This window comes from Pseudomonas sp. WPR_5_2, assembly GCF_003634475.1.
Lineage (GTDB): Bacteria > Pseudomonadota > Gammaproteobacteria > Pseudomonadales > Pseudomonadaceae > Aquipseudomonas > Aquipseudomonas izuensis.
Window position 1 is genome coordinate 1,204,126 of record NZ_RBLA01000001.1, and the last position, 57,671, is coordinate 1,261,796.

37 protein-coding genes (2 of these 37 only partly in view) are annotated in these 57,671 nt (G+C 62.5%); 22 read left to right on the top strand and 15 right to left on the bottom strand.

The window, feature by feature from the left end:
* The 4 genes from BJ917_RS05370 to BJ917_RS05385 all read right to left on the bottom strand — a co-directional run.
* On the bottom strand, nucleotides 1-1,438 hold the 5' portion of the coding sequence (locus BJ917_RS05370; protein WP_121102446.1) for an SDR family oxidoreductase. It extends 380 nt beyond the left edge of the window; the window shows 1,438 of its 1,818 coding nt (coding positions 1-1,438); its start codon is at nucleotides 1,436-1,438; the stop codon falls past the left edge of the window.
* Nucleotides 1,439-1,460: 22 nt separating this feature from the next.
* Nucleotides 1,461-2,603 (bottom strand): acyl-CoA dehydrogenase family protein, encoded by a 1,143-nt coding sequence (locus BJ917_RS05375; RefSeq protein ID WP_256658530.1) that lies wholly within the window; start codon nucleotides 2,601-2,603, stop codon nucleotides 1,461-1,463.
* Between the two features lie 44 nt (nucleotides 2,604-2,647).
* The gene (locus BJ917_RS05380) at nucleotides 2,648-3,793 is read right to left on the bottom strand and encodes an acyl-CoA dehydrogenase family protein (protein ID WP_121102450.1); all 1,146 of its coding nucleotides are present in this window, start codon (nucleotides 3,791-3,793) and stop codon (nucleotides 2,648-2,650) included.
* A gap of 276 nt (nucleotides 3,794-4,069) precedes the next feature.
* Nucleotides 4,070-5,026, bottom strand: a complete 957-nt coding sequence (locus tag BJ917_RS05385) for a GlxA family transcriptional regulator (protein ID WP_121102452.1) — start codon at nucleotides 5,024-5,026, stop codon at nucleotides 4,070-4,072.
* A gap of 116 nt (nucleotides 5,027-5,142) precedes the next feature.
* Here BJ917_RS05385 and BJ917_RS05390 point away from each other — a divergent pair, with 116 nt between their 5' ends.
* From BJ917_RS05390 to gfa, 3 genes are all read left to right on the top strand, one after another.
* The gene (locus BJ917_RS05390; RefSeq protein ID WP_096510482.1) at nucleotides 5,143-6,144 is read left to right on the top strand and encodes an SLAC1 anion channel family protein; all 1,002 of its coding nucleotides are present in this window, start codon (nucleotides 5,143-5,145) and stop codon (nucleotides 6,142-6,144) included.
* 66 nt (nucleotides 6,145-6,210) lie between these two features.
* A complete protein-coding gene (locus BJ917_RS05395; protein ID WP_121102454.1) occupies nucleotides 6,211-6,537 on the top strand; it encodes a multidrug efflux SMR transporter in 327 nt (108 codons plus the stop codon).
* A gap of 262 nt (nucleotides 6,538-6,799) precedes the next feature.
* Nucleotides 6,800-7,378, top strand: coding sequence for an S-(hydroxymethyl)glutathione synthase (gfa, locus tag BJ917_RS05400; RefSeq protein ID WP_096510480.1), 579 nt, complete (start codon nucleotides 6,800-6,802; stop codon nucleotides 7,376-7,378).
* A gap of 75 nt (nucleotides 7,379-7,453) precedes the next feature.
* On the opposite strand, the gene BJ917_RS05405 is transcribed toward gfa, so the two are convergent.
* Nucleotides 7,454-8,410, bottom strand: a complete 957-nt coding sequence (locus tag BJ917_RS05405; RefSeq protein WP_121102456.1) for an AraC family transcriptional regulator — start codon at nucleotides 8,408-8,410, stop codon at nucleotides 7,454-7,456.
* A gap of 200 nt (nucleotides 8,411-8,610) precedes the next feature.
* Between BJ917_RS05405 and BJ917_RS05410 the strand changes: the two genes are divergently transcribed.
* Entirely contained in the window at nucleotides 8,611-9,564 is a 954-nt protein-coding gene (locus tag BJ917_RS05410) for a diiron oxygenase (RefSeq protein WP_121102458.1), read from the top strand.
* Between the two features lie 70 nt (nucleotides 9,565-9,634).
* Nucleotides 9,635-10,057 carry an MAPEG family protein gene (locus BJ917_RS05415; RefSeq protein WP_121102460.1) on the top strand — a complete coding sequence of 141 codons (423 nt, stop codon included), beginning with the start codon at nucleotides 9,635-9,637 and terminating at the stop codon, nucleotides 10,055-10,057.
* Nucleotides 10,058-10,081: 24 nt separating this feature from the next.
* Here the strand turns inward: BJ917_RS05415 and BJ917_RS05420 are convergent, their stop codons facing one another.
* Nucleotides 10,082-10,978 carry a LysR family transcriptional regulator gene (locus BJ917_RS05420; RefSeq protein WP_177435560.1) on the bottom strand — a complete coding sequence of 299 codons (897 nt, stop codon included), beginning with the start codon at nucleotides 10,976-10,978 and terminating at the stop codon, nucleotides 10,082-10,084.
* 100 nt (nucleotides 10,979-11,078) lie between these two features.
* On the opposite strand from BJ917_RS05420, the gene BJ917_RS05425 reads away from it, so the two are divergent.
* From BJ917_RS05425 to BJ917_RS05435, 3 genes are all read left to right on the top strand, one after another.
* Entirely contained in the window at nucleotides 11,079-11,741 is a 663-nt protein-coding gene (locus tag BJ917_RS05425) for an NADPH-dependent F420 reductase (RefSeq protein ID WP_121102462.1), read from the top strand.
* Nucleotides 11,742-11,874: 133 nt separating this feature from the next.
* On the top strand, nucleotides 11,875-13,212 hold the full coding sequence (locus BJ917_RS05430) for an MFS transporter (RefSeq protein WP_121103098.1): 1,338 nt from the start codon (nucleotides 11,875-11,877) through the stop codon (nucleotides 13,210-13,212).
* Nucleotides 13,213-13,310: 98 nt separating this feature from the next.
* Nucleotides 13,311-14,660 carry a DUF1214 domain-containing protein gene (locus BJ917_RS05435; RefSeq protein WP_121102464.1) on the top strand — a complete coding sequence of 450 codons (1,350 nt, stop codon included), beginning with the start codon at nucleotides 13,311-13,313 and terminating at the stop codon, nucleotides 14,658-14,660.
* A gap of 825 nt (nucleotides 14,661-15,485) precedes the next feature.
* On the opposite strand, the gene BJ917_RS05445 is transcribed toward BJ917_RS05435, so the two are convergent.
* From BJ917_RS05445 to BJ917_RS05455, 3 genes are all read right to left on the bottom strand, one after another.
* Nucleotides 15,486-15,671, bottom strand: a complete 186-nt coding sequence (locus tag BJ917_RS05445) for a hypothetical protein (protein WP_096510473.1) — start codon at nucleotides 15,669-15,671, stop codon at nucleotides 15,486-15,488.
* Between the two features lie 239 nt (nucleotides 15,672-15,910).
* Complete coding sequence (locus BJ917_RS05450) at nucleotides 15,911-18,592, bottom strand: LuxR C-terminal-related transcriptional regulator (RefSeq protein WP_121102468.1); 2,682 nt, start codon at nucleotides 18,590-18,592, stop codon at nucleotides 15,911-15,913.
* Nucleotides 18,593-19,224: 632 nt separating this feature from the next.
* Nucleotides 19,225-20,367, bottom strand: a complete 1,143-nt coding sequence (locus tag BJ917_RS05455) for an acyl-CoA dehydrogenase family protein (RefSeq protein WP_121102470.1) — start codon at nucleotides 20,365-20,367, stop codon at nucleotides 19,225-19,227.
* Nucleotides 20,368-20,608: 241 nt separating this feature from the next.
* Here BJ917_RS05455 and BJ917_RS05460 point away from each other — a divergent pair, with 241 nt between their 5' ends.
* The 9 genes from BJ917_RS05460 to BJ917_RS05505 all read left to right on the top strand — a co-directional run bounded on the left by BJ917_RS05460 (nucleotide 20,609) and on the right by BJ917_RS05505 (nucleotide 32,375).
* On the top strand, nucleotides 20,609-21,655 hold the full coding sequence (locus tag BJ917_RS05460) for a LacI family DNA-binding transcriptional regulator (RefSeq protein WP_096510469.1): 1,047 nt from the start codon (nucleotides 20,609-20,611) through the stop codon (nucleotides 21,653-21,655).
* A 68-nt stretch (nucleotides 21,656-21,723) separates the two neighbouring features.
* Nucleotides 21,724-23,007: a histidinol dehydrogenase gene (gene hisD, locus BJ917_RS05465; protein WP_096510468.1), complete on the top strand. Its 1,284-nt coding sequence runs from the start codon at nucleotides 21,724-21,726 to the stop codon at nucleotides 23,005-23,007.
* Nucleotides 23,008-23,011: 4 nt separating this feature from the next.
* The gene (locus BJ917_RS05470) at nucleotides 23,012-23,452 is read left to right on the top strand and encodes a thioesterase family protein (RefSeq protein ID WP_121102472.1); all 441 of its coding nucleotides are present in this window, start codon (nucleotides 23,012-23,014) and stop codon (nucleotides 23,450-23,452) included.
* Nucleotides 23,449-25,032, top strand: coding sequence for an arylsulfatase (locus tag BJ917_RS05475; RefSeq protein WP_121102474.1), 1,584 nt, complete (start codon nucleotides 23,449-23,451; stop codon nucleotides 25,030-25,032). Before BJ917_RS05470 ends, BJ917_RS05475 begins: the two co-directional genes overlap by 4 nt.
* Nucleotides 25,033-25,409: 377 nt before the next feature.
* The gene (locus BJ917_RS05480) at nucleotides 25,410-27,212 is read left to right on the top strand and encodes an acyl-CoA dehydrogenase (protein ID WP_121102476.1); all 1,803 of its coding nucleotides are present in this window, start codon (nucleotides 25,410-25,412) and stop codon (nucleotides 27,210-27,212) included.
* Between the two features lie 150 nt (nucleotides 27,213-27,362).
* Complete coding sequence (locus BJ917_RS05485; RefSeq protein WP_121102478.1) at nucleotides 27,363-29,474, top strand: 3-hydroxyacyl-CoA dehydrogenase NAD-binding domain-containing protein; 2,112 nt, start codon at nucleotides 27,363-27,365, stop codon at nucleotides 29,472-29,474.
* 143 nt (nucleotides 29,475-29,617) lie between these two features.
* Nucleotides 29,618-30,802, top strand: a complete 1,185-nt coding sequence (locus BJ917_RS05490) for an acetyl-CoA C-acyltransferase (protein ID WP_121102480.1) — start codon at nucleotides 29,618-29,620, stop codon at nucleotides 30,800-30,802.
* Nucleotides 30,802-31,578: an SDR family NAD(P)-dependent oxidoreductase gene (locus BJ917_RS05495; protein WP_121102482.1), complete on the top strand. Its 777-nt coding sequence runs from the start codon at nucleotides 30,802-30,804 to the stop codon at nucleotides 31,576-31,578. The genes BJ917_RS05490 and BJ917_RS05495 overlap by 1 nt, the downstream gene beginning before the upstream one ends.
* A gap of 176 nt (nucleotides 31,579-31,754) precedes the next feature.
* A complete protein-coding gene (locus BJ917_RS05505) occupies nucleotides 31,755-32,375 on the top strand; it encodes a dihydrofolate reductase family protein (RefSeq protein ID WP_096510449.1) in 621 nt (206 codons plus the stop codon).
* 3 nt (nucleotides 32,376-32,378) lie between these two features.
* On the opposite strand, the gene BJ917_RS05510 is transcribed toward BJ917_RS05505, so the two are convergent.
* The 6 genes from BJ917_RS05510 to BJ917_RS05540 form a co-directional block, all read right to left on the bottom strand.
* The gene (locus BJ917_RS05510) at nucleotides 32,379-32,837 is read right to left on the bottom strand and encodes a metallophosphoesterase family protein (protein WP_096510448.1); all 459 of its coding nucleotides are present in this window, start codon (nucleotides 32,835-32,837) and stop codon (nucleotides 32,379-32,381) included.
* Between the two features lie 644 nt (nucleotides 32,838-33,481).
* Complete coding sequence (locus BJ917_RS05520; protein ID WP_372237676.1) at nucleotides 33,482-33,856, bottom strand: fe2+ zn2+ uptake regulation protein; 375 nt, start codon at nucleotides 33,854-33,856, stop codon at nucleotides 33,482-33,484.
* A gap of 136 nt (nucleotides 33,857-33,992) precedes the next feature.
* A complete protein-coding gene (locus BJ917_RS05525; RefSeq protein WP_121102486.1) occupies nucleotides 33,993-37,133 on the bottom strand; it encodes a multidrug efflux RND transporter permease subunit in 3,141 nt (1,046 codons plus the stop codon).
* A 15-nt stretch (nucleotides 37,134-37,148) separates the two neighbouring features.
* Nucleotides 37,149-38,303 (bottom strand): efflux RND transporter periplasmic adaptor subunit, encoded by a 1,155-nt coding sequence (locus BJ917_RS05530; RefSeq protein ID WP_121102488.1) that lies wholly within the window; start codon nucleotides 38,301-38,303, stop codon nucleotides 37,149-37,151.
* Nucleotides 38,304-38,369: 66 nt separating this feature from the next.
* Complete coding sequence (locus tag BJ917_RS05535) at nucleotides 38,370-39,791, bottom strand: diaminobutyrate--2-oxoglutarate transaminase (protein ID WP_121102489.1); 1,422 nt, start codon at nucleotides 39,789-39,791, stop codon at nucleotides 38,370-38,372.
* 116 nt (nucleotides 39,792-39,907) lie between these two features.
* Complete coding sequence (locus BJ917_RS05540; protein ID WP_121102492.1) at nucleotides 39,908-41,968, bottom strand: TonB-dependent receptor; 2,061 nt, start codon at nucleotides 41,966-41,968, stop codon at nucleotides 39,908-39,910.
* A gap of 259 nt (nucleotides 41,969-42,227) precedes the next feature.
* Here BJ917_RS05540 and BJ917_RS05545 point away from each other — a divergent pair, with 259 nt between their 5' ends.
* The 5 genes from BJ917_RS05545 to BJ917_RS05565 form a co-directional block, all read left to right on the top strand.
* Nucleotides 42,228-43,205 carry a TauD/TfdA family dioxygenase gene (locus BJ917_RS05545; RefSeq protein ID WP_121102494.1) on the top strand — a complete coding sequence of 326 codons (978 nt, stop codon included), beginning with the start codon at nucleotides 42,228-42,230 and terminating at the stop codon, nucleotides 43,203-43,205.
* A 7-nt stretch (nucleotides 43,206-43,212) separates the two neighbouring features.
* On the top strand, nucleotides 43,213-46,647 hold the full coding sequence (locus BJ917_RS05550; RefSeq protein ID WP_121102496.1) for a condensation domain-containing protein: 3,435 nt from the start codon (nucleotides 43,213-43,215) through the stop codon (nucleotides 46,645-46,647).
* Between the two features lie 17 nt (nucleotides 46,648-46,664).
* On the top strand, nucleotides 46,665-47,711 hold the full coding sequence (locus BJ917_RS05555; protein WP_121102498.1) for a TauD/TfdA family dioxygenase: 1,047 nt from the start codon (nucleotides 46,665-46,667) through the stop codon (nucleotides 47,709-47,711).
* Between the two features lie 110 nt (nucleotides 47,712-47,821).
* Nucleotides 47,822-50,899 carry an amino acid adenylation domain-containing protein gene (locus BJ917_RS05560; RefSeq protein WP_121102500.1) on the top strand — a complete coding sequence of 1,026 codons (3,078 nt, stop codon included), beginning with the start codon at nucleotides 47,822-47,824 and terminating at the stop codon, nucleotides 50,897-50,899.
* Between the two features lie 52 nt (nucleotides 50,900-50,951).
* A protein-coding gene (locus BJ917_RS05565) for a non-ribosomal peptide synthase/polyketide synthase (RefSeq protein ID WP_121102502.1) crosses the window boundary here: on the top strand, nucleotides 50,952-57,671 show its 5' end (the start). The gene runs 7,227 nt beyond the window's last position; only the first 6,720 of its 13,947 coding nucleotides appear in the window; its start codon is at nucleotides 50,952-50,954; the stop codon falls past the right edge of the window.

Sequence of the window (57,671 nt, forward strand, 5' to 3'; positions counted from 1 at the left end):
GATCCGGCGCCACGTTGATTTCTTCGCTGGCCACACGCTGCAAGCCTGCACCCGGTACGCCCGGGTAGAAGCCGGTGACTTCGTTGTAGAACAGCGGCGTGCCGTGTTCGTCGGTGGTCTCGATGGCCAGGATGGTGACGGTGCTCTTGCCTTTGTCGATGGCCGACTTCAAGCGCATGGTGTGCTTGAGCTTGGCCTTGGGCGGCAATGGGCGATACATCACGGTGTATTGCTCGCCGTGCAGGCCCTTGGCGAATGGCACGTTGAGGCCTTCGAGCTGTGGCTCGCCGGACTTGGCGGCACGCAGGAACACTTCGGTCGCCGGCAACACGGCCATGGTCGGCAGGACACGGAACTCGTCGCCGAGGAACTCGTTGACGTACTTCAACTCGTCGCGGTCCAGCGGGTCCTTGGCGGCGCCGACAGCCAATGCATAGAGCGCGGCATCGTTCTGGTCGTATTCGGTTTCCAGATGGGAGACGGCGTTGGCCGCCACTTCCATATCGATGAATGCATTCCCGCCCTTGGCCGGCGATTCCATGCGCGTGAACAGCTCCTTGAAGCTATCGCCGCCATCGGCGTGATAAACGCTGTGCTCGTCGAACCGGGTAATGCGTTCCCAGTTATCGCGAACCAGTTCCGGGCTCAAGGTATTGGTGTGCAGATGACGACCCTGGGAACGCTCCCAACGGTATTTGGCATGGAAACCGCCGCCCACTTCGAACAGGCTGCCGGTGTCCTGGCATTCCTCGCTGCACAGCCAACCCACCAGCGGCGCGCAGTCTTCCACTTTCAGCTTGTCGTGAAGCTCCTGGGGGAAAATGCCGCTGGCGATTACCATGCGCGAGGCGGCGATCGGGGCGATGGTGTTGACCCGGATGTTCTTGCTCGCGCCTTCGATGGCCAGCGAGTTGGCAAAGCCGATCAGGCCCGACTTGGCCGTGGAATAGTTGCACTGGCCGAAGTTGCCGAAGATACCGGCACCGGACGCGGTCATCACGATGCGGCCGTAGCCTTTGTCGCGCATGATCGGCCACACGGCGTGGGTCAGGCGGAAGGCGCCCTTGACGTGGACTTCCTGAATCAGGTCCCACTGCTCCTCAGTCATCTTGTGGAACGAACTGTCGCGCAAGACGCCGGCGTTGTTGATCAGAATGTCGACCGTGCCGAACACCTCGAGCGCGGTGGCGACGATTTTCTCGCCCTCGGTCACCGAGTTGTAGTCGGCGACAGCTTCGCCGCCCATGGCGCGGATTTCCGCCACCACGGCATCGGCGGCAGAACTCGAGCTGCCCAGGCCTTCGGTGCTGACACCCAGGTCATTGACCACGACCCTGGCGCCTCGGGAACCCAGCAGCAAGGCGTGGGCGCGTCCCAGGCCGTTGCCGGCGCCGGTAACGATGGCGACTTTGCCGTCAAAACGAATTTCTTGAGACACGTTTGCTCTCCTATGATCGCGCTCACAACGTGCGAGCGATGATTTCCTTCATGATTTCGTTGGTCCCGCCCCAGATCCGGTTGCCACGGGTGTCCAGGTACAGCTTGGCAATCGGGTATTCGGTCATGTAGCCGTTGCCGCCATGCAGTTGCAGGCAGGCATCGACCACCCGGCTGCTGAGTTCGGCGGTCCAGTACTTGGCCACCGCGGCCGCTTCGGCCGTCAGTTCACCGCGCAGCAACAAGGCCATGCAGCTGTCGACCCATGAGCGGCCGATCTGGATTTCGGTCTTGAGTTGCGCCAGGGTGAAACGCGAGTTCTGGAAGTCGAGCACCGGTTTGCCGAACACGATGCGCGTGCGGGTGTATTCGAGGGTGTGATCCAGCGCCGCCTCGGCCTGGGCCTGGAAACCGGCGGCACCGATGATGCGTTCCCACGCCAGGTCGTGCATGAGCTGATAGAAGCCCTGCCCTTGCACGCCACCGAGCACGTTCGCGGCCGGCACGCGGCAATCGTCGAAGAACAACATGCTGGTGTCCTGGGCATGCAGGCCGATCTTTTCCAGCGGCTGGGAACGACTGAACCCTTCGCGCTCTTTCTCGACAATAATCAGCGAGATGTCCTGGGCACCCTTGCCGCTGCTGCCGGTCTTGCAGACCACAACCGCGAGGTCGCAGGACGATCCGTTGGAGATGAACGTCTTCGAGCCGTTCAGCACGTACTCGTCGCCGTCGAGCGTCGCACGGGTGCGCACGGCTTGCAGGTCCGATCCGGTATTGGGCTCGGTCATGGCGATGGCGCCCACCGCCTCGCCGGCGATCATTCTCGGCAGCCAGGTCCGCTTCTGCGCCTCGGTGCCGTAATTGAGGATGTAGAACGCCACCAGGCCGTGCACGCCGAAGCCGATCAGGCCCGAGGCCCCGACCCGCATGAATTCTTCGGCGAACACCATGTCGAACAGGCGGTCGGCGCCGGGGCCGCCATACTCCTCCGGCATGGAGGGCAGTAACATGCCCAGCTCACCGGCCTTGCGCCACACTTCACGGGGCACGCACTTGTCCTTCTCCCACTGGGCGTGGAAGGGTGCGACTTCCTGTTCCATGAAGCGGCGGCAGGCGCGGCGAAACTCATCGTGCTCGGTACTGAACAAGGTACGGGGGATCAAATATTCCATGGGAATTTCTCTTTATCCTGAGTCTGCAACCGGGATCAGAGCGTGCGCCCGACCAGATCTTTCATGATGTCGTTGGCGCCGCCGGCGATGCGCAGGACGCGGTGATCGAGGTAGTGACGGGCCACCGGGTACTCGAGCATGTAGCCGTTGCCGCCGTGCAGCTGGACGCACTCGTCCACGACCTTGGTGTAGAGGTCCGAGCACCATAATTTGGCGGCGGCGGCCGCCTCGGGGCTGAGGGTCCCGGCCAGGCACTGCTCCATGCAGCGGTCGACGTAGTTCTGCGACACCGCCAATTGCATCTTCAGGTCGGCCAATTTGAAGCGGGTGTTCTGGAAGGCGAAGATCGGCTTGCCGAACACGGTGCGACCCTTGGTGTATTCAAGTGTGCTTTCAAGCACGGCCTCGGCACCGGCGACGCTGCTGATGGCGATCGACAACCGCTCCCAGGCCAATTCCTTCATCAGTTGGAAGAAGCCTTTCCCGGCCTCGCCGCCCAGCAGGTTTTCCTTCGGCACCCGGACGTTTTCGAAGAACAGCATGGTGGTGTCCTGGGCGTGCAAACCCACCTTGCGCAAGGGTTTGGACCGACTGAAACCGGCACGGTCGGCTTCGACCAGGATCAGCGAGATGTCCTGGGCGCCCTTGCCCGAGTTGCCGGTCTTGGCGACCACCACCACGACATCGCAATTGGTGCCGTTGGAGATGAAAGTCTTGGCGCCATTGATGACGTATTCATCACCGTCCAGCACGGCGCGGGTCTTGACCGCCTGCAGGTCGGAGCCGGTGTCGGGCTCGGTCATGGCCACTGCGCCAATGGCCTCGCCGGCTGCCATCTTCGGCAGCCACGCCTGCTTTTGCTGCTCACTGCCGAAATTCACCAGATAGCCGGCAACGATGTCATGCACCCCGAAACCGATCAGGCCGGAAGCCTGGCCCGCCCGGTAGATTTCCTCGGTCGCAATCATCGAAAAAAGGCGATCCAGCCCCAGCCCGCCATAGGCCTGCGGCGTGGTCGCATTGAGCATGCCCAGCGCGCCGGCCCGCTCCCAGATTGACCGGGGAACCCGATGGTCTGCTTCCCACTCTTCGAGGCAGGGAGCACATTCCTGAGCCAGGAAGCGCCGCACGCTGCGGCGAAACTCCTCGTGCTCTTGATCAAACAGGCTGCGCGCAATCATGGGGTGGTTCTCTCCTCAAATCATCGTTCTGCCACCTATCCAGGGGCTATGGATCGATCATAGGAGGAGGTATCGGCGATCCGCCCCCTCGGGGAGGGGGGGATTTGTGCATTCGAAAATCAAGGTTTGCTTCTAATGCGGGCCAGGCAAGCGCAACATTGAATGGCTTCCACACCACAAAGGCTACGGGCAGCGGCGACTACTCACGCCGATCAATCTGATCCAGCATCCAGACCGCGAGAATCGAGCAAGCAACTGTCGATTTTGTCTTCGACATCACAGGGTTGAAAACCGCTTGCGATAATCACTCGGACCGACCCCGAGACGCCGCACGAATGCCCTTCTGAAACCATCCGTATTGGCATAGCCGACGATATCGGCCAAGCGCTTGAGTGACACGTCCGAATCTTCGATCAGCCGCCTGGCGGCATCGATACGGGCAAGCTCGACAAACTCGGCCGGGGTCGAGCCGGCTTCCGCCTTGAAGGTGCGGGCAAAGTTCCGTTCGCTCATGCCTGCGCGAGCGGCCAGGGTGGGGACGCTCAGGTCGGACTTGAGGTGCTGCAAGACATAGTCCTGCACATCCCTGATCACACTGCGTTCGGCTGTCTGTGCGGCCAATTGCGCGCTGAACTGCGATTGCCCGCCAGGTCGCTTGAAGAACATCACCATTTCACGCGCGACACTGAGCGCCAGTTCCCTGCCGTGATCCTCTTCGACCAGCGCCAAAGCCAGGTCCATGCCTGCGGTGACTCCCGCCGAGGTGTAGATGTTGCCGTCCCTGATGAAGATGCTATCGGGTTCGACGCAGGTTTGCGGATGTTCCCTGGCGAGTTTCGCGCTGGAATTCCAGTGCGTTGTCACACGGCGCCCGTCGAGCAGGCCGGCGGCAGCCAGCAGGAATGCGCCGCTACACACCGAGCCGATGCGACGCACGGATTTGGCCTGCCGGCGCAACCACTCCTGTAGCGCAGGGTTCATGGCGATTTCGTCGATGTGCGGGCTGCCGGCCACGAGCAACGTATCAATCCGGCCTTTATAGGTCTCGAAGGTCTCATCCACGCCGAGTTTCAAACCACTTGAGCCTTTGATCATCCCCTTGTCGGTACCGATGACTTCGACCCGGTAGGCGCGTGGATTCCCCAGTTGCCTGGCTGCTTCGGCGAACACATCGGCGGGTCCGACAACGTCAAGCAGTTGCACGCGGGGGAATGCCAGGAGGGTTATGCGCATGATGTCTGTCCTCGTCGAATCATTGGCTGAATACGTCGCCATGTGACTATTTCAGCCAAACCCATTTTCGGCTGAAAATAGCTCCAACAGCAAATTCAGTCAAACGGGAGACTGCCATGAACAACGCATACACCCCCTCCGTCGCAGCGGCACAATCGGTACCCAACAGCACGACTTCAATCAAAAACCTGCCGATCAATCTGTTCGGTTCAGTCATGGGTCTGGCCGGTCTGGGACTGGCCTGGCGCCTGAGTGGTCAGTATTTCGGTGTAGGCGGCGCGTTGGGTGAGGCGATTGGCGCGCTGGCCGGCCTGATATTCGTATTGTTGACCCTCGGTTATCTGAGTAAATGGGTGAAACACCCTGCTGCGGTAAAAGCCGAGTTCAACCATCCGATCGCCAGCAACTTTTTTGGCACCGTCACCATCGCACTGTTGCTGCTGTCGGCCGTGGCGGCACCCCACAGCGAATGGCTCGGGCAGGCGCTCTGGATACTGGGCAGCGCACTGACGGTGTTGCTCGCAGGTCTTGTGGCTTCCCGCCTGTTGTCGGGCAATCAGGATTCATTGAATGCCGTACCTGCGTGGCTGATTCCAGGTGTTGCCACCCTCGATATCGCGGTAACCGGCGCGCACATGCCCATGCCATGGGCGGCGGAGTTCAACCTGTTTGCCCTCGCCGTGGGTGCGGTACTGGCGCTGGTTTTCTTCACCCGGATCTTTTCGCGGGTGGTGCATGAAGCCCCTCTGGCCAAAGGCATGGTGCCCTCGTTGATGGTCCTGATTGCACCGTTTGAAGTAGGTTTTCTGGCGTACACCAACGTGTTCGGCGAAATCGACCGATTTGCCAGTGTGTTGTTCTACTTCGGCCTGTTCCTGTTCGTGGTGTTGAGCTTCAAAGTGTTCCGTCGCGATGTGCCTTTTGCCCCTTCGTGGTGGGCAATCAGCTTCCCCATCGCAGCCCTGAGTAATGCGGCACTGAAATATGCACATGCCCAGGACAACACCTTGCTGATGGTTATCGCTGCGGTGATTTTGCTGTTCCTCACCGTGGCACTGACCGTGTTGCTGGTGAAAACCCTGATCAGCCTGTTCAGCGGAAAACTGTTGGCCAACTGACCGTTTACCTCCCTTTGGCGAGCCCTCACCGGCTCGCTTTTTTTTTGCCCATACAGGTTTCATCCAATGACTTACAACACATCGTGGTTACTGCTGATCGTTGCCGGCTTCCTGGAGATTTTCTTTGCGGTCGGGTTGAAATCTGCAAACGGCCTGGAACGGCCCTGGCTGCTGGTCGGCACGGTCTTCGTGTTGGCCGGCAGTTTGTGCTTGTTGACACTGGCGTTGCGGGTGCTGCCTGTAGGAACTGCCTATGCGGTCTGGACCGGAATCGGCGCCGCCGGCACAGCCATCGTCGGAATGTATTGGCTGGGCGACGCGGTATCGGTCTGGAAATTGTTCTGGATCGGTCTGATCCTGTTGAGTGTCGCCGGGCTGCGCTGGGTGGCCTGAACCGTGAGCCATTGAGGCGAAAGGTCAGGTGCAGCCTTGAGGTTCCGTGGATCCGGTTTCGAGTATTTGCGCGGTGATGCCATGCGTCGGGCGATACAGGTCGAACGGCGCGCTATTCTTGATCTGGGTAGCTGAACGCTCACACCGAAGGAGGTCATCCGTCTATGCACTGTGTCTTTTTCGAAATCCGCTGCGGTTTGACCTGATGCAAGAGGACAAGTCGATCCGCGCCGTCACGACACCCTGAAAAGGAGGCACCAGCATGAGCACCTTGAAGCTTCACCCTGCACTGGACAACGGTATCCAACCCGCCGCCGCGAATTTCACGGGTGGCACCCTGCAATGCCTGTGTGCGACTGACAAGGTCGAGGTCAGGATCGACGCACAAACCCTGCATAACCACGCATGCGGCTGCAGCAAATGCTGGAAACCGCAAAACGCGACATTCGCCGTCATCGCCGTGGTACCCCGGGATAAGGTCAGCGTCACGGCCCACGGCGAAAAACTGGCGATCGTCGACGAAACCGCCACCATCCAGCGCCACGCCTGCAAACAGTGCCACGCCCATCTCTTCGGGCGCATCGAGAACAAGGACCATGCGTTTTATGGCCTGGACTTCGTCCACACCGAGCTCTCCCCCCAGAAAGGATGGGCTGCGCCAGGCTTTGCGGCGTTCGTGTCCTCCATCATTGAAACCGGCACACCGCCCGCGCAAATGAAGGCGATCCGCGAGCGCCTGCGCTCGCTCGGCCTGGAACCCTATGACTGCCTGTCCCCGGACTTGATGGACGCAATGGCGACTCATGTCGCCAAACAGAAAGGCCTGCTCCCCGCCGCCTGATCGAACGGCCGCCGCGGTTGCTTCACTGGACCGCGGCCCCGGTTCACCTTCAACCTTGGACTCGCGCACTTCAACTCATGCCGATTGCCTGCGCCAGGTCCCGGGTGATGTGCCGAACTGGCGCTTGAAGGCGCGACTGAACGCGGCTTCGGATTCATAGCCCACGGCAAAGCCGATTTGCGCCACATTGCCGCGGCCTTCGCGCAGGTGTTGAGCCGCCACGTGCATACGCCAGAGCGTCAGGTATTGCATCGGGGGTTGTCCGACCAATGTCGTGAATCGCTCTGCGAAAACCGAGCGCGACATGCCTACCTCAAGTGCCAGGGCTTCGGCCGTCCAGCCCTCGGTTGGACGCGCATGGAGCAGCGCCAATGCGCGCCCGATATGTGGGTCCCGCAAACCCGCCAGCCACCCGCGCTGTTCGGCGGGAAGGTTCGCGACATACTGGCTGACGGCCTCGACAAACAGCAGTTCGGACAGTTTGGCGATGACCGTGGTCGAGCCAACCCGCCCCGCCGCGATCTCACTGACAGCGAAACGGAATGAGCTTTCGATCCAGGCGCCCGAAGCCGTCGCGCGTACATCCAGCTTCAATAAGGAGGGCAGCGACGACAGCAACGGACTGAAGGGTGTTTCAGAGCCGAGGAAACCACACAACAACTGCGTGGCCTCGCCGTCCCCGCCGTACTTGATGCGTGAAATGCCGCCGACTTCCGGCGGCTGGATAACGTCGCGCGCATGCATGGGTGCAACGCTCAGGTCACTGCCAAACGTATGAACATCGTTGCGGGGCAGCAGTATGAGTTCGCCTGCCCGCACGTCAACAGTCGCACCCTCGTCGATTCGCAATTGCATGTGCCCTGCGGCGACGAAATGCGAGGCAATGATATGTCGGGGTGTCGCCAGGAACGGTTTGCAATCGTCCGCAGAGAGCTTTCCGTTGATGCACCAGGGCGCAGTGAGCTCCGCCTCGAGAAAGACCCCTCCCGACAGCCGAATCACACGCAAGACATCAGACAGCGCATCCAGCAATTTGCCAGCCCTCCTTTCCGGAGTCCGGAGCATGTAATCAGGCGGCCCGGTCATTCGCTGCCTGAACCGCGAGGCCTAGATTAGCACCAACGTGGACTCAGTGATCGAGACGCTCCCCAGAGGCTTGCCCCAGGGTCATTGGTTCCGACGTCAGCCGTCATGGCCCCATTACAACGCGAACTGGGAAGCAGGAGATCGATATGAACACAGTCGCCAACATACCCGGCCCGGATTCGGGCAACGCCGCCCGCTATGCTCAAATGGTCAGATCATCGAAGAAAGCCGAATGGCAGATCGATCGCGATTTGCTGCAGGACAGGCACTTCGACTTCTCGCGCAAATTCTTGCCCGACGGACTGTCGCGGGTCGACCGCCTGACTTTTCTCGCCGCGGATGAGGCGCGCCTGCTCAGCCAGATCCAGGGCCGGACCTATGCGTACATCTTCGGTCTGGTCGAGCGCTTTATCAGTGCCAAAATGCTCGATCAGGGTCGGGCCCATGTGTTTGACGATCAGCTCGCACTCGAAGCGCTGGTGCGCTTTTCCAACGACGAAATCAAGCACCAGGAGCTGTTCCGGCGCATGGAGACGATGATGTCTGCGCAATTGCCAGCGGGTTATCGTCAGGTTGCCGATCCAAACGATGTAGCGCGTGCGGTACTGGCGGCCAGTTCCTGGTCGGTGCTGGCACTGACCTGCCATATCGAACTGTTTGTTCAGTCGCACTACACGCAAAGCATCGCCCCGCACGAGGAGTTGTGCCCACTGTTCAAGGACGTCTTCAAATTTCACTGGAAGGATGAAAGCCGGCACGTCGTACTCGATGAACTGGAGTGGAAGGCCGAGCACGCGAAACTTTCGCCGGCCGAGCATGACCAGGCGGTGGACGACCTGATTGCGCTGGTGGCAGCCGTCGACGCCATCCTGCAGGCACAATCGGCAGCCGACACCGACTACTTCATTCGAAACGTTTCACCATCGTTCGGTGTCGATGAGACCGCGCAAATCAAAGCCTGCGTGCTGGGCGCCTACCGCTGGCAATACATTATCTCGGGCGTGCAGCATCCCCACTTTGGCCGGCTGCTGACGCGCATGACTACGCCGGCACAGATGTCCAGGATTCAGACTGCGCTGGCACCGATCATGGGCCATTGATCGAGGGCCCGGCCGACTCGGGTCGGCCGGGCGGCTATGAGATGACGCACTGACGTAGAGGATGGCGGCCATGACGACACCGATGTGGATGTTGCTTGGATTTGCGACCTGGACCTTGCTGCTGTTGATGGCAACCGTCGGGGTCTATCGTTGGGGCAGAATCCTGTTCTCGAATGTGCCGATTGCCTCGTTCCGAAGCGATCAGCCCGAAGGCGAGGACTGGTATCGGCGCGGGACGCGAGCACACGCGAACTGTGTGGAAAACCTGCCGGTGTTTGCCGCCATCGTGTTGGTGATTTCGGTCCTTGGGATAGACGGCCCTGCAGTGAACGACTTGTCCATCGTCGTCCTGATCGCACGCGTGTGCCAGTCTCTGGTCCACGTGTCCCATGTGCAAACCGATGGGTTCGTGGCGGTTCGGTTCAGCTTCTTTTGCGTTCAGCTGGTCTGCTTTCTCGCGCTCATTGTTATAGCCGCCATTCATGGCGCATAAAAACTGGCCGCCTCAACAGCCTGCTCAAGGCGCACCAAAGCGGACCAGCGCAGCCTCGATAAATCGTCGCAACTTGGCCGTTCGCTGACGATTGGCGGTGTACAGCAAATGCATTGGCCGGCCAGGTGCCTGGTAATCAGCCAGCACGCGAACCAACTCGCCGCTGCGCAATGCCGGCTCCAGAAAGTCTTGCGGGCCGAGGACTATTCCGAATCCGTCCAGAGCTGCCGACAGCAGTGCCTTGCTTTCGTTGACCTGCAATCGACTGCCGACTTGTACCCGTTCGACCGCAGAGCCTTTGCAGAATACCCATTCACGGTCGGCCGGCCTGGACCAATAGGCATACCCCAGGCACTCATGGTGCTTCAGATCACCCGGTATTTGCGGCACTCCGCGTTCGGCCAGATAGCCCGGCGCCGCACAGGCCACCAATCGATAAGGCGCCAGGGGCCTGGCGGTCAAACTGGAAGTGGCCAAGGGGCCAATCCTGAACGTTACTTCGTAACCCTCTTCCACCAGATCGACGAAGCGATCGGTCAGATGCAGATCGATTTCGACCTCCGGGTGTTGGCGCAAAAACTCCGTGACAAAGGGCATTAGGCTATAGGAGCCGAAGGTGACGGGTGCGCTGATTTTCAGTTTCCCGCGCGGGGTGTCGCTCATGATCTGCGCAAGGGAGTCGGCCGCCTGAGCCTCGCTCAAAATGTGCTTGCAGCGTTCGTAGTAGGCACTGCCCAATTCAGTCAGGCTCTGGCGCCGGGTGGTGCGGTTCAAGAGGCGCGCGCCTAGCCGCTGTTCAAGCGCGGCGACATGCTTGGCCACCATCTGCGGCGACAGGCCCAATCGCTCGGCGGCGCTGGCATAGGAGCCGGACTCCGCCGCCATCACAAACGCGCCCATGCTCGTCAGTCGATCCATCATTCAACACTCCTGGTAACGAGACTAAGTAACGGATGATTATTTATCTCCCATTGGTTGGCAATCATCATGATTGCTACTGACCAACCAGCGGAGCAAGGACATGAGAATCGGCATTATCGGGGCAGGCTTCATTGCACGTGCAGTGGCGCAATTGGCCATCGCGGCGGGACACCAGGCGATGCTCAGCAATTCGCGTGGGCCACGGACCATGAGCAGTGTGCTCAGCGGCATTCCTGGCAGTCAGGTCGGCACTGTGGAGGACGCGGCACAATTTGGCGAAATGGTACTGGTGGCCATTCCGCTTGAGCATTACCGCAGCGTGCCGGCCCAGTGGCTGGAGGGCAAAACCGTGCTGGATGCCAACAACTACTACCCTGAACGCGACGGTCACATTGAGGCTCTCGACCGATTCGAAACCACCACCAGCCGCCTGCTCGCCGAGCACCTGCCCCACTCCAGCGTGGTCAAGGTGTTCAACGCAATCCTCGCCCAGGACCTGATACAGGACGCGCGCCCCAAAGCGGCGCCCGACCGACGCGCACTGCCCGTCGCTGCGGATGATCCGGTGGCGAAAGCGCGGGTCATCACCTTGCTGGACGAGATTGGATTCGACGGGGTCGATGGGGGCAACCTCGATGAAAGCTGGCGATTCGAACGCGCTAAACCCGCCTACTGCATACCACTGGATAAAGAGGGGCTGAAGGTTGCCCTGGCAGCGGCTCAACGGCAGGTCGAATTGCCCGAGGGATCGTGGCGCCGCTGAACACATCGAGCAATCACGTTTGATTCAAAGGCATGAAGTCGGTACTGACTATGCCGATGACACCTTTGAAGCGAACCGCCTGCGTGACTACGCCGATAATCGAAAGCTCATTGAAGAAATTTCGAGGTCACGCATGGCGAGCGCATCTACAGGGCAGGTCAGCCCGAAAACCCTGAGAAAGGTGATTGTGGCCGCTGGCATCGGCAATTTCGTCGAGTGGTTCGACTTCGCCGTCTACGGTTTTTTGGCCACGACCATCGCCCAGCAGTTTTTCCCCAGCGGCGATGCCAGTGCCGCGCTGCTCAAGACCTTTGCCGTATTCGCCGTGGCCTTTGCGTTCCGGCCCCTTGGCGGGATTTTCTTCGGCATGTTGGGCGACAGGATCGGCCGCAAGCGAACCCTGGCGATGACGATTCTGTTGATGGCCGGTGCAACGACCTTGATCGGCGTGCTGCCCACCTATGCCGCGATCGGGGTCATGGCCCCCATTCTTCTGTCCCTGATTCGTTGCGCCCAAGGCTTCTCCGCCGGGGGCGAATACGCCGGTGCCTGTGCCTACCTGATGGAGCATGCCCCGAGCGATAAACGCGCCTGGTATGGCAGCTTCATTCCGGTGTCGACCTTTTCCGCGTTCGCCGCCGCGGCGGTGGTGGCCTACTCACTCGAGGCGTCATTATCAGCCGAAGCAATGGGTAGCTGGGGCTGGCGCCTGCCGTTCCTGATTGCCGCCCCGCTGGGCCTGGTGGGTCTTTACCTGCGCTGGAAGCTGGATGAAACACCGGCGTTCCAGGCAGTGACCAAGGAACATGCCGTCGCACATTCGCCCCTCAAGGAAACCTTGCGCAACCATGGTGCGGCGATCTGCTGCCTGGGCGCCTTTGTGTCGTTGACGGCGCTTTCGTTCTACATGTTCACCACCTACTTCGCGACCTACCTGCAAGTCGCCGGTGGCCTGAGCCGCGCAACCGCGCTGCTGGTGTCACTGATTGCATTGATCTTCGCGGCGGCGATCTGCCCGCTGGCCGGGCTGTATTCAGACAAGGTCGGACGCCGCATGACCGTGATGACGGTTTGCGCGCTGTTGATTGTGGTGGTGTATCCATCGTTCCTGATGGCCAGTTCCGGCTCGTTCGCAGCGTCCATCGTCGGCGTGATGCTGCTGGCGGTTGGCGCGGTGCTGTGTGGCGTGGTGACGGCAGCCTTGCTCTCGGAAACGTTCCCGACCCGTACGCGATACACCGCATCGGCCATCACCTACAACATGGCGTACACCCTGTTCGGCGGCACCGCACCGCTGATGGCGACGTGGCTGATCAGCACCACCGGCAGCAACCTGTCGCCGGCGTTCTATCTGATCGCCGTGGCCGTGCTGGGGTTGGCGGGTGGTTTGGCCTTGCCTGAGACGTCCAGGATCTCCCTGCATGACGTGCAGGGGCAGGAAAAAAGCGCAAGCGTGAGCGCGGAGGCCTGAACAATACCCCTCCAAAGGAGGGGCGCGCGAAGGATCGGATGCAGGCTATACGGTGATGACCCAAGCGGTCATTTTCACTGCATCCGACGGAGATCTTCATGTCCTTGCGTTTACCTTTCACACTGGGCGCCAGCGCCCTGACCTGGCTGATGACAGCCTGCTTGCAGGCGCCGGTCGCGCTGGCGCAAACCGACTCTGCATCGCCAACGCCCGCCATCAGCGACCAGGATATCAGCGACGCCTACATCTACCTGTACAGCCGCCTGCTGGTGGCACGCCAGCAACAGCTGGACTTCAAGGCGGGCATGCAGTGGAACACCCTGACTCATCACAAGCCCGGCGCGGTGGATTGGCCCAATCCCAATCTGGACGTGGCGTACTCCGAAGCCTGGGTGGCGGTGGACAAGAACAGCTGCACGCTGGTTTCAGTACCGAAGATCAGTGGCCGCTACTACACCGTGCAGTTCCTCAACGGCTGGGGCGAGACCTTGGCCAACATCAATGAAAGGGAGTTCCCCAAGCATCCGAACGGCGAGTTCGCCGCCTGCTTGCAGGGCGCCAAGGTCAAGCTGCCGGCCAACACCCAGCGAGTCGATCTCCCTGCGCGTACAGCGCGGGTGTTGACACGTGTCGAGTTGGGCAGCGACTGGAGCGAAGCCGAGCGCTTGCAGCACCAATTCACAATGCGCCCGACCGGCTCGCCGCAATTGCCGCAGATCCCACAAACACTGATGTTCCAAGGGCAGCAACTGCCAGGCGTGGAAGCCTTCGACTCGGCGAACGTGGCGTTGCAGGAACCTGACCTGAACCCCGGCATGGAACCGTTGCAGGCCAAGGTCCACGCCATCGCCGCCGCCATCGCTAACCCGGAAGAGCGGGCGCGCATTGACAAGTCGATCCACACCCACACGTTCGCCGATCTCGCCAAGGCTTCGCCACTGATGGGCCACGGCACCGCCAGCAACGGCTGGGGCCGCCCCGCCACCTCCGGCACCTACGGCAGCGACTACCTGACCCGTACCCTGGTGAACTATGGCGGCATCTGGGCCAACACCCAGAAGGAAGTGGTCTACTACCGCGGCTGGCAGGACGAGAACGGCAAACCGCTGGACAGCGCGCAAAGCTATTCGGTGACCTTCCCCGCCGACCAACTGCCGGCGTCGATGGTGAACTACTACTGGTCGATCACCGCCACCGATTCCAAAAACTTCCGCGTGCTGCCCAATCCGCAGAACCGCTTTGCAATCAACAGCCATTCGCCGCTGATGTACAACAAGGACGGTTCACTGACCCTGCACTTCGCCCCCACCAAACCCCAGGACGTCGCCGATGGCAACTGGCTGCCCACCTCCGCGGGGCAGAACTATCGCCTGATCTTCCGTTTCTACGGGGCCAAGGGTGGAGCGACCACGGGTGAATACGTCCCGCCGGTGATCAAGCATTCGTGATCGCCCTTTGGGCAAGCCACTCTCGGATCTGGGGGTGGTTTGCTCTGAGTCATGCGCCGTTACCCCCCTCCAACCGGGTTGGCTGCCAAAATCGTTCCCGGGTATAGACTGCCCCCGCGAAACGCCAGCGAGCGAAGTGAATGGAGCGTCCACGCAATGCTCCCCTCCTTCGCTGCGCTGGTGTTTTGCGCTTACGATCCAACAACACCGAGCACCTTGTGGCGAGGGAGCTTGCTCCCGCTGGGTCGCGCAGCGGCCCCAAAAAAAAAGCCTGCTACGCAGTCCAGCGGGAGCAAGCTCCCTCGCCACAAAGTGCAGTGTCAGTTTTGGATTCCTGAATTGGGCTACCACCCATCCCTACTAAAGAAGGGGTGGCAGCTGTACGCAGGTTAGTAGACCGGGGAATCCAAGAAACCGGCGCGCCCAAGGGCGCCCTGCGTACAGCCACCATCAGAATGCAGGCGCAATGCCTGACTGATAGAAGCGTTGTACGTCTTGGATTGAACCACCGGGCTACTAATCCCGATCACTGATGGGCAGTGACGCGAATCAAGTTACCGAGCGGCCCCAAGGCGCACAAGGCGGCGGATTCTGGCGTACCCGTAGGCAACGGTGCAAGGTTTTGTAGCTTTCAGGAAGTAAGGTGTAGGGCGCTTAAACACGCGATCTCATCTTGTGTTGATGGGTCTGACACTTGGGTACTGTTGGAGATAAGACCATTGAGATTTCAGCCGTGCCAAGACGCTAGCCGAGCGCAGCACATAGCATTCGATTCAATTCAAGGATAGGGAAGATCCCCCACTCAAGTCAGTGGGGGGCAGAAATTCAGATCGATTTGGCAATCAAAGTGACGACGACAAAGGTCGCAAGAGCGAACGCAACACCGATGCAGAAAGGCAACAAAGAAGCGCGGGCTGCACTCGGGGCCGGCCTGCGCATTTCTTCGGCGAGCGAGGCTATATCACGACGCAACTGCTCAATGTTGTCCTGATTCGTGGGTTGTGTATGCATGCTGCATTTTCCTTTGCGAGTCACGGGTCATTCCTGTTGCGGGAACTATGTCCGGGTTGCCGATGAACTTCATTAGAACCCTCTCGCTCGCCGCCGGTGTCGCCTCCCTGTTGTGCCCCGTCACTATTTCCTTTCCATCAGTATCTGGATAGCAGGTGACTCCCATTGAAATGTAGGCAAAATCCGATAGCTGAGCACGAAGGTTCATCCGTATGTATCCCTGCATCCATACTTCGCACCTACTCAATCAACCCATTCTTACGCGCCCACGACACCGCATCATAGCGACTCGAAACCCCCAACTTGGCGTAGATGTTTTTCAAATTCCACTTCACCGTTTCCAGCGAAATGTTCAGCGTCAGGGCCACGCGTTTGTTGGCCATCGCCTGGCTGATCAACTCCAGGATGGCCAGTTCCCGTGGCGTGAGCGTCGAAGACACGCCATTGGCCGACGACTCGCTGGTGCGGCCGACGCTTCCCGGGCCAAAGCGCTCCAGCAATTTCCCCAGGTACGCCTTATCCTCACTGGCCAGCGGTTTGCTCGCCAGCGCGGTGAGCATCTTGCGCAGGACTTCGCCTTCGTCGAGGAAGGTGCGCACCAGTCCCAGCCGGCGGCCCTGGGACAAGGCTTCCAGCAAGTGCGCTTGCGCCTGTTCCGGTTGCAGCAGATCGGCATTGGCGCAGGCTTCGAGCAGTTGACCGGTGACCAGCAATTGTCCACGACTGAATTTCCTGGCGTAGGCGCTCAGGATCGCCAGGTTTTCCAGGGCTCTGCCCGGGTAATTGGTGGCCAGTAGCAGGCGCGCTTGCGCCAGTGCCGATATCGCCGGGATGTCTGCCTGGAAGCCCGGGGACTCGCGGTGTTTCTCCGCCAACGCTTGCAGTTTGGCGACCCTGTCGGCGGCGTAGGTTTTGTCATTCACCAGCAAGGCAATATGGGCCTGTTCGGCCAGGCAATGCGCCAGGGCACGATCCTGGTTGATGGTGCGAAAGTGTCGCTCCTGTCGATCCAGAAAGGCCATGGCCACTGCGGCGCTGTCCTGAAGCAGGTCCAGGCGCGCCCGGCAGATGGTGGCGCGCAGCATGGTGTCGGGCATGGCCCATTGCAGCAGCCCGTTGCGATTGGCGAGGATTTCCCGCGCTTCATCGGTACGGTCTACCTCGCGGTAGACCTCGGCCAGCGTGGCGGCCCCCAGATAAGCACTGGCGGCGCGGTGTCCATGCACCGCCACGGCGCAGGCCAATTGTGCCGTACCGATCCGCTCGGCCTCGCGCATCTGGCCGGCCTGCAGGTAACAAAGGGTCCGGGCCCCTTCGGCTACCAACGCCATCTCGCCATTGCGCTCGGCTTCGGGGATGGGGTTCTCGTCAAGACATTGCAGCGCTTCCTCGATCCTGCCGGCCGCCAGATAGGCGATGGTCAGCAGCGCCGGCGCGCCGAAACGCGTCACGGTGTAGTCATCCGGCAACGCCTGGAAGTTCTTGAGCAAGCCAATGATGGGCTCGGTGCGATCACGCTGCAGTTCAATGGCCGCCTGGACCAGCGGCAGTCGATAGGCGACGTCGGCGTGCTGAGCCGCCCCGCTGCGATGGAATTGCTCCAGCCAGACCTCGGCCTTGGCCGGACGGGCCGTGAGGGCGTACGCCAGGCAGCCGAGAAAGAACAAGCGCGGCCGGGAAAACAGGATTTGCTGCGGCAACCGGTCGAGCAGCCGTAGCAACGGGCTCAGTTGACTCAGGCTCCAGGTCGCCGGGGCTGCCCGCTCGATCAACTGTGCGGCGAAATCGAGGTCGCCCGCCAGGGTGGCATGTCGTACCGCCTCGGCCAACAGCTTGCGCTCGGCGAACCAGCGTGCGGCCCGGTTATGCAGTTCGGTTTGCGCGGCGCTGTCCCGGCGCGCGAGCCGTGTGGCCAGGAAATCGCCGAACAGTGCGTGGAAGCGATACCACGGCTGCCGGTCATCGGCTTCGACGCGAAAGATCAACAGGTTCTCTTCATCCAGCCGCTTGAGCATGGCCTGCGCCGAGCTGACGCCGGTGATCGCTTGCGCCAGGGAGGCATTGAAGCGACGGCAAATACTCACACTTTCCATGAACTGCGCCAACTCGGGCGGCAGATGGACCATCACGTCTTCGGCCAGGTAACTCTGCAGATCGTCGGAGCGCCAGCCCATTTCGCGTAGCGCGCCACGGGAGTCCGGATCGCTGCGCAGCAGGATGATCACCAGTTGCAAGGTGGCCGGCCAACCGCTGGTGAGTTCATGGATCTGATGCAGTTCTTCCGGGCTGAGCTTCAGTGCAGCCAGGCTCTGTTCAAGAAATGCGCGGGATTCCGCCAGATCGAATGGCAGTGTGGCGCAATCGAGTTCCAGCAATTGTCCGCTCAGGCGCAGGCGGCTGAAACTCAGCGGCGGGCCGACACGGGATGAGATGACGAAATGCAGGTTCTCGGGGCTGTGATCCAGAAGCTTCTGCATGAGCTGGTGGGAGCGCGGGTCGGTGACGTGCTGGTAGTCGTCGATGACCAGGAACAGCTCCTTGTTGATCGCGGCGGCACCTTCGACAATGGCCGCCACCACCTCGTCGATGAACTCCGGTTGCGCGCCTTCCAGTGGAACACCGCTGTCCAGGGCAATGCCAAGGCGCTGCAAGGCGCCGCGCAGATAGGCGAAGAAGATCGGGACATGCTTGTCATCGCCACTCAGCGACAGCCACGCCACGTCGGCTCCCGAGCGCATCATCACCTGGCGCCACTGGGCCAGCAGCGTGGTCTTGCCGAAACCGGGACTGCCGGTGACCAGGCCGACGCGGCATTGACTCATGCCGCGCAGATCCTCCAGCAGGCGTTCGCGCAGGATGGTCTGGGTGCCGATGCGCGGTGGCGCGAACTTCGTCGATACGAGTAGCTTGTCGGTATGCATGTCCTGACTGGTCTCCCATCCTGCCGTACCCAACGAAACAGCGAGTCGGGCGCTGCACGATCCGGATCGGTGAGGTGTGCCATGTTCTGGCGATTGTTGGATTTTTTACCCGCAGGTTTCTGACAACCCCGGGGTCCGCCTTGGCACAGATGGTGACGGGGAACAGCGATCCATTACCCCCCTACATTGGAGGGGGGTAACCAGAACACCGACCCGCCAGCGAGCAACTCATTCCTGTGGGAGCGAGCCTGCTCGCGATGGTCGTTAACGATAACGCGTGCTGTCTGAATGATCGTGTTGCCCGGACGTTTTTCGCGAGCAGGCTCGCTCCCACAGGTATGAGTTGGCTTTTGCTCTGGCTTTTGATCTTGATCTATCTGCCCCGTTTCCAGAGGCCGAACGCAGGCGTTGCGCAGTGGGCCGGAGCGAGGGGCCGAATGGTGGGGCAAAGCCTTTTGGTTCCTTTTTGGCGTTTGAAAAAGGGACTCGCCGTAAGGGCGAAACCACCAGTGGCCGTAACCGCAGGAATGGATATGTACACCATCAAAACCTATGTCGCCTGACACAAAGCTTTCGCGAGCAGGCTCGCTCCCACAGGTACTCGCTCCTGCAATTAATCCGGATATATCCAGTCAGAGTGTACGCGCCACCAACTCACGCATGATGTCGTTGGCGCCCCCATAGATACGGTTGACGCGGCTGTCCAGGTAATGACGGGCCACCGGATACTCCAACATATAACCGTTGCCGCCATGCAACTGCACGCACTGATCGACCACCTTCGAATACAGCTCGGTGCACCAGAGTTTGGCCGCCGCGGCCGCTTCCGGGCTCAGTTCGTGCTGCAGGATGAGTTCCATGCAGCGATCGGTGTAGGTCTGCCCCAGGACGATCTCGGTCTTGAGGTCGGCCAGCTTGAAGCGCGAATTCTGGAATTCGATGATCGGCGTGCCGAAGGCCTTGCGTTCGCGGGTGTAGGCAATGGTCTGTTCCAGCACCGCCTGGCTCGCCGCGATGGCGAGTATGCCGATGCTCAATCGCTCCCAGGCCAGTTCCTTCATCAATTGGTAGAAGCCCTGGCCAGGCTCGCCGCCCAGAATGTTGGCCTTCGGCACCCGTACGTCCTGGAAGAACAGCATGGTGGTGTCCTGGGCATGCAGGCCGACCTTGCGCAGCGGTTTGGACTTGGTGACCCCGGCGCGGTCAGCCTCCACCAGGATCAGCGAAATATCCCGGGAGCCTTTGCCGGTGCTGCCGGTCTTGGCGATCACCACAATGATGTCGCTGTTGGTGCCATTGGAAATGAAGGTCTTGGCACCATTGATCACATAGTCATCACCGTCGAGCACGGCACGGGTCTTGACCGCCTGCAAATCGGACCCGGTGTCCGGTTCGGTCATGGCCACGGCGGAGATGATGTCGCCGCTGGCCATTTTCGGCAGCCATTGTTGCTTCTGTTCTTCGGTACCGAAGTTGATCAGGTAGCCGGCACAGATGTCATGCACATTGAAGCCATTCAGGCCCGAGAGCCCCGCACGAGCCACCTCTTCGACGGCAATCATCGAAAAACGCCGGTCCAGGCCCAGGCCGCCATAGGCCTCCGGTGTCGTGGCGTTGAGCATGCCCAGTTCGCCGGCGCGCTTCCAGACCTGGCGGGGAACCAAGCGATCCTCCTCCCACTGTTCGTGAAAGGGCGTGCATTCCTCCGCAAGGAAACGCCTTACGGTATTGCGGAACGCTTCATGCTCATGATCAAAGAGTGTGCGCGGAATCATGGAGTGACCTCTGGATGCGATGGGTTCTGTCGGCGACTTTTTCAGCCGACGCCTTTGCGTCACCTTAGAGCGACCCGCGCTCGCCCTGCCCCCTCGAATCGAGTAAGGCAAATGGCTGCTCCTGGATAACGGGCAACCCCACTCCTTTCGAGGGGTGTTTACCCCCAGATAGCGTCGATAGCATTCGGTCAATGCGTGCACACGTGTGCACAACAAGTGAAAAGCGACCGGAACACACGACATGAAGCGCGACAGCACAGCCGGGGATGCATCCGCTCAGCGAAGCGCCACATCCGTCGAACGGATCACGGCCAGGGACCTCGCCCGACGCATGGGGGTGGCTACTTCCACCGTCACCCGCGCCTTCGATGCGCAGTCGCGCATCTCGGCCGAGCTACGCGAGCGCATCCTGGCCCTGGCCGATGAGCTGGGGTATCGCCCCAATGCCATTGCCCGTTCGCTGAACCAGCGCAGGACCGGCATCGTGGCGCTGGTGGTGGGTGACATGGCCAATCCCTTCTATCCCGCGCTCCTTGAAACGTTCTCCCTGAAACTGCGGCAAACCGGCCGGCAATTGCTGCTGTTCGTCGTGCCGCCCGGGGGCGATGCGGACGAGCTGATGCCGCAACTGTTGCAGTATCAAGTGGATGCCATTGTGGTCACCGCCGCGAAGCTGTCTTCACACATGGCGGATCTGTGCGCCCGTCAGGGCGTTGCGGTGGTGTTCATGAACCGCCGGGTCGCGGACCCGACCGTTTGGTCAGTGTGCTGCGACAACCAGCGCATGGCCGCTGAAGTGGCCGAGTACCTCGTGTCCCGGCAACGCCGGGCCTGCGCTTTCGTGTCCGGCGACACAAGCATTTCCACCACCACTGACCGCCTGCGCGGGTTCGAACAGGGCCTGGCCCTGCATGGCCAACACCTGGTGGCGTGCGTCGCGGGCGGGTACACCTACGAAGGCGGACGTGACGCGGCGGCCCGACTGTTCAGTGCCGGGCAACCCGCCATCGACGCCGTGTTCTGTGCCAACGACGTCATGGCCCTCGGTGTTCTGAGCCACCTGCGGATGAACACCTCTTTGCGCGTACCCGAGGATGTCGCCGTGGTCGGCTTCGACGACATCCGCGCCGCGGCCTGGCCGGAAAATCACCTGACCACCGTGCACCAGCCCGTCAGCCAGATGATCGATTGCGCCATCCGTTTGCTGGGCGAAGGTCGTCCGGACGCGAGCGTCATCCAGGCGCTGCACGAGGTGCCCGGCCGACTGGTGATTCGTTCCACCGCATAGCGCCCCACACCCACAAAAACAATCGTCCGCCCGAGGCGGCAAACCTTGATTTCCAAAGGAGAAATCCCGTGATCCAACACCTCAAGAAGGGCCAGTCGGCCCAAGCCAAGGCCAGTAATCAAGCCCAGGTGCGCGCTACCGTGGAAAGCATCATTGCCGACATCGAGCAGCGCGGTGATGCGGCGGTACGCGAGTACTCCGAGAAGTTCGACAAGTGGACTCCACCGAGCATGCGCCTGACCCCGGAGCAGATCGACGCCTGCATCGCCAGCCTGCCCCAACAGACCCTCGACGATATCAAGTTCGCCCAGACGCAGATCCGCCGGTTTGCCCAGATCCAGAAGGAGTCGATGCACGACGTCGAGGTCGAAACATTGCCTGGCGTCGTGCTCGGTCATCGCAACATTCCGGTCAACTCGGTGGGTTGCTACATCCCCGGCGGCAAATACCCGTTGATCGCCAGCGCCCACATGAGCGTACTCACGGCCAAGGTGGCCGGCGTCAAGCGCGTGATCGCCTGTGCACCGCCTTTCGAGGGCCAGCCTTGCCCCGAGATCGTGGCCGCCATGCACCTCGCGGGGGCCGATGAAATCTACTGCCTGGGTGGCGTGCAGGCCGTGGCCGCAATGGCGATCGGTACCGAGAGCATCGTCGGCGTGGACATGATTGTCGGTCCGGGTAACGCCTATGTGGCCGAGGCCAAGCGTCAGTTGTTCGGCCGCGTCGGCATCGACCTCTTCGCCGGCCCGACCGAAACCCTGGTGATCTGCGATGACACCGTGGATGCCGAACTGGTCGCCGTCGACTTGCTGGGCCAGGCCGAGCACGGCCCCACCTCCCCCGCGTACTGCGTGACCACCAGCAAAAAAATCGCAGAAGAACTGCCGGCCGCCATAGACCGGGTGCTTTCACGCCTGGACACCGCGCCGGTCGCAAGCGTGGCCTGGAACGACTTCGGTGAGATCTATCTGTGCGACACCGACGAGCAAGCCCTGGAAGTCGCCGAACGCCTGTGCTCCGAGCATGTGCAGGTAATGACCCGCGACCCGGCCTGGTACCACGATCGCATGACCCGCTACGGCGCCCTGTTCCTCGGGCACCGGACCAATGTCAGCTATGGCGACAAGGTCATCGGCACCAACCACACGCTGCCGACCATGGGCGCCGGGCGCTACACCGGGGGTTTGTGGGTGGGCAAGTTCATCAAGACCCACACCTACCAGCGCGTGCTGACCGACGAGGCCAGCGTGATGATTGGCGAGTACTGCTCCCGGCTGTGCGGATACGAGCATATGTCCGGCCACAAAGAGCAGGCGGACATCCGCGTGCGACGCATGAAGCAGGAGGCTTGAAGCCATGAGCAAGCCTGTACCGCACAACCGCAGTGACTATCGCTACCTGCGCGATATCACCACGCGCTGGATGGACAACGACGTCTACGGCCACGTCAACAACGTCATCTACTACAGCTGGTTCGACACCGTGGTCAACGGCTGGCTGCTGGAACAGAACCTGCTCGACTTCGAGCAGTGCCCGACGGTGGGCCTGGTGGTCGATACCCATTGCAGCTATTTCTCCTCCATCGCCTTCCCCGATCTGGTGCGCGCCGGCCTGCGCGTGGCCAGCCTGGGCACCTCAAGCGTGCGCTACGAAGTCGGCCTGTTTGCCAATGACAACACCGAGGCGTCGGCACAGGGCCATTTCGTTCACGTCTACGTCGACCGCGTGACGCGTCGGCCGGTGCCATTGCCGCAAGCATTGCGCCGCGCACTGGAGAGCATCGAGGTGGCGTCATGATCAACGTCAGGAAACTGGTCATGGCCTGCCTCGTACTCGCCGCTCCACTGGCGCAGGCGCAGACGTCCAAACCCAACATCCTGGTGATCTGGGGCGACGATATCGGCTGGCAGAACGTGAGTGCCTATGGCATGGGCACCATGGGCTACACCACGCCGAACATCGACCAGATCGGCATGGAGGGCATTCGCTTCACCGATCACTACGGGCAGCCATCGTGCACTGCCGGCCGGGCAGCGTTCATCACCGGCCAGTATCCGATTCGCTCCGGCATGACCACCGTGGGCCAACCGGGTGACAAGCTCGGCCTGCAAGCCGCCTCGCCGAGCCTGGCGGAGGTGCTGAAAGAGGCCGGCTACCGCACCGGCCAGTTCGGCAAGAACCACCTGGGTGACAACAACGCCAACTTGCCGACGGTGCATGGCTTCGACGAGTTCTACGGCAACCTGTATCACCTCAATACCGAGGAGCAAAGTGAGTACGCCGACTATCAGAATTTCGCCAAGTCATATCCCGGCGGACCGCAGGCGTACGCCAAAAAATTCGCCACCCGTGGCGTGCTGCACACCTTGGCCACCGACAAGGATGACCCGACGGTCGACCCACGCTTCGGCGTGGTCGGCAAGCAGAGCATCGAGGACACCGGCCCGTTGACGATGAAGCGCATGGAGGACTTCGACGGCGCCGAACTGATCCCCCGTGCAGAGGACTTCATGCGCAAGGCCAAGAGCGATGACAAGCCGTTTTTTGTCTGGCTCAACACCAGCCGCATGCACCTGTACACCCACCTCAACGCCAAGTGGAAACATGCCGCCGATCAGTACACACACGAAGGTGACAACCACGGCGGCGGCATGATGCAGCACGATCATGACATCGGCCAGGTGCTCAATTTCCTCAAGCAGAGCGGCCTCGATAAAAACACCATCGTCTGGTACTCCACCGATAACGGCCCGGAACACTCCTCCTGGCCGCATGGCGGGACAACACCCTTCCGTGGCGAGAAGATGACCACCTATGAGGGCGGCGTGCGGGTGCCGTCGATGCTGCGCTGGCCGGGTGTGATCCAGCCCGGGCAGATCAAGAACGGCATCCAGGCGCATCAGGACATGTTCACCACCCTGGCCGCAGCGGCCGGCGTAACGGATGTGGTCGAGCGCATGAAAGACCAGAAAAAGCAGTACATCGATGGCATCAACAACCTCGACTACTGGACCGGCAAGTCGCCGCAAAGCGCACGCACCAGCCTGTTCTACTACATCGAGAACAAACTGACCGCCGTGCGCATGGGGCCATGGAAGATGCACTTCTCGACCAAGGAAGACTATTACGCGCCGATAAAACCCTTGTTTGCACCATTGATGTTCAACCTGCGCAGCGATCCGTTCGAAAGCTACGACAGCAATGACTCCTACGGCCACATGATCCAGAAGTCGTCGTGGATCTCCGGCCCCATGGGCGAACTGATCGGCGCCCACCTCAAGACCCTGGCCGAATACCCACCGGTGCAGGCAGCCAAATCGTTCGACCGGTCGAACCTGGTGCAGGACTTCCTGAGAAACCAGCCGAAAGCACAATGATGCAATCGAAACCGGCGCAAATGGCGGTGTGTCTGACGCCATCTGTGCCGGCCTCTTCGCTGGCAAGCCAGCTCCTACACGAGGGCTTCGTCGAGCACCAAATCTGCGGCCACCCCCAATCAACTGTAGGAACTGGCTTGCCAGCGAAAGCGGTGTATCTGTTGGTACATGTATTGACTGACACACCGCTTTCGCGAGCAAGCTCGCTCCTACAAGGAAACGGGTCGTTTGCTGTTGCCCGACCCGTGAACTGACTACGTCCGGGCCTACCCCAAAGGAGGGGGATAAATACCCGGCACATCGCCTATTGTGGGCGCTTGTAATGGGCCATGAATCCTCCCATGCCCCCCACTCGACATTGTCTGACGAGAGAAGCCATGACTGACCTGCTGCTCAACGAACGCGAATTACGCTTTCAGCTTTACGAGCTGCTCGATACCGAGGCGTTGTTACAACGTCCGCGCTACGCGGACCACGACCGTGGCGTGTTCGACGCCTCTCTCACCACCGCCCGACAGATCGCCGGCGAGCTGTACGCCCCGCACAACCACAAGGGTGACGCCAACGAACCGACCTTCGATGGCGAGCGGATTCACATGATTCCCGAAACCAAAGTGGCCTGGGATGCCTTTGCCCAGGCCGGTTTCCTGGCTGCGCACCACGATTTCGCCGATGGGGGCCTGCAACTGCCGGAAGTAGTGTTGCGCGCCTGCATGGCCTATTTCAACGCAGCGAATATCTCCACGGTCGCCTATTCCTTCTTGAGCATCGGCGCGACCAATCTGGTGAAGGCCTTCGCGGGTCCGCAGCTTCGCGAACGTTTCCTGGCGCCCATGCTCGAAGGCCGGTTCAGCGGCACCATGGCCCTCACAGAGCCTGGCCAGGGCTCCGCGCTGGGCGACCTGCGCACCCTGGCACGGCCGGCGGGCGACGGGACCTACCGGGTCTTCGGCCAGAAAATGTTCATCTCCGGGGGCGACCACGAACTGACCGAAAATATCGTGCACCTGGTGTTGGCCCGTATCGAAGGTGCGCCGGCCGGCACCAAGGGCATCTCGCTGTTTCTGGTGCCCAAGTTCCTTGTGAATGCCGACGGCCGTGTCGGTGCGCGCAACGATGTGGCCCTCGCCGGCCTGCTGCACAAGATGGGCTATCGCAATACCACCTCCACCGTGCTTAGTTTCGGTGAGCACGACGGCGCCGTGGGTTATCTGGTCGGTGAGGCACATCAGGGACTGAGCTACATGTTCCAGATGATGAACGAAGCCCGCATCGGTGTCGGTCTCGGCGCCGCCAGCCTCGCCTATCAGAGCTACATCCACGCCCTGGACTATGCGCGTCAGCGCCCGCAAGGTCGCCTGCCCGGCAACAAGAACCCGGCAGCGCCTCAGGTGCGCATTGTCGAACACGCCGATGTTCGGCGAATGTTGCTGCAACAGAAGGTCTACGCCGAAGGCAGCCTGGCGCTGTGTCTCTATGCAAGCAGCCTCGTGGAAGATGCCCACACGGCCCCCACGGAGGCGCAGCGTAGCAATGCCGCCGAACTGCTCGACGTGCTCACGCCTGTGGTCAAGACCTACCCGTCGCGCTACGGCCTGCTCGCGTCCGAGATCGGCATTCAGATCCTGGGCGGTGCCGGTTATACCCGCGAATACCCGCTGGAGCAGTACTACCGCGACAATCGCCTGAACCCGATCCATGAAGGCACCGAAGGTATCCAGGCCATTGATCTGCTGGGTCGCAAGCTGGGGCCGCGCGGTGGCGACGGTTATCGGATTTTCATCAGCGAAGTGCTCGCCACCCTGCTGGTCGCCAACAAAGACGCGCATTGCGCCCCTGTTGCAGCGTTGCTGGCCGACGCCTTGAACATCCTTGAGCAGGTCACCGCCAGCCTGCAGGCGCAAGTGGCCGCCGATGCCAATCTCGGCATGGCCAATGCCACGCCTTATCTGGATCTGTTTGGCCGCGTGGTCGTCGGCTGGGTCTGGCTACGTCAGGCAATACTCGCCAGCCGTTCCCTGGCGGGTGGCGCGACCGGCAGCGATGCCGATTTCTATCAAGGCAAGTTGCAAGCGGCGCACTACTTCATGACCTGGGAACTGGCTTCGCTGGAGTCCCAGGCGCGCCTGCTGACAGACGCCAACCATGTCGCCTACTACATGCAGGACAGCTGGTTCTAGACAGATCCCGCTTGTGTGTATGTGGGAGCGAACCTGCTCACGAATGCAGAGTGTCAGACGAAATTTCAGCAACTGACACACCGCTTTCGCGAGCAGGCTCGCTCCCACAGGATCTGCGGCAATCTTTTCAACGAATTTCAGGAATGCATCATGAGCACTTTGGTCACTTACCTCGTCGAAGACAATCTCGCGCTGATCGGCCTGGCCTCGCCTCCGGTCAACGCACTCGGACAACCCCTGCGCGCGGCCATTCTTGAAGCCTGTGACCGCGCCGCCAGCGACCCGGCGGTGTCCGCGATCATTCTGCATGGCGAAGACGGATTGTTTTGCGCGGGCGCCGACATCAGCGAATTCGGTCTTGCCGCTTCCTTTGCCGAACCTTCCCTGCCCGACCTGCTGGTGCGCCTGACGCAAATCGACAAGCCGCTGATTGCCTGCATCGATCGCTTCGCCCTCGGTGGCGGGCTGGAACTGGCCCTGGCGTGCGGGTACCGCATCAGCGCTACCGGCAGCCGTCTTGGCCTGCCGGAAATCAACCTGGGGCTGTTGCCCGGCGCAGGCGGGACGCAGCGTTTGCCGCGATTGATCGGTGCCGAACCGGCACTCGAACTGATGATGTCCGGCCAGCCTGTCAGCGCCAGCCATGCCCTTGATCTCGGCTTGCTCGACCGCTTGATCGGGGAAGGCGATGGCTTGCTCGAGGGTGCACGTCGCTTCGCCCGGGAATTGATCCACGAGGGTGCGCCCGCGCGCCCCGCAGAGCGTCATTCCAACCCGGCCGCCGCCCTGCCCGAAGATTTTTTCACACGCTATCGCGCCACCCACGAACCGCGCTGGAAAAATCGCCTGGCGCCACGCCTGGTGTTGGCGGCTGTCGAGTCCGCCTGCGTGCTGCCGTTGAACGCCGGGCTGCAACGCGAAGTCGCCCTGTTCAAGGAAGCCGAAGCCTCCTCGCAATCCCAGGCCTTGCGCCACGTGTTTTTCGCCGAGCGCGAGGCCGGCAAGGTGGCCGGTGTCAGCGCCTCCACGGCCCTGCGTCCGGTGGCCAACGTCGCGGTGATCGGCGCGGGGACCATGGGCGGCGGCATCGCCATGAATTTCGCCAACGTGGGCATTCCCGTCACGCTGCTGGAACTCAAACCCGACGCCCTTGAGCGTGGGCTGGGGCAAATCCGCAACAGTTACGAGATCAGCCTGCAACGCGGCAAGCTGACTCAGGCCGAGCTGGATAAGCGCATGGCCTTGCTGACCGGCACCCTCGACTATGCCGACATCGCCGAGTGCGACCTGGTGATCGAGGCGGTGTTTGAAAGCCTGCCGATCAAGCAGCAGGTATTCCGCACCCTGGATGAGGTGTGCAAGCCCGGCGCCATTCTGGCCAGCAACACCTCCACCCTCGATGTCGATCAGATCGCCGCCGTCACGCGTCGGCCACACGATGTGATTGGCCTGCACTTTTTCAGTCCGGCCAACGTCATGCGCTTGTTGGAAGTGGTGCGCGGCAAACTCACCGCGCCTGAGGTGCTCGCGACCGTACTGAAACTGGGCAAGACCATTGGCAAGATTCCGGTGGTGTCGGGGGTGTGCTTCGGCTTCATCGGTAACCGCATGCTCGAACCCTACTCCCGCGAAGCCCATCGCCTGGTACTGGAAGGTGCCACACCGGCGCAGATCGACCAGGTGTTGACTGATCTGGGCCTGGCCATGGGCGTCATGGCGATGCACGACCTGGCCGGCATCGATGTCAGCTTCCTGGTGCGCGAATCCCGTCGTGAGGCGATCGCTCATGATCCGAGCTACTGCCGGATCGCCGACGAATTGAACGCCCTCGGTCGCTTCGGCCAGAAGACCAAACGTGGTGCGTACATTTATGAGGGGCGCGAACGCAAGGAGGACTTCGAAGTCATTGCACTGGCCGAACGCATCGCGGGGGAATTGCACATTCCGCGGCGGCCGATCACCACCCAGGAAATTCATGATCGCTGCCTGTTCATGCTGATTAACGAAGGCATCCAGTTGCTCGACGAAGGCATCGCCGAACGCAGTGGCGATATCGATCTGGTCTGGATCAACGGTTACGGCTTCCCGGCCTGGCTCGGTGGTCCACTGCACTATGCCGAGCAGATTGGCCTGGACGTCGTGCTGGATGGCATTCGGCATTACCGCAAGGCGCTCGGCGAGTACGGCGAGATGTGGTTCCACCCTGCCCCGTTGCTGGAACGCCTGGTCGCCGCCGGCAAGACCCGCATCGAACGCCTCTAAGCCTCCCCCTCCCCTGTAGGAGCTGGCTTGCCAGCGAAGGCGTCAGGTCAGTCAACGCATCAATCGCCTGAATTGACGCCTTCGCTGGCAAGCCAGCTCCTACAAGGGATCGCCACAAGCCTCCCTTGAGCAGGAACAACATCATGAAAGAAGCCGTCATCCTTTCCACCGCCCGTACGCCGATCGGCAAGGCGTTTCGCGGTGCGTTCAATGTCACCACCTCCCCGACCATGGCCAGTTTCGCGATTCGCGCCGCTGTCGAGCGTGCCGGTATCGAGGCCGGTGAAATCGAAGACCTGGTGATGGGCACCGGTATGCCCGCCGGCACTGCTGGCTGGAACCTGGGCCGCATGAGTGCGCTGGCAGCGGGCCTGCCGTTGACCGTCAGCGGTCAGACCCTGGATCGCCAGTGCGCGTCGGGCCTGATGGCCATCGCCACCGCCGCCAAGCAAATCATGGTCGATGGCATGCAGGTGACCGTTGGCGCCGGCCAGGAACACATCAGCCTGGTGCAAAACCGTCATATGGAATGGGTCGGGAGCCAGCACGACGAAAACGTCCTGCGCCACGTCCCCCTGGCCTACATGCCGATGCTGCAAACCGCCGAACTGGTGGCCAAGCGCTACGGTATCAGCCGTGAAGCGCAGGACCTCTACAGCCTGCAATCGCAGCAGCGCACCGCCGCGGCGCAACAGGCCGGCCTGTTCAGCCACGAAATCGTCCCGGTCAGGGTAACCAAACAGGTGGTAGACAAGGCCAGCGGTGCGGTCCGCCATGAACAGGTCAATTTGAGTCTTGATGAAGGCAACCGCCCGCAGACAATCCTCGAAGACCTGAGCAAACTCAAACCGGTGATCGAAGGCGGCTGCATCACCGCCGGCAACGCCAGCCAGTTGTCCGACGGCGCCAGTGCCTGCGTGCTGATGGACGCGCGACTGGCCGAACAGCGCAACCTGCAACCGCTGGGCCTGTATCGGGGGATCGCGGTGGCGGGTCTGGCACCGGAAGAAATGGGCATCGGTCCGGTGCTGGCCGTGCCAAAACTGTTGAAGCAGCATGGCCTGAAAGTCGATGACATCGGTCTCTGGGAACTCAACGAAGCCTTTGCCTGCCAGGTGCTCTACTGCCGCGACACACTGGGCATCGACAACGCCCGCCTTAACGTCAACGGCGGTGCGATTTCCATCGGCCACCCTTACGGCATGAGCGGTGCGCGCATGGTTGGTCATGCCTTGCTGGAGGGCAAACGCCGTGGCGTGAAGTACGTGGTGGTGACCATGTGCGTCGGTGGCGGCATGGGCGCGGCCGGCTTGTTCGAGGTATTGTGATGAATGTCTTTAACAGCTTTTCCCTGACGGGCAAGACGGTGTTGGTCACTGGCGCTTCCAGTGGCATTGGGGCACATCTGGCACGAGTGGCCAGTAATGCCGGCGCCCGTGTGGTGCTCGGCGCCCGTCGCGTCGAGCGTTTGCAACACCTGGCCGAAGACATCCGCCAGGCTGGCGGCGACGCGCTGGCTGTCGCGCTGGACGTCACCGACCGCCACAGTGTCGAAACCGCTTTCGATGCGGCCGAGGCGGCTTTCGGTGTGGTCGACGTGGTGCTCAACAATGCCGGTATCGGCAATGGCCAGCGCGTGCTGGAGGTGAGTGAGGACGATTGGCGCGCCATGCTGTCGACCAACCTCGATGGGGTCTGGCGCGTTGCCCAATGCGCGGCGCAACGGCTCGCCAAGGCGCAGCGCCCCGGCAGCATCGTCAACATCGCCTCAATGCTCGGTTTGCGTGTCGGCACCGGCTACAGCCACTACTGCGCAGCCAAGGCCGGCGTGGTGCAACTGAGCAAATCCCTGGCCCTGGAACTGGCGCGCTACCAGATCCGGGTCAATGCGATCGCGCCGGGCTACTTCAAGACCGAGATGAACGACGCCTATTTCGACAGCGACAAGGGCCAGGCGTACATCCGCGACGTCGTACCGATGCGTCGGCTGGGAAGCCTGCGGGAACTGGAGGGCCCCTTCCTGCTCCTGGCGAGCGAGGCCGGTGCCTTTATGACGGGTGCGGTGCTGGCGGTGGACGGCGGCCATCTGGTGGGCAGCCTGTAGGAGCGGGCTTGCTCGCGAAAAGCCTGTATGCGCCGAGGTCATCCAGACTTCCCGCGTCATCGTTGACCACCCTCGCGAGCAAGCTCGCTCTTGCAAGGGAGGTGCTATTGTCGATTTCACCGCGTCTCGTTCGACTATCCATCAGGATTCCCCGTCGGACGAACCAGGAGAAGACCATGCGCAAGCTCATCGTTGCCGCTTTCATCAGTCTGGATGGCGTCATGCAGGCACCCGGCGGACCTGAAGAGGACCGCAGCGGCGGCTTCCGCTTCGGGGGCTGGATCGTGCCCTATGCCGATAACGTCTCCGGCCAGGCCATACAGGACCTGTTCTCGCAGCCTTTCGAGTTGCTGCTGGGCCGTCGCACCTACGACATATTCGCGGCGTACTGGCCGCACATACACAACCACGTCATCGCTGACCTGTTCAACAGCGTGCCCAAGCATGTAGCCACGCATCGACCCGATACGCTCGATTGGCGCAACAGCCGTGGCTTGGAGGGCGAATTGGTCGATTCGATACGCACGCTCAAACTTCAGGACGGCCCCCACCTGTTGACCCAGGGCAGCGGCGACCTGGTGCGCCAACTGCTGGCGGCCGGGTTGGTGGACGAGCTTCGGCTGATGATCCATCCCGTCCTGCTTGGTCACGGCAAGCGCTTGTTCGGCGACGACGCACAGGCGTCGGCCTTCACGTTGGCGCACTCGACCACTACGCCCGGCGGTGTGCTGATCGCCCGTTATGTGCACAGCGGCGAGGTGCGCACGGGAACCTTTGCGGAAGACACGCGTAAATAGGGGTCACTCCAGCAGCGACACCAGACGCGGCTCAATCGAATGTGGCTGCACCTCGAGCAGCGCCAGGGTCACCGGCAGCTTGAAGCGCCGCGGCCCCGCGCTGCCGGGATTGAGGAATAGCCGGTCGCCGCGCCACTCCATGCATGGCTTGTGCGAATGGCCGGTGATCACCAACCGCGTGCCTGCATCAAGCACGGCAGGCACATCCGCCATGTCATGGACCAGCAGGGTTTGCCATCCGTCGAGGTCGAAACTCAGGCGGTCGGCGAGATGGGCTGCCCAAGGGGCATTCAGGTCATTGTTCCCGCGCACGACATGCAATGGAGCAATGGCGGCCAGTTGATCGAGGATGTCGGGCTTGCCGATGTCACCGGCGTGAATGATCCGTCCACAGCCCTGCAACGCGGCAAGGGCTTCAGGACGGAGCAAGCCATGGGTATCGGAGATCACACCTACTTTCATGCAAACCTCGAGATTCGGGAAGCTGCACCCAGAATACCCCGCCTCTCGAGGGCACGAGTACCCCTTGTAGGAGCTGGCTTGCCAGCGAAAAGCGGACCGTCAGTCGACGCCGATGCTGACCCTGCCACCGTCTTCGCTGCGATGCGGCGACCCGACAAGCCAGCTCCTACAGGGGATGGGGTCCCCCGGCAAAAGCCAGGTCGGCTATAAGGCCGCCTCGCTTTGGCCTTTCGCGGTGTTTGCCCCCTCGAGAGGCCGAGTGGAGGTTCTGCGCAGTGGGCAAACCGGCATGGATGCCGGTTTAGCCGCGCCCGGCCATGGATGGCCGATCGCGGCGGGCCCACGGAGCAGGACCGGAAGGAGGGCATGCCGAGCCATAGCGAGGCACCGAACGACAGGGGCAAGAGCCCTTGGTTACTTGGGGCTCTTCCAAGTGACCCGCTGTAAAAGCGGAACCATTGGTGGCCGTTACCGCAGGAATGGATATGTATGCGATCAACAAGCCGCCATCGCTGGCAAGCCAGCTCCCACAGGGGATTGGGTGCGTCCGCTAAAGTCAGGTCGGCTGTCAGGCCGCCTACGCTTCGGTGCGTAGATCCGACAAGCCAGCTCCTACAATAACCGGGGCTCACGAAGGCCCCTTCTCAGCCCGGGTTCTGCATCAGTATTTCGCAGGCCTCGGCGGTGAAGCTGTAGCTTCTGTCCGCCTGGTAGTGAATAACCCCCACGTCGCACAAGCGCTTGAGCACTTCACGCACGCTGATGAATGACCATTCGGCCGCCGATGATTCCAGATAGGCGAGCACGCCATGCACACCGATGGCGCGCCCATCCCAAGCGGCGACCAGCAAGGCATCGATGACTTTGAGGCGGATCAGGCTGGTGCGCAGTCCGTAGAAGCGCAGCAACTCGCGGATGGGCTTGTTGGTTTTGCGGTTCAGGGCGATAGCGTCTTGAGCCATCCGGGCCGGGGGTTGCAAAGGCGTTACAGCGTTTGTCGATGCTGAGGCGTTGTGCATGCGAATGGTCCCTTTCAGTAGCGTTTCGGCATTAACATTGGTGGTGTTGTTTTTGACATTTTTTACCAATCTCACCGTCGGAGTGGCTTCTCCGGCCACACCGGTAGCGGTGGCTTACCCAGGCGATCGATCCATTTCACTGCGCTCCATCGTCTGCCATTGAAGTCGTGGGGACGGCCCGGCGATTACGCCACCGCTGCGCCACGGACAGTACCGAGACAAAAAATACCGGCACGAATAAAACCCCCAGTACCGTCGCCGCCAGCATCCCGCCGATCACCCCGGTGCCGATCGCACGCTGGCTGGCCGCACCCGCCCCCGTGGCGAAGGCCAAGGGCACTACGCCGAGAATGAAGGCCATGGATGTCATGACAATCGGGCGAAAGCGCAGGCGCGCTGCCTGGGCAGCCGCCTGGGTCAGACTGGCGCCTTGAGCGTGAAGCGCCCTGGCAAACTCGACGATGAGGATCGCGTTCTTCGCCGCCAGGCCGATGATCGTGATCAGCCCGACCTTGAAATAGACGTCATTGGGCATGCCCATCACGGTCACCGCCACCACCGAGCCGAGCATGCCGATGGGCACGATCAGCAGCACGGCAAAAGGAACCGCCCAGCTTTCATACAGCGCGACCAGTACCAGCAACACCATGGTCAATGACAACCCGACCAGCAAAGGCACCTGGTCGCTGGCCTGTTGTTCCTGCAACGACAATCCCGCCCATTCGAGGCTGAAACCGGCCGGCAATTGACGGGCGATTCTCTGCAGGGCTTCCATGGCCTGCCCGGTGCTGTAACCCGGGGCGGCATCGCCGGAAAAACGCAGCGACGCCGAGCCGTTGTAGCGCGCGATCTGCAGCGGCCCGACCTGCCACTCGAAACGACTGAACGCTTCCAGTGGCACCAGGCGGTTCTGCCGGTTGGGCACTTGCAGGCGAAACAGCGCTTCGGGCGTCTGCCGGCTGATACCGTCCGCCTGAATGATGACCCGCTGCATCCGCCCCTGATTGGCGAACTCGTTGATCTGCTCCGACCCCAGGGCCGACGACAGCGCCGAACTGATCACATCGAAACTCACGCCCAGGGCCTCGGCTTTTTCGCGGTCGATGCTGACATTGATCTGCGGGGCATCGGCCAGGCCATCCTCCATCAGATAGTCGATGACCGGCGATGCCTTGGCGGCCTCCAGCAATTGGGTCCGAGCCTTCAACAGCGCTTCATGCCCCTGCCCCGCCAGATCCTGCAAGCGCAATTCGAAACCGTTGGACGTACCGAGGCCGTCCACTGGCGGCGGCACCACGCTGAACAGCGCGCCATCGGCAGCGTTTTCAAAGGCCTCATTCGCACGCCTGGCCACTTCATCACTGGCCTGTCCGCGATCGCGGACCGACCAGTCCTTGAGACTGACAAAGGACAACGCCGCATTGGCCCCGACCCCGGAAAAACTGAAGCCCATGATCGCCAGCACCTGATCCGTCGCCGGTTGCGCCAGGGCGTAGCGTTCCCAGGCCTGAACCGTCGCCTCCGTGCGCGAGGCCGATGCAGCGGGCGGCAGCTGGATATCGGTGATGATGTAACCCTGGTCCTCGGCCGGCATGAATGAGGACGGCAGACGCAGATAGGTGAAGGCGAGTACCAGCAACAGCATCAGGTACAGGCACAGGCTGCGGGTGCTGCGTCGAACCCAGCTCGCACCGAGCCGTTCGTAGCGTTGGACCAGGGCATCGAAGCGTCGATTGAAACCGCTTGCCCAACGGTTCGGTCGGGGCTGATGCGTCCGGTCGAAGGGTTTTAGCAAGGTGGCGCACAGGGCCGGCGTCAGGGTCAACGCGAGGAACCCGGAGAACAGGATCGACACCGACAGTGCCATGGAGAACTGCTGGTAGATCACGCCGACCGAACCGCCCATGAAAGCCAGGGGCAGGAACACCGCCGCCAGCACCAGGGTAATGCCGATGATGGCCCCGCTGATCTGCTGCATGGCCTTGCGGGTCGCCTCCTTGGGCGACAGCCGCTCCTGAGTGATCAGTCGCTCGACGTTTTCTACGACGACTATGGCGTCGTCCACCAGAATGCCGATGGCCAGCACCATGCCGAACAGAGTCATCATGTTGATCGAGAACCCCAGCGGCGCCATCACCGCGATCGTCCCCAGTAGGCAGACCGGCACCACCACCGCCGGGATCAGCGTGTAACGCAGGTTTTGCAAGAACAGCAGCATCACCAGGAACACCAGAACCATGGCTTCGATCAGGGTGTAGATGACCTGCTTGATCGCCACGTCGACGAAATACGAGGTGTCATAGGGCACATTCAGGGTCATGTTCGCCGGCAGCGTGCCCGACAGCTGATCGAGCCGCGCCTTGATCGCCGCCGCGGTTTGCAGCGCATTGGCGCCCGGCGCCAATTGCACCGACATGGCCGCTGTCGGCTTGCCGTTGAGGCGTGCGTCGAAGCGGTAGTCCTGGCGACCCAGTTCCACCCGTGCCACATCGTGGATTCTGACGCTGGAACCATCATCGTTGGCCCGCAGCACAATGTTGCCGAACGCCTGCACCGACTCGAGCTGCCCCTGCACCATCACGGTGGCGGTAATGTGCTGGTCGGCCGGTCCCGGACGCTCGCCCATGCTGCCGGCGGGCACTTGCACGTTCTGTGCGGCGATGGCCTTGCCGACATCGGCCATCGACAGGTTGTAGCCCACCAACCGGGTCGGATCGACCCAGATGCGCATCGCCCGTTCGGCGGTGTACATCTGCACCCGCCCGACCCCTGCCACCCGGCGAATCTCATTATTGATGGCCCGGGCGGCATAGTCCGCCAGCCCCACCGATTCCTGCTGGTCGTCGGTGTAGGACAAGGTATAGATCATCAGGAAGTTGGCGCGCACCTGCTCCACTTTCAGACCTTGCTCGATCACGGCCCGGGGCAGACGCCCGATCACCCGTTGCAAGCGGTTCTGCACATCGACCTGTGCCATGTCGGGATCGGTGCCCGGTTTGAACGTGATGGTGGTTTCGGCGCTGCCGTTGGCACTGTTGGACTCGTAGTAAATCAAGCCTTTGAGGCCATTGAGCTCTTCTTCGACCAGGCTGGTGACGTTCTGGCTGACAATCTGCGCCGAGGCGCCGGGGTAGCTGGCGCTGACACTGATTTGCGGTGGTGCCACGTCCGGGTACTGGCTGACCGGCAAGGTGCCGAGCGTCAGCACCCCCGCCAGCGCGATGAACAACGCGATGACCCAGGCGAAATTCGGACGGTTGATGAAAAATTCGGGCATCGGAACCTCAGGCTGTCAATTGCGGGCCTGCTGCCCGGCCAACGTGATGACGTTGACCTGAGTGCCGGCACTGAGTTTGTCCGCTCGCTCGACCACCACTTGCTCGCCGGCCGCCAGCCCCTGGGTGATCTGCCAGTCGGCGCCGAGCATCGCGCCGGTGCTGACCACCCGCTCACGCACGACACCTGTGGCGTCCACCAGCATCAACCGGGCCTGGCCGTCGGCCCCGCGCTGCACCGCTTGCTGCGGTACGAACAACGCTTGCGGATCGACCCCGGCCGGCGCCACCACGCGCACGTACATGCCCGGCAACAGCACGTTGTCCGGGTTGGGGAACTCACCGCGCAAGGTCACCTGCCCGGTGCTTCGGTCCACGGAAATATCGGAAAACATCAACTTGCCCCGGCGGGCCTGGGGCGGATTGCCCACCTGCACCGTTACCTCCGGGGTGCCGTTGCCGTTCAGGGTCAGGCGACCATTGGCCAGGGCTTGCTGCAAGGCCACGACCTGTTCGGCGGACTGGGTGAAGTCGGCGTAAATCGGGTCCAGTTGCTGGATCCGCGCCATCTGCGTGGCTTCGTCCTGACCCACCAGCGCACCTTCGCTGACCAGGGCCCGACCGATGCGGCCGCTGATCGGCGCCCGCACCTGGCAGTAACCGAGGTTGAGCTGCGCCGTGGTGAGGTCGGCCTGGGCGGCCAGGCGATTGGCCTGGGCACTCTTGAGGTCGGACACCGCGTCATCGAACGCTTGCGGGCTGACAGCGTTGATCTCCACCAGTTGCTTGAAACGCTGCACCTGGGTGTTGGCGCGATAGACATCGGCCTCGACCTTGGCCAACGCGCCCTCGGCACGCATCAAGGCCGCCTTGAGCGGCGCCGGGTCGATGCTGAACAGCAATTGGCCAGCCTTGACGTCGCTGCCCTCCTGAAAATGCCGGGTCAGCACCACGCCGGCCACCCTTGCGCGGACCTCGGCGATGCGCACCGGTTCGACCCGGCCCGGCAAATCCGTGGTCATGGCAAACGCCCGCGGTTGCACGGTCAGCGTCTTCACCTGGGGCACTGCTGCGCTGTGCTCCGGCGGCTGATCCTGACCACCACAAGCACTTAACCCAAATACCGCCAGCAACAACCACGCGGGTTTCATCGATGCGAAAGCCTTCTGCATTGTCGTTCCCTGTTCAATGAAAAAAGGCCTGCCGGTTTCGGTCGGCAGGCCCTGTGCATCGTCACTTCAACCGCCACGGCACTCGTTGATCGCGCTGGCCGCGCGGAACAGAATCTGCGTGACGAAATCGATCTCCTGTTCGGTGATGATCAACGGCGGCAGGAAGCGCACGGTGGCGCCGTGACGGCCGCCCAGCTCGACGATCAGCCCGTGTTGCAGGCAGGCCTGCTGGAAGGCCTTGGCCCGGGCAGTGTCCACCGGCGGATGGCCCTGGACATCGAGGGCACCCTGGGGGTCGACGATTTCCATGCCGAGCATCAGGCCTCGGCCACGCACATCGCCGATCCACTTGAATTCGCTTTGCAGGCCCAGCAGCTGCTTGCGCAGGTGCGCACCCACGGTTTCGGCGTGGGCCACCAGGCCTTCATCGCGGATGAAGCGCAAGGTCGCAGTGCCGGCAGCCATTGCCAATTGATTGCCACGGAACGTGCCGGCATGGGCGCCCGGTTGCCAGACGTCCAGGGAATCGTTGTAGACCATCACCGACAACGGCAAGCCGCCGCCAATGGCTTTGGACAAGGTGATGACGTCCGGGGTGATGCCTGAGTGCTCGAAGCCGAACATCCGGCCGCTGCGGGCAATGCCGCACTGAATCTCGTCGACGATCAGCGGAATGCCATGGGCCTGGGTCAACCGACGCAGCTCCTGCATCCAGCGATCCGGTGCGGTAATCACCCCGCCTTCGCCCTGGATCGGTTCGAGAATCATCGCCGCCGGTGCGGTGACGCCGCTTTCCGGGTCGTTGAGCAAATGCTCGAGGTAGCGCACGTTCAAGGTCACGCCCTGCTCGCCGGCCACCCCGAACGGGCAACGGTAATCGTGGGGGAACGGCAAACGTTGTACGCCCGCCATCAAGCCGCCCAGGGCATTCTTCGGCGACAGGTTGCCGCTGATCGACAGCGTGCCCAGGGTCATGCCGTGGTAGGCGCCTTCAAAGGCCAGCACGGAATGTCGACCGGTGGCGGTACGGGTCAGTTTCAGTGCAGCTTCGACTGCATCGGCACCGCTGGGACCGCAAAACTGGATACGCGCGTTTCGCGCGAAATCGGCGGGCAGGCAGCCAAAGATTTCCTGAACGAATGCATCCTTCACCGGTGTCATGAGGTCCAGGGTATGCATCGGCACGCCCGCGGCCATGACCTGGGTGATGGCCTGGACAATCACCGGGTGGTTGTGGCCCAGCGCCAGGGTGCCGGCACCGGCCAGGCAATCGACGAAGACCTGGCCGCGACTGTCCTGCACATAGATGCCATGAGCCCGTTCCAGCACAAGCGGAATGCGCCGAGGGTAACTGCGGGCGTTGGATTCCTGCTGTTGCTGGCGTTCCAGCAGCGGCGTCGGATCAAGGCAGTAAGGGCTCGACAGCCCGGTGTGCGCCAGACGTAGCTGTGGCGCGCCACCGGATGTGGCATTCGAGAAAGCACTCATGATTTCCTCCTTGGAGGCTGGGTTTGGAAAGTAACAGGGCTGCCTGAATTCGAATGCTTCAGGCAACGAAAGCCGTGAAACCGGACGCGGGGATTCCTTCCCCCGCTTCCATCGGTTTACATGTCGTAGCGCAGAACCAGACCCACGGTGCGCGGAGCGCCGACATCGACGATATCGCCGCTGCGGTTGTTGGTGACGTATTCCTTGTCGAAGGCGTTTTTCACAAAGCCCGATACGGCGACGTTCTTGGTGAGCTTGTATTCAGAGTTGAAGTTGACCAGCCAATAGTTGTCGCTCTTGCGCTCGCCGATGACCTGGCCAGCGTCGTCGAATTCGAACTCAGACGGCGCAGTGCTTTGCCAGATGACGTCGGTGTTGAGGGTCAGGCGGTCATTCCAGCGATAGGTACCGCCCAGCGACATCTTGTATTTGGGCGAAAAGAGGAAGTCCTGGCCGCTCATGTCCCGGCCATCGCCCGTGACGAAGTCCTTGTACTTGCCATCGGTGACAGCGGCACCGAGGTTCAGCGTCAACTGCTCGGTAAAGTCTTTTTCCACGAAGACTTCCAGGCCCTTGATGTCGCTGCGACCGGCGTTGAAGATGTGCGCGAACTGGGTGTCCGGGTCGAGCACGCTGACCTGCTGGTCTTTCCAGTCGGTGTAGTACAGGTTGGCGCGGGTGCGCAGGGTCTGGTCGAAGAACGAACCCCGGTAGGACAACTCGTAGTTGGTGGTGTACTCCGGGTCGTAGGGCTCGTGGCCGCCACCGGCCCGCACGTTGACGCCACCGCCGCGATAGCCTTTCTGCACCATGAAGCCCAGGTACTGGTTCGCGGCCAGTTCATAGTTGATGCCCAGTTTTGGCAACACGGCATCGAACGACTTGCTGACATTGCCCGGGCTGGAGAAGTCATCCTGGTCGATGTCGGTATCGTTCGTCTCGTGGTCGTAGCGCAGGCCGGTGATCAATGTCCAGCGCGGGACAAAGGTCCAGTTGATTTCACCGAACACCGCCTTGTTTTCGATGGTGGTGTCGCCCTTGGTGGTCCCGGCCAGTTCGTCATCGAACAACAACTTGTCGTGGAAGTTGTTGGTGTTGTGGCCGTAGTAGGCACCGACGAAGCTCTTCACCGTGTCCGAGTTGTAGTTCAGGCGCAGCTCCTGGCTGAACAGGTCGCCATCCTGCTTGCGCAGGATCACCTCGTTGTCTATCGCCTCCTGGTCGAAATCCAGGCGGGCACTGTAGTCGGAGCTGGTATTGGCCGTGAGGCTGGTCAGGCTCCAGTCATCGTTCAGGCGATAGTCGATCTTGGCGCTGACGGTGTCCTGCTTGAGGTTGTCAAAGGCCTTGGTGTTGGACGACACGTCGTAGTAACGCACCTTGCCGTTTTCGCGCATGACCGAGTTGTCGCCCTGACGGTGTTCGTCGTGGGCGTAGGTCAGCAACACGTCGAGATCGTCGTTGGGCAGGACCAGCAGCTTGCCGCGCACGTTGCTGGTGCGGGTCGGGTTGGCGTCGTCATTGAGGAAGACGTTGTCGATGTAGCCGTCACCTTCCTGGTAATCCACGGCGATACGCCCGGCGATCTTGTCGTCGACGATCGAGCCGCCACCGGCGACCGCTGCGCCGCGCTCACCGTAGTTCCCCACGTTGGTCTGCGCCGAAAAGCTCGGGACGAAGGTTGGATTCTTGGTCTGGATGACCACGGCACCGGCGAGGGAGTTACGGCCCTGCGTAGTGGACTGCGGGCCCAGGAAGACTTCGACCTGCTCCACGTCCCACAGCGGGATCGGGCTGAGGGTCAGTGCGCGGTTCGGTTGTACGGCGCCATCGACGAATACCGAGACCGCGCCATTGAGCGTGGCCGGGCCCTGGTCATCGAAACCGGACACCGGCACACCGCGGATGCCCCAGTTTTCGTTACCGGCCTGGTTGTACACACCCGGCGTACGGGCGAACACGTCGACCAGGTCATGGTCCGCCTTCTCGCGCAGTTGCTGCTCGGTTACCACAACCACGCTCGACTGGGTTTTCTCCAGGCTACGGTTGATTTTCTCACCCGTCACCGTCACAGGAGCAAGCTCCATCGTGCCCGACTCTCCGGCCGCCCATGCGCCGGTGGACAGGCACACTGCCGACCCCACAGCCAACGCAATTGTAGTCTTTTTGAAATTCACGCCCCGCTCCCCTGCGACAGATATTGGTGTTGTTTCTTTTGTTCAGAACGCTGCTTTCCCCACAGCGGGCGGCAGTCTAAATCAAAAAAAATCTTAAAGGAATAGTATTGATAATCTATCTCATTTGTATTTAAGATGCCGCCGTGTATCAGAGCGAATACATCTCAGTCGGACGCTACCCTGGTGACCTTTGCCTTGTTTTTTCAGGTCCGCCAACGTCAATCCGACTGACCGAGAAAGAAAAAAAGGATGTGCAAGGATGACTTCAATCGAACACCTGAGCGGGCGTTGCGCCCCGTTGTCCGATGCCCCAACGATCGACCGCGAGTCGACGTTACCCGTGCTGGTACAGGCGAAACCGGGACAGTCGATCCATGATATGGACGCGTCGATCCGCCACTCGCTGGACCAGGCACTGACCACCGTTGGCGGCGTGCTGTTTCGCGGTTTCATCGTTCCCACGCCCATCGACTTCAAGCGCTTCGCCGCCAGCTTCGGCGCGCCGCTGGCCAGCTACGAATTCGGCTCCACGCCGCGCAGCAAAGTCTTCGCCGGGGTGTACAGCTCCACCGAATACCCGGCCCATCAATTCATTCCGTTGCACAACGAGCAGGCCTACACCCGGCCCTGGCCTTCGCGCATCTGGTTCCACTGCATCAAGGCCAGTGAAACCGGTGGCGAAACGCCGATTGCCGACAGCCGCCTGATCTATCAGCGCATGCCCGCCGAGATCCGCGAGTTGTTCGCCAGCCGCGAGCTGCTCTACGTACGCAACTACAGCGGCGCGCTGGACCTGCCCTGGCAGAAGGTGTTCAACACCGAGGATCGCGCCCAGGTGGAACGCTACTGCCAGGACAACGACATCGAGTGGGAATGGAAAGCCGATGGCGAGCTGCGCACCCGCCAGCGTTGCGCCGCCGTGTTGCAACATCCCGTGACCGGTGAGTGGGTCTGGTTCAACCAGGCACACCTGTTCCACGTATCGGCCATCGAGCCGGGTGTGCGTGCCAGCCTGCTGGCCGCCGTGGGAGAAGAAAACCTGCCGCGCCACGTGTACTTCGGTGACGGCTCGGCCATTGCCGATGAGGTGCTCGACACCGTGCGCGAGGTCTATCGCCAGACCGCCATCAGCTTCCCCTGGCAGCCCGGCGACATCCTGATGCTCGACAATCGACTGGTCGCACACGGCCGCAACCCTTACACCGGTGACCGCAAAGTCATCGTTGCCATGGCGTGAATTGCACATGTTCAATTTCAATCACTGGATCGAAGTGCTGGAAACCCATGCCCGGCATTTTCCGCAGCGCGCGGCCCTGCATTTTTTGCCGGACGGCGTCGAGATCGGCGAAACCCTGACCTTTGCCCAACTGCACGAACAGAGCCAATCCCTGGCAGCGGCCCTGCAAGCGCGCTATGCGCCGGGTGATCGCGTGCTGTTGATGTTGCCCAGCAGCCTCGACTACGCCCGGGCGTTTTGCGCCTGTCTCTACGCCGGGCTGATCGCCGTGCCGCTGTTCCCGCCGCCGTCGCGCAAGCCTCGACATCTGGATCGCGTGCGCAATGTGGTGGTGGATGCCGAGCCGGCCCTGATCCTCGCCCCGGCCGATCATTGTGAAAACCTGCGCGAGCTGGTCGAAGGCCGGGTCGATGTAGCGACAGTCGAAGACCTCGGCGCCCCGCCCGCCAGTCAATGGACGCGCCCGGATGTCGATGGCGCGACCGTGGCCTTCCTGCAATACACCTCCGGTTCCACCGGCACGCCAAAAGGTGTGGAAGTGCGCCAGCGCAACCTGATCGCCAACGTCGAGCTGATGCGCCAGGCCTACGGTTTCGACGAGCACGGCGGCATGGTCAACTGGCTGCCGCTGTACCACGACATGGGCCTGATCGGTGGCCTGCTGGCACCGCTCTACAGCGGCATGCCCTGCTATCTGTTGGCCTCGCAGACGTTCGTCAACGCGCCGTCTACCTGGCTCCAGGCGTTGAGTCGTTACCGCGCCACCGCCAGTTTCGCCCCCAATTTCGCCTATGCGCTGTGCAACCGCGTGGTCAGCGACAACCTGATCGCGCAACTCGACCTGAGTGCCTGGCAACACGCGATCAATGGTGCCGAGCCGATTCATCCCGGCACCCTTGAAACCTTCGCCCAGCGCTTTGCCGTCTGCGGCCTGAACCCGCTGGCGATCAGCCCCGGCTACGGCCAGGCCGAAGCCACCTTGTGCGTCAGTGCCACACCGGCCAATGCCCTGCCCGTGGTATTGCGCCTGGACAAGGCCGTGCTGGAAACCGGTCGCGCAGCCATCGCGGCCACCGATGCCGCCGCCGTGGAATTCGTCGCCTGTGGTTATCCGCAGGCCTTGCACGGCATCGCCATCGTTAACCCGCACACCCATGAACGTTGCGCCGCCGACCAGATCGGTGAAGTCTGGCTGACCGGCCCGAGCAACGCCGAAGCCTACTGGAAGAACCCCGAAGCCACCCGCGAAGCGTTCCAGGCGTGCATCGTCGGCGAACCCGGGCATTACCTTCGCTCCGGCGACCTGGGTTTCATGCACCAGGGCCAGGTGGTGATTTGCGGCCGGGTCAAGGACCTGCTGATCCTCAACGGCCGCAACCTCTACCCTCACGATATCGAATTCGCCATCACCGATGCAGAGCCGGGCATCCGCACCGGACGCATCGCCGCGTTTTCGGAAATGGACCCGCTGCTGGGTCGCGAGAAGCTGGTGATCGTCGCCGAGCCCCATCGCAAATATGTCTACCCGGCCCATCACCCGGCACTGTTCGCCTCGATGCAGAACGCCGTGCGCGAAGTCGCCGACTGCGGCATCGACCAGATCGTACTGGTGGAAGCCGGCACCATTCCCATGACCACCAGCGGCAAGATCGCCCGTCAGGGGTCGCGCAAGCAACTGGCCGCGGGCACCTTGAACATCATTGCCCAATACGGTGGGCAGACCAGCGCCGATGAGGAACGCATCGAGCGTGCACAACTGCTGGAACGGGTTGCCCTGGCCGACGAAAGCGCCCTGCCCGCCTGCCGCCAATGGCTCAAGCAAACTCTGCGCGAGGTCAATCCGTATCTCATGGTGGACTTCGACCAGAGCCTGATCAGCCTCGGCCTGGACTCCATCAGCGTTGCCGACTTCGCGGCCCGCCTGCATCAGGACCTGGGCTTGAATCTCGACACGCAACGCCTGTTCGGCGAGCAGACGCTGGACGAATGGGCCCAGGCACTGCTGGATTTCCTCGGTGAAGCGTTGCCTGATTCCACCGCTTCGATCGAAGGCTCCAGCGTCGATCAGGATCACGGCCGGCAATCCTTCGCCCAGAGCCGACTGTGGTTCCTGCGTCAACTCGATCCGACCGACACCCGCCACAACCTGGTGCTGCATCTGCGCCTGCTCGGCGCGCTGGACACCGAAACGCTGGCGCTGCGACTCAATACTCTGGTCGACCGCCACAGCGTCCTGCGCACCGTCTACCACGACGGCGTCGACGGCCCGCAACAACGGATCCTGCCGACTGCGGACGTGCCGTTGACCTGGCATGACCTGCGTCATCACCCCATCGCCGTGCAACAACAAGCGCTGGCTGATCGGCTGGAGCGGGAACACGCGACACCGGTCGACCTGCAAAACGGCCCGCTGCTGCGCGCGCAATTGCTCAGCCGCGACGACCAGCAACACGACCTGCTGCTGACCCTGCACCACATCGCCTTTGACGGACGTTCGACGCAATTGTTGCTGGCAGAGCTGGCCCTTGGAGGCGTCAGCGAACGTCCGCTGCAGTACCTGGATTTCGCCCGCTGGGAAGCCGCGCACTGGAGCGCCGAACGCATCGCCGCCGAACAACAGTTCTGGCGCGAGCATCTGGCAAACGTGCCGCAAACCCTCGCCCTGGGTGGCAACGGCCAGATCGCCGGCGAGCACAGCCTCAACTTCACCCTGCCCCAGGCCAACTGCGAAGCGCTGACGGCACTGGCCCGCGAACACGGCATGACCCTGTTCATGCTGTTGCTGGCCAGCTATCAACTGGTGATCAAGCAACTGGGCGGCCAGCAGCAATTCCTGCTGGGCACCGACGTCAGCGGCCGGCCATTGGCCGCGCACAACGACGTGATCGGTTTCTTCGTCAACCAGTTGACCCTGCGCTGCGACCTGCGTGGCGAACCGACCCTGGCCGCTTTCCTTGGCCAGGTGCGCGATGAGGCACGGCTGGCCTACGCCCATCAGGGCCTGCCTTTCGATCTGGTGGTGTCGGCGCTGGCGCCGCAGCGCCGTCCCGGTCACTCGCCGCTGTTCCAGGTCAAGCTCAACTACCAGCCGTCACGGGTGAACCCGACCGATATCGCCGGTGCCCGCATGACCTCGCTGGACGTGGCGCAAGCCCCGGGCGATTTCCACCTGGTACTCGACCTGATGCACGGTGCCGAAGGGATCGACGCGACCCTCAAGTTCCGCGGCGAATTCTTCGACCGGGACCGTGCCCTGCGCCTGCAACACCTGTGGACCCGCCTGCTGGGCGAGACCCGCGATCTGCTCGACCTGTCGCTGCCGGCACTGGCCGAACGCCTCGACACCTGGGACCAGGCGTTCCAGCGCGAACGCCAGCAGTCCCAAGCCCTGGCCGGTCGCGGCCAGATGCTGCAAACCAAACGTCGCTCATTGACCCTTTAACCGAGTTGGATGCCTTTATGTCTATCGTGCCCCCACCGTCCCGCGCCCTTGGCGGCGTGCGTCGCAAAGCCATGAACGTCTCGGAACAACAGCTGGTCAGCGAGCGCCTGCTCAGCCCGGACCACGCCCTGCCGCTGGTGATCGAGCCGGCGGTCAGCGGTGTGGACCTGGTCGCCTGGGCGGCCAAGGAACGTGAGAACCTCGAGCAAAAACTGCTGCAATACGGCGCGATCCTGTTTCGCGGGTTCTCCGTACTGTCGGTGGAGCAGTTCGACCAGGTGATCGCCGCCCTGTCCCCCGGCGCGCTGGAGTACATGTTCCGCGCCTCACCGCGCACCCGCGTCGGCGGCAACATCTACACCTCGACCGATTACCCGGCCGACCAGATGATCTTCCCGCACAACGAACACTCCTACTCGCCGCGCTTCCCGCTGCGCCTGTTCTTCTACTGCCACATCCCGTCCGAGACCGGCGGCGAAACCCCGATTGGCGCGACCCGCGCAGTAAAGGCAAAAATCAGCCCGCAGATCGAAGCGCGTTTCCGCGAAAAAGGCGTGCTGTACGTGCGTAACTACGGTGACGGTTTCGGCCTGCCGTGGCAGACCGTGTTCCAGTCCGAAGACCGTGGCGAGGTGGAAGCCTACTGCGCCAGTGTCGGCATCGAAGTGGAGTGGAAGGAAAACAATCGCCTGCGCACCCGCCAGCGCGGGCCCGCCGTGGTCCGTCACCCGGGCACCGGCGAAGAGGTGTGGTTCAACCACGCCACCTTCTTCCACATCAGCACCCTGCCCCCGGCGATCCGCGACTCGTTGCAAGGCAATTTCACCGATCTCGACCTGCCGACCAACACCTTCTATGGCGACGGCACACCCATCGAAGCCGATGTACTGGAGTCATTGCGAGCGGCCTACCTCGACTCGCTGGTGCGCTTCAGCTGGCAGCAGGGCGACGTGTTGTTCATCGACAACATGCTCGCGGTGCACGGTCGCGAACCCTTCACCGGCAATCGCGCAATCATGACCGGCATGGCGCAAGCCCTGCTGCAGAGTGACGTCGCCGTCTGATTTTTTCCACGGGCGAACAAGCTGATTTGCACAGGCTCAGCTGATTTCGATCAGTGAGCCTGCGTGCCTCTGTTGCCCCGGTTTACCCCCAATTCCCAGTCGAGTTGAACATGAGCGGACTCCAAGGTTTTCGTATTTCGCCACAGCAGGCGTCGGTCTATCAGCATACCCACGGCGTCGCCGAGCACCCGCTCAGCTGCCGTTTGCAGTGGTCGGTTGCCTCCCCCGTGACCGCCGAGCTCCTGAGCCAGCGCTTGAACGCCCTGATCGCCGACAGTGAAATCCTGCGCACCCGGTTGGCGCCCGTGCCGGGCCTGCGCTTTCCGGTGCAGGTGATTCACGACAGCATCGAACTACCGGTCGTGGTGCAAGACTTACGCGCACTCGATCCAGGCCAGCAGGACGCTGCCCTGAGCCAACTGGCCACGCAACCTCGCGACTGGACGCTGCCGCTGGCCGTGACGCTGGTGCAACTGTCGGACGGGCAATCGGTGCTCGACCTGGCCGGGGCCAGCAGCCACTTTGACCTGGGCAGCCTGAAACTGCTGGCGGCCGCTTTGCTGCAGGACGCCAACCCCGCGCTGAACGACGCCTTGCAAAACGAGGCCCTGCAATACGCCGACTACGCCGAATGGCGCTGGAGCCTCACGGAAGACGAACCCGACCATCCGGGGGTGAATTTCTGGAAAGCCCTGGCACAGAGCGAACAACCGCCCCTGCAGCTGTCGCTGGAGTCGGCGTCGGGCAAAGGTTTTGCCCCGGCACGCGTGGACCTTGCCCTGCCGCCAAGCCTCGCCGCTCATCCGGCCCTGACTTCGAACCTGATGCTGACCGCCTGGGCCGTCCTGCTCGGCCGCCTCGTCGGTCAACAACAGGTGGCACTGACGGTCATCCACGAAAGCCGTGGCCCGGAACTGGAAAACGCCTTGGGCCTGTTCGAACAATGCCTGCCGGTGCGCTTTGACCTGGACCCGCAAACCACCCTGCTGGAACAATGCAAAAACATCGCCGCCACCGTCGAACTCAGCGCCGGCTGGCAGGACTACTACACCCACAACCTCAATGGCGGCTATGGCTTCGCCTGGCGTCAGGCCGATGCCAGGGAACGCCATGCCAACGCGGTGTTGAACCCGCTAAAAGCCTGCCTCAACGTGAACCAGACCACGGATGCTGTTCAGGCCCACGTGATTTACGACCGTCACTTGCTGAGCGCCAATGCCGCCGCTTGCCTGGGCGAACAATGGCTGCAACTGCTGCAAGGCGCGCTGGCCGAGCCACAACACCGCTGGGCGCAACTGCCGCTGACCGGCCCGCTGCAAGTGCAGACCCTCGACAACACCCCGACCGCACCTGCGATTGAACCGGTGACGCTGGTCGAGCTGATTGCCCGTCAGGTGCTGCAACAGCCGAACGCCATTGCCCTGAGTGACAAGGATGGCGACCTCAGCTACGCCGCGCTCGATGCCTGCGCCACCCGGTTGGCCCATCAACTGCGGGCCGCCGGCATCGGTGCCGGCGTACCGGTGGGCATCCTGTTCGGCCGTGGCAATGCGGCCATCGTCGCCATGCTGGCGGTGTTGAAGGCCGGGGGTGCCTATGTGCCGGTCGATCCGACCTACCCGGTGGAACGCCGTGCCTATATGCTCGCCGACAGCGCCATCGCCCATATCGTGGTCAGCGCCGAACTGGCCGACAGCGTGCCCGCGAGCCTGCAACGCTTCGCTCTCGACGACCTGACGCCTTCCGATATCAGCCATTTACCGCCACTGCCAGCGCCTCAGGCGGACGATCTGGCCTACCTGATCTACACCTCCGGATCCACCGGCGCCCCGAAAGCCGTGGAAATCAGCCACGGCGCCCTGAGCCTCTCGACCCAGGTGCGCATGACTTCCTACGGGAAACCGGTGCGTGCCTACCTGCTGCTGTCGTCGTTCGCCTTCGACAGCTCGGTGGCGGGGATTTTCTGGACCCTGGCCCAGGGCGGGCGCCTGGTCTTGCCGGCCACCGGCGAAGAACTGGAGATGCCGCGTCTGGCGCAGTTGATTGCCCAACACCGGGTCAGCCACGGCCTGTCGCTGCCATCGCTGTATCAGGCATTGCTCGATCAGTTGCAGCGCACCACCGGCACCGACAGCCTCGAATGCTGGATCGTCGCCGGTGAAGCCTGCCCGCCTTCGTTGATCACCCAGCACAGCCAAGCCTTGCCCAACGCGCAACTGGTGAACGAATACGGTCCCACCGAAGCCACGGTCTGGGCTACCTATGAAGTCCTGGACCCGGACCGGGAACTGAGCATCGGTCGACCGATTGCCGGCATGGACCTGCGCGTGCTCAATGAACAGGGCATCGCCAGCGGCATCGGTGAGCCGGGGGAAATCGTCCTCGCCGGCCCGACCCTGGCCCGGGGTTACCGCAACAAACCCGAAGAAACCGCCAAGGCCTTCGTCACCCTGGCCGACGGCACCCGTGCCTACCGCACCGGCGACCTGGCTTGCTGGCTGGCGGACGGGCGCCTGGCATTTCTCGGTCGCAAGGATCATCAGGTCAAGCTGCGCGGCTACCGCATCGAACTGGGCGAAATCGAACGTCAACTGTGCAGCCACAGCGATGTGCGCGAAGCCGCGGTGATCGTCCAGGAACACGCCGCCGGCAAGCGCCTGCTGGCCTACATTCTGGCAGCCCACGGTTATGCGCCGGATTCGGAAGCGATCAAGCGTTTCCTCGGTGAACGCCTGCCTTCTTACATGGTGCCGGCGCGGGTGTTGACCCTGCCGACCTTCCCGCGCACGCCCAACGGCAAGCTCGACCTGCGCCAGTTGCCCGACCCGGACCAGTTCGACGAAAGCGCCTTCGTCGCACCGCGCAACGCCATGGAAACCGCCCTGCAAGCCATCGTCGCCAAGGTCCTGAAGCTGGAGACCGTGAGCGTCACCGAGAACTTCTTCGCCATTGGCGGCGACTCGATTCTCAGCCTGCAAGTCGTGGCCCAGGCCTTTGAGCAAGGCATTGCCCTGTCCGCCAAGCACGTGTTCGAAGGCCAGACCATCGCCGCCATGGCCGAGGTCGCGCAACCGGTGACGGCGCAAAACACGCAACCGCAGCCCGAGAGCACCGAGTTCAGCGCCTCGGGCCTGTCCGATGACGAAATGCAGGCGCTGATGGCCGAACTCGACGAAAACGAATTTTGACTGGCTGCCCGACTCTCCGCGCCGTCGCCCCTTTTTCTGCAGGACGTTTGCAATGACCACCGAAAAAACCAGCAGCAATCCGATCGAAGACATCTACCCGCTGTCGCCGCTGCAGCAAGGGATGCTGTTCCACTCCCTGCTGCACGAAGACTCCGGCGTCTACCTGATGCAGGATCGCTACCGCATCGGCGGCGCCATCGATGAAGTCGCCTTCCTCGAATCCTGGCGTCAAGTCGTTGCGCTGCACCCTTCCCTGCGCGCCAGTTTCCAGTGGAAGACCCAGAAGCAACCGGTGCAGGTGATCCACCGCGAGGTCAAGGTACCGCTGGACACGATCGACCTGCGCGGGCTCGCCCCGCACGAACAGGAAGCGCGAATCCGCACCTTGCTGGCGGACGAACAGAAAACCGGTTTCAACCTGTCGAAGCCGCCGCTGATCCGCTTCCGCCTGGTGCGGTTGGGCGATGAGTCCTACGAGTTCATTCGCAGCTTTCACCACATCCTGATGGACGCCTGGTGCATCTCGCTGGTGACCGTGGACTTCCTCAAGGTCTACGAAGCGCTGTGCAACGACCGCACGCCGCAGCTCAAGGCGCCGCGTCCGTTCCGTGACTACATCCAGTGGCTGCAACGCCAGGACGCGACCAAGGCCGAGCAGTTCTGGCGCGGCCGGTTGCAGGGGCTCAATGCGCCGACGCCATTGACCGTGGACAACGGCGTGACCCGCGACCGCTACACCGACGCGGTGCTGGTGGACGATCGACTGATTCACCTGACCGAGCAGGAAACCCAGGCCCTGGCGGCGTTCTGCCGCAACCGTCGGATCACTCAGAACACCTTCTTCCAGGGCGTGTGGTCGCTGCTGCTGTCCCGTTACAGCGGGCAGCGGGACGTCATGTTCGGCGTCACCGTGGCCGGCCGCCCGGCGGAACTGACCGGTGTCGCAGAGATGATCGGCCTGTTCATCAACACCCTGCCCTTGCGCGTTTCGGTGGACCCCGAGGCATCGCTTGGCCAGTGGCTGAGCGCGCTGCAAGGGCTGAACGTCGACATGCGCGACTATGAGCACACACCGCTGACCGACATTCAGGGCTGGAGCGATTTCCCCCGGGGCGAAACCCTGTTCGACAGCATCCTGGTGTTCGAAAACGCACCGATCGACGAGCAGATTCTGGAAGGCGGATTCCAGTTCAGTCTCGATGGCATGGACCACAGCGTCCACACCCACTACGGCCTGACCGTGGTGATCCTGCCTGAAGAACGACTGGGCATTCGCGTGTCCTACGACCGCGAACGCTTCGAAGCGGCGACTATCGAGCGCCTGCTCGGCCACCTGGCCACGCTGGTGTGCGGCATGCTCGCCGCGCCGGACGCCACGCTGGGCAGCTTCGAGCTGCTGGCCGGCGACGAGCGCCAGCAACTGCTGGGCGAATGGGCGGTCAACCCGCACGAGTTTCCACTGGAGCAAAGCTACGCGCAGCTGTTCGCTGCACAGGTCGCCCAGCGTGGCGATCAGGTGGCCGCGATCTGCGACGGTGAATCCCTGACCTACACCGAGCTGGATAAGCGCGCCACGCGCCTGGCCCACGCGCTGCGGGAAGCGGGTGCCGGCGAGGACCGGTTGGTTGCATTGGTCGCCCCTCGCGGCCTGCCTTTGCTGACCATGATGATCGCAGTGTTCAAGGCCGGCGCGGCGATGCTGCCGCTGGAAGTCAATCACCCGCCGGAGCGCCTGCGGGAAATCCTCACCCTGTCCCGTGCACCGTTGCTGGTGGGCAGTGATGCGTGCAGCGGCCTGCTCGATCAGCTGCTGAGCGGCCTCGATCAAGCGCCCACCGCGCTGTTGGCCGAAGCCTGCTGGAACGCTGGCAAGGATGCGCCACTGCCGTTGCTCGGCCGCCCGGACAGCTTGGCCTACGTGCTGTTTACCTCGGGTTCGACCGGCACGCCCAAGGGCGTGATGATCGAACAACGGGGCATGCTCAATAACATCTTCGGCAAGGTGCCGGCCCTGGGGTTGAACGCCAACGACCGGATTCCGCAAACCGCATCCGTGGCCTTCGACATTTCCGTGTGGCAGTTCCTCGCCGCACCGGTGCTGGGTGCCACCGTGCAGATCCTGCCGGACGAGGTGGCCCATGACCCGCAGCGCCTGTTGCAGGTACTCGCCGGCGAGCGCCTTAGCGTGCTGGAAATCGTTCCGAGCCTGATGCGCACCTTGCTCGCGCTGTGCCCGTGCGACCTGCCATTGCCCGACCTGCGCTGGGTGCTACCCACCGGTGAAGCACTGCCGCCGACCGTGGCCCGCGACTGGTTCGCGCGCTTCCCTGACATCGCCCTGATGAACGCCTACGGCCCCGCCGAGTGCGCCGACGACGTGGCGTTCCAGCCGATTGTCGAAGCGCCGGATGCCGACGTCAGCCACATGCCCATCGGCCAGCCAACCGCCAACAACCGCTTGTATGTACTGGATGAGTCCCTGCGACCGGTGCCGGTCGGCGTGGCCGGGGAAATCTGTGTCGGTGGTGTCGGCGTTGGCCGTGGTTACCTGCACGACCCACAACGCACTGCAGACGCCTTCATCGATCACCCGACGCTTGAAGGACGCCTCTACCGCACCGGCGACCTCGGACGCTGGCGCGCCGATGGCGTGATCGAATACCTCGGCCGCCGCGACCAGCAGGTCAAGCTGCGCGGGCACCGCATCGAACTGACGGAGATCGAACACCGCCTGGCCCAGCACCCGAACGTGCGCGAGGCTGCCGTGTTGCTGCGGGAAACCAGCGCCGGCGAAGCCTGGCTGGTGGCTTACTGGTCAGCTCACGACGAGTCCCTGGGCAGCGACGGCCTTGGCGATCACCTGCGTACGCAATTGCCGCCGTACATGGTGCCGGCGGCGTTCGTCTGCCTGGAAAAATTGCCGCTGAACGCCAACGGCAAGGTCGACCGCAAGGCCCTGGCCGCCCGGGAATTGAACTGGCAGGCCGATACGCAGGAAAGCATCGCCCCACGCAACCCACTGGAAGCGGCCGTGGCCAAAGTCTGGGCCGAAGTGCTGGGCCGCGACAGTGTCGGCGTGGAAGACAACTTCTTCACCCTCGGCGGGCACTCGCTGCTGGCCACGCAGATCGTGGCGCGGCTGCGGGCGCACTTCAAACTCGACCTGCCGTTGCGGGTGCTGTTCGAACAACCGACCGTGGCGTTGCTGGCACTGGCGATTGCCGCCCGCCAGGCCGCGGCCGCCATGCCCCAAGCAGCGGCGAACCAGGGGCTGACAACCCGGCCACGGCCGGCGTTGCTGCCACTGTCGTTCTCGCAACAGCGCCTGTGGTTCATCGAGCAACTGACGCCGGGCACCACCCTGTTCAACATTCCCTTCGCCCTGCACTTGAACGGTGAACTGAACGTCGAAGCCCTGCACACCAGCCTCAACGACCTGCTGGTGCGCCACGAAATCCTGCGCACCGGTATCCGCAGCACCGACGGCGTACCCTGCCAGCACATCAGTGATGCGCTGAGCATCGAATTGCCGTTCGACGACCTGTCTGGCCTCACTGCCACCGCCCGTGAAGGCGCGCAGTTCAACGCCCTGCAGGACACCTTCGAGCAACCCTTCGACCTGACCCACCCGCCGTTGCTGCGTGCGCGCCTGCTGCGCCTGGCGCCACAGGAACACGTGCTGGGTATCGCCCTGCATCACCTGGTGTCGGACGCCTGGTCGGCGACCATTGCCTTGCGCGAACTGGCCCTGGGGTATGAAGCCCGCTGCAACGGCCAAGCGGCTGAACTGCCGGCCCTGCCAGTGCAATACGCCGACTTCGCCCTGTGGCAACGCGAGCATCTGCAAGGCGCGGAACTCAAGCGCCAGCTCGACTACTGGACCAAAACCCTGGACCGCAGCAACAGCGAAGGCAGCCCGTTGCTGGCCTTGCCGACCGATCTGCCACGGCCATCGGTGCAAACCTACCGCGCCGGCCTTGTGCAACGCGAACTGAGCGCCGATCTCAGCGCCCGGGTGCAAGCCTTCGCCAGCCGCCTCGGCACCACGCCCTTCACCGTATTGTTCGCCGGTTTCGCCGTGCTTATGCACCGCTTGAGCGGCGACGCCACGGTACTCATCGGCACCCCGGTCACTCACCGTGAGCAACCGGGCACCGAAGGCTTGCTCGGCATTTTGCTGAACAACCTGGCCATCCGCGCCGACTTCGAAGCGCAGGCGGACTTCACCGCGCTGGTCGGCCAGGTCGCCACGCGTCTGCGCGAAGGCCTGCAACATCAGGACCTGCCGTTCGAGCAACTGGTGGACAGCCTGCAACTGCCGCGCAGCCTCAGCCACGCGCCGCTATATCAGGTGATGGTCGCCCAGCAACTGGCCATGGAATCGCGCTTGCGCTTCCCGGGCCTGGAGTTCGAAGCCCTCGACACGCCGCTCAAGCAATCGGAATGCGATCTGGACCTGCACGTGCTGTGCCCGGCCAATGCGCCGATCCAGCTGGAACTGATGTTCGCCCTGGACCTGTTTGTCGCCGACAGCGCGCGGCAGACCCTCGCCCGCCTCGAACACCTGCTCGAACAAATGCTCGCAGAGCCGCAGCGCCCGGTGGCCGCCCTGCCGCTGCTGATGGATGCGGAATGGCAACGCACCGTGGTCGAGTGGAACCGCACCGACATGGAGGTGCCACAGCACCTGACCTTCGCCCAGCTGTTCGAACAGCAGGCCGAGCGCACCCCGGACCGCGATGCCCTGTGCTTCGAAGGCCAAAGCCTGAGCTACGGCGAACTGAATCGCCGGGCCAACAAGGTCGCGCATTACCTGCGCAGCCGTGGCGTGGTGGCCAATCGTCCGGTGGCCCTGTGTGTCGAGCGTTCGCTGGAGCTGCTGGTCGGCCTGCTGGGCATCCTCAAGTCCGGCGGTGCCTATGTGCCGCTCGACCCGACCTACCCGGTGGATCGCCTGGCCTACATGCTCGAAGACGCGCAACCGGCGCTGTTCCTCGGCCAGCAAGGCCTGCTGGAGCAGCTAGGCAGCGATTTGCCGCGCCTGCGCCTGGATACCGACGCGGCGCTGTTCGCCGATCAGCCGGACAGTAACCTCGCCCCTCTCTCCGGGCCCGACGACCTGGCCTACATCATGTACACCTCCGGCTCGACCGGTAAGCCCAAGGGCACCCTGGTCACCAACGGTTCGGTGGTCAACCTGGCGTGGGCGCGTATCCATGGCCTGTATCGCCGCTACACCGACCAGCCGATGCGCACCAGTTTCAACTACTCGTTCGCCTTCGACAGTTCAGTGGCCGAGCTGATCCTGCTGCTCGACGGCCACAGCCTGTACCTGACCCCGGAAGAGGTGCGTTACGACCCCGAGGCGCTGGCGCGGTTCTTCCGCGACACCCGCCTGGACGCGTTCGAATGCACCCCGGCGCAGCTCAAGGCGCTGCTCGAAAGCGACCGCGTGCGCCGTGGCGAGGTCTACCTGCCGCGCTTCGTGCTGTTCGGTGGCGATGCGGTGGACGCGCAACTCTGGCAGCGCCTGCCGTCGATTGCCGGCAGCCGCTTCTTCAACACCTACGGCCCGACCGAATGCACCGTGGACGCCACCGGCTGTGCGGTGGACGACTTCCCGGCCCGCCCGATCATCGGCCGGCCCATCGCCAACGTGCGCACTTATGTGCTCGACGCGTGGCTGAACCCGATGCCGGTGGGCGTTCCGGGCGAGCTGCACATCGGCGGCGCGGGCGTGACCCTGGGTTACCTTAACCGCGCCGAACAGACCGCGAAAGTGTTCATCGAGGATCCGTTCTCGCCGCTGCCCAATGCGCGGATGTACAAGTCCGGCGACCTGGTGCGCTGGCTGCCGGATGGCCAACTGGAATACCTGGGGCGCATGGACCATCAGGTGAAAATCCGTGGTTTCCGCGTGGAACTGGGGGAAATCGAAGCCCTGATCGGCGCCCAGCCGGGCGTGCGTCAGTCCGTGGTACTGGCCCGTGAGGACGTGCCCGGCGACAAGCGCCTGGTGGCTTACGTCACCTGCGACGGCCAGGCCGATGTCAACGCGTGGCGCAAAACCATCGGCGCCGCCCTGCCCGACTACATGGTGCCGTCGGCCTTCGTCGTGCTCGATGAGTTGCCGCTGACCGACAACGGCAAACTCAATCGCAAGGCCCTGCCGGCGCCGGACATTCAAGCGGAGCCGGACGCGCAGGACCCGCCGCGCACTTTGGCCGAACAGCAACTGGCAGCACTGTGGTCCGAGCTGCTCAACGTGCCGCTGACGCAGGTCGGTCGCGACAGTCACTTCTTCTATATGGGCGGTCACTCGCTGCTGGCGGCGCAGCTGTTTGCCCGTCTGCGTCAACAGTTCGCGACGGTCCCGGCGCTGCGTGCGGTGTTCGAACACCCGACGCTCGAAGCGCTCGCCGCGCTGCTCGGCGAGCCACTGCAAGCGCAGGCCGTGACCTGGACAACAGCGCAACGTCCTGCGCGCCTGCCGCTGTCTTTCGAACAGCAACGCCTATGGTTCCTCGAACAACTGAGCGCCGGTGGCGGTGAATACAACGTGGTCAGTGCCGTGCAGTTCGACGGTGAGCTGAATGTCTCAGCCTTGCAGTCGGCGCTGAATGCAGTGGTCGCGCGGCATGAAATCCTGCGCAGCCGCATCGTGCGTGAGGCCGACGGCGAACTGGCGCTGGCCATCGAACCCCAGGCCCTCATCCCGCTGCGCGTGGCAACACTGCACGCTGACAGCGCCGAAGCCTGGGAGCAATTGGGC

Excerpts from the sequence above, each read along its gene's own strand:
- BJ917_RS05380 (WP_121102450.1), bottom strand. The coding sequence starts at position 3,793 with ATGATTGCGCGCAGCCTGTTTGATCAAGAGCACGAGGAGTTTCGCCGC.
- BJ917_RS05385 (WP_121102452.1), bottom strand. The coding sequence starts at position 5,026 with ATGCGCATAACCCTCCTGGCATTCCCCCGCGTGCAACTGCTTGACGTT.
- BJ917_RS05390 (WP_096510482.1), top strand. The coding sequence starts at position 5,143 with ATGAACAACGCATACACCCCCTCCGTCGCAGCGGCACAATCGGTACCC.
- BJ917_RS05395 (WP_121102454.1), top strand. The coding sequence starts at position 6,211 with ATGACTTACAACACATCGTGGTTACTGCTGATCGTTGCCGGCTTCCTG.
- gfa (WP_096510480.1), top strand. The coding sequence starts at position 6,800 with ATGAGCACCTTGAAGCTTCACCCTGCACTGGACAACGGTATCCAACCC.
- BJ917_RS05410 (WP_121102458.1), top strand. The coding sequence starts at position 8,611 with ATGAACACAGTCGCCAACATACCCGGCCCGGATTCGGGCAACGCCGCC.
- BJ917_RS05415 (WP_121102460.1), top strand. The coding sequence starts at position 9,635 with ATGACGACACCGATGTGGATGTTGCTTGGATTTGCGACCTGGACCTTG.
- BJ917_RS05420 (WP_177435560.1), bottom strand. The coding sequence starts at position 10,978 with ATGATGGATCGACTGACGAGCATGGGCGCGTTTGTGATGGCGGCGGAG.
- BJ917_RS05425 (WP_121102462.1), top strand. The coding sequence starts at position 11,079 with ATGAGAATCGGCATTATCGGGGCAGGCTTCATTGCACGTGCAGTGGCG.
- BJ917_RS05430 (WP_121103098.1), top strand. The coding sequence starts at position 11,875 with ATGGCGAGCGCATCTACAGGGCAGGTCAGCCCGAAAACCCTGAGAAAG.
- BJ917_RS05435 (WP_121102464.1), top strand. The coding sequence starts at position 13,311 with ATGTCCTTGCGTTTACCTTTCACACTGGGCGCCAGCGCCCTGACCTGG.
- BJ917_RS05445 (WP_096510473.1), bottom strand. The coding sequence starts at position 15,671 with ATGCATACACAACCCACGAATCAGGACAACATTGAGCAGTTGCGTCGT.
- BJ917_RS05450 (WP_121102468.1), bottom strand. The coding sequence starts at position 18,592 with ATGCATACCGACAAGCTACTCGTATCGACGAAGTTCGCGCCACCGCGC.
- BJ917_RS05455 (WP_121102470.1), bottom strand. The coding sequence starts at position 20,367 with ATGATTCCGCGCACACTCTTTGATCATGAGCATGAAGCGTTCCGCAAT.
- BJ917_RS05460 (WP_096510469.1), top strand. The coding sequence starts at position 20,609 with ATGAAGCGCGACAGCACAGCCGGGGATGCATCCGCTCAGCGAAGCGCC.
- BJ917_RS05470 (WP_121102472.1), top strand. The coding sequence starts at position 23,012 with ATGAGCAAGCCTGTACCGCACAACCGCAGTGACTATCGCTACCTGCGC.
- BJ917_RS05475 (WP_121102474.1), top strand. The coding sequence starts at position 23,449 with ATGATCAACGTCAGGAAACTGGTCATGGCCTGCCTCGTACTCGCCGCT.
- BJ917_RS05480 (WP_121102476.1), top strand. The coding sequence starts at position 25,410 with ATGACTGACCTGCTGCTCAACGAACGCGAATTACGCTTTCAGCTTTAC.
- BJ917_RS05485 (WP_121102478.1), top strand. The coding sequence starts at position 27,363 with ATGAGCACTTTGGTCACTTACCTCGTCGAAGACAATCTCGCGCTGATC.
- BJ917_RS05490 (WP_121102480.1), top strand. The coding sequence starts at position 29,618 with ATGAAAGAAGCCGTCATCCTTTCCACCGCCCGTACGCCGATCGGCAAG.
- BJ917_RS05495 (WP_121102482.1), top strand. The coding sequence starts at position 30,802 with ATGAATGTCTTTAACAGCTTTTCCCTGACGGGCAAGACGGTGTTGGTC.
- BJ917_RS05505 (WP_096510449.1), top strand. The coding sequence starts at position 31,755 with ATGCGCAAGCTCATCGTTGCCGCTTTCATCAGTCTGGATGGCGTCATG.
- BJ917_RS05510 (WP_096510448.1), bottom strand. The coding sequence starts at position 32,837 with ATGAAAGTAGGTGTGATCTCCGATACCCATGGCTTGCTCCGTCCTGAA.
- BJ917_RS05520 (WP_372237676.1), bottom strand. The coding sequence starts at position 33,856 with ATGCACAACGCCTCAGCATCGACAAACGCTGTAACGCCTTTGCAACCC.
- BJ917_RS05525 (WP_121102486.1), bottom strand. The coding sequence starts at position 37,133 with ATGCCCGAATTTTTCATCAACCGTCCGAATTTCGCCTGGGTCATCGCG.
- BJ917_RS05530 (WP_121102488.1), bottom strand. The coding sequence starts at position 38,303 with ATGCAGAAGGCTTTCGCATCGATGAAACCCGCGTGGTTGTTGCTGGCG.
- BJ917_RS05535 (WP_121102489.1), bottom strand. The coding sequence starts at position 39,791 with ATGAGTGCTTTCTCGAATGCCACATCCGGTGGCGCGCCACAGCTACGT.
- BJ917_RS05545 (WP_121102494.1), top strand. The coding sequence starts at position 42,228 with ATGACTTCAATCGAACACCTGAGCGGGCGTTGCGCCCCGTTGTCCGAT.
- BJ917_RS05550 (WP_121102496.1), top strand. The coding sequence starts at position 43,213 with ATGTTCAATTTCAATCACTGGATCGAAGTGCTGGAAACCCATGCCCGG.
- BJ917_RS05555 (WP_121102498.1), top strand. The coding sequence starts at position 46,665 with ATGTCTATCGTGCCCCCACCGTCCCGCGCCCTTGGCGGCGTGCGTCGC.
- BJ917_RS05560 (WP_121102500.1), top strand. The coding sequence starts at position 47,822 with ATGAGCGGACTCCAAGGTTTTCGTATTTCGCCACAGCAGGCGTCGGTC.